47 protein-coding genes and 1 pseudogene (2 of these 48 cut by a window edge) are annotated in these 57671 nt (G+C 73.3%); 28 read left to right on the forward strand and 20 right to left on the reverse strand.

Annotation, left to right across the window (positions count from 1 at the left end; genetic code table 11):
- On the forward strand, window positions 1-406 hold the 3' end of the coding sequence (locus tag GKE82_RS19400; protein WP_154734454.1) for an ATP-binding cassette domain-containing protein. 1037 nt of this gene lie to the left of the window's left edge; the window shows 406 of its 1443 coding nt (coding positions 1038-1443); its start codon lies beyond the left edge, outside the window; it ends in the stop codon at window positions 404-406.
- The gene (locus GKE82_RS19405) at window positions 406-1653 is read left to right on the forward strand and encodes an ABC transporter permease (protein WP_154734455.1); all 1248 of its coding nucleotides are present in this window, start codon (window positions 406-408) and stop codon (window positions 1651-1653) included. The genes GKE82_RS19400 and GKE82_RS19405 overlap by 1 nt, the downstream gene beginning before the upstream one ends.
- A gap of 147 nt (window positions 1654-1800) precedes the next feature.
- Here the strand turns inward: GKE82_RS19405 and GKE82_RS19410 are convergent, their stop codons facing one another.
- Window positions 1801-2871: a phosphotransferase family protein gene (locus GKE82_RS19410; protein ID WP_309233710.1), complete on the reverse strand. Its 1071-nt coding sequence runs from the start codon at window positions 2869-2871 to the stop codon at window positions 1801-1803.
- 125 nt (window positions 2872-2996) lie between these two features.
- Between GKE82_RS19410 and GKE82_RS29060 the strand changes: the two are divergent.
- Together GKE82_RS29060 and GKE82_RS19425 are read left to right on the forward strand one after the other, a co-directional pair.
- Window positions 2997-3700, forward strand: a pseudogene (locus GKE82_RS29060) (SDR family NAD(P)-dependent oxidoreductase); the annotation flags it as partial.
- A gap of 65 nt (window positions 3701-3765) precedes the next feature.
- The gene (locus GKE82_RS19425) at window positions 3766-4806 is read left to right on the forward strand and encodes a zinc-binding dehydrogenase (protein ID WP_154734458.1); all 1041 of its coding nucleotides are present in this window, start codon (window positions 3766-3768) and stop codon (window positions 4804-4806) included.
- A gap of 434 nt (window positions 4807-5240) precedes the next feature.
- On the opposite strand, the gene GKE82_RS19430 is transcribed toward GKE82_RS19425, so the two are convergent.
- Both GKE82_RS19430 and GKE82_RS19435 read right to left on the reverse strand, forming a co-directional pair.
- Window positions 5241-5879 carry an HAD family hydrolase gene (locus tag GKE82_RS19430; RefSeq protein WP_154734459.1) on the reverse strand — a complete coding sequence of 213 codons (639 nt, stop codon included), beginning with the start codon at window positions 5877-5879 and terminating at the stop codon, window positions 5241-5243.
- Window positions 5872-7152, reverse strand: coding sequence for an acyl-CoA dehydrogenase family protein (locus GKE82_RS19435; RefSeq protein ID WP_107568686.1), 1281 nt, complete (start codon window positions 7150-7152; stop codon window positions 5872-5874). Before GKE82_RS19435 ends, GKE82_RS19430 begins: the two co-directional genes overlap by 8 nt.
- A gap of 156 nt (window positions 7153-7308) precedes the next feature.
- Here GKE82_RS19435 and GKE82_RS19440 point away from each other — a divergent pair, with 156 nt between their 5' ends.
- Together GKE82_RS19440 and GKE82_RS19445 are read left to right on the forward strand one after the other, a co-directional pair.
- Complete coding sequence (locus GKE82_RS19440) at window positions 7309-8106, forward strand: enoyl-CoA hydratase/isomerase family protein (RefSeq protein ID WP_154734460.1); 798 nt, start codon at window positions 7309-7311, stop codon at window positions 8104-8106.
- A complete protein-coding gene (locus tag GKE82_RS19445) occupies window positions 8106-9275 on the forward strand; it encodes a CaiB/BaiF CoA-transferase family protein (RefSeq protein WP_154734461.1) in 1170 nt (389 codons plus the stop codon). Before GKE82_RS19440 ends, GKE82_RS19445 begins: the two co-directional genes overlap by 1 nt.
- 124 nt (window positions 9276-9399) lie before the next feature.
- Here the strand turns inward: GKE82_RS19445 and GKE82_RS19450 are convergent, their stop codons facing one another.
- Window positions 9400-10188 carry an SDR family oxidoreductase gene (locus GKE82_RS19450; RefSeq protein ID WP_309233711.1) on the reverse strand — a complete coding sequence of 263 codons (789 nt, stop codon included), beginning with the start codon at window positions 10186-10188 and terminating at the stop codon, window positions 9400-9402.
- Between the two features lie 88 nt (window positions 10189-10276).
- On the opposite strand from GKE82_RS19450, the gene GKE82_RS19455 reads away from it, so the two are divergent.
- The 3 genes from GKE82_RS19455 to GKE82_RS19465 are packed head-to-tail and all read left to right on the forward strand — an operon-like array spanning window position 10277 to window position 14044.
- On the forward strand, window positions 10277-11155 hold the full coding sequence (locus tag GKE82_RS19455; protein ID WP_107568690.1) for an alpha/beta fold hydrolase: 879 nt from the start codon (window positions 10277-10279) through the stop codon (window positions 11153-11155).
- A gap of 47 nt (window positions 11156-11202) precedes the next feature.
- Window positions 11203-11841: a calcium-binding protein gene (locus GKE82_RS30070; protein ID WP_154734462.1), complete on the forward strand. Its 639-nt coding sequence runs from the start codon at window positions 11203-11205 to the stop codon at window positions 11839-11841.
- A gap of 52 nt (window positions 11842-11893) precedes the next feature.
- Complete coding sequence (locus GKE82_RS19465; RefSeq protein WP_309233712.1) at window positions 11894-14044, forward strand: ATP-dependent DNA helicase RecQ; 2151 nt, start codon at window positions 11894-11896, stop codon at window positions 14042-14044.
- A 25-nt stretch (window positions 14045-14069) separates the two neighbouring features.
- Here GKE82_RS19465 and GKE82_RS19470 read toward each other — a convergent pair whose 3' ends face one another.
- Window positions 14070-15143 (reverse strand): glucosaminidase domain-containing protein, encoded by a 1074-nt coding sequence (locus GKE82_RS19470; protein ID WP_196189338.1) that lies wholly within the window; start codon window positions 15141-15143, stop codon window positions 14070-14072.
- Between the two features lie 55 nt (window positions 15144-15198).
- Between GKE82_RS19470 and GKE82_RS19475 the strand changes: the two genes are divergently transcribed.
- The gene (locus GKE82_RS19475) at window positions 15199-16263 is read left to right on the forward strand and encodes a cutinase family protein (protein ID WP_154734464.1); all 1065 of its coding nucleotides are present in this window, start codon (window positions 15199-15201) and stop codon (window positions 16261-16263) included.
- A gap of 26 nt (window positions 16264-16289) precedes the next feature.
- On the opposite strand, the gene recD is transcribed toward GKE82_RS19475, so the two are convergent.
- Genes recD through recC form a run of 5 tightly spaced genes read right to left on the reverse strand, consistent with a single transcriptional unit; the run spans window position 16290 to window position 25428 of the window.
- Window positions 16290-18152: an exodeoxyribonuclease V subunit alpha gene (gene recD / locus GKE82_RS19480; RefSeq protein ID WP_309233713.1), complete on the reverse strand. Its 1863-nt coding sequence runs from the start codon at window positions 18150-18152 to the stop codon at window positions 16290-16292.
- Complete coding sequence (locus tag GKE82_RS19485) at window positions 18149-21487, reverse strand: UvrD-helicase domain-containing protein (RefSeq protein ID WP_309233714.1); 3339 nt, start codon at window positions 21485-21487, stop codon at window positions 18149-18151. Before GKE82_RS19485 ends, recD begins: the two co-directional genes overlap by 4 nt.
- A gap of 7 nt (window positions 21488-21494) precedes the next feature.
- A complete protein-coding gene (locus tag GKE82_RS19490) occupies window positions 21495-21926 on the reverse strand; it encodes a TA system VapC family ribonuclease toxin (protein ID WP_309233715.1) in 432 nt (143 codons plus the stop codon).
- A complete protein-coding gene (locus GKE82_RS19495) occupies window positions 21923-22159 on the reverse strand; it encodes an antitoxin (RefSeq protein WP_107568697.1) in 237 nt (78 codons plus the stop codon). The genes GKE82_RS19490 and GKE82_RS19495 overlap by 4 nt, the downstream gene beginning before the upstream one ends.
- Before the next feature lie 23 nt (window positions 22160-22182).
- Window positions 22183-25428: an exodeoxyribonuclease V subunit gamma gene (gene recC, locus GKE82_RS19500; protein ID WP_154734465.1), complete on the reverse strand. Its 3246-nt coding sequence runs from the start codon at window positions 25426-25428 to the stop codon at window positions 22183-22185.
- A 348-nt stretch (window positions 25429-25776) separates the two neighbouring features.
- Here recC and GKE82_RS19505 point away from each other — a divergent pair, with 348 nt between their 5' ends.
- The 7 genes from GKE82_RS19505 (at window position 25777) to GKE82_RS19535 (ending at window position 33982) form a co-directional block, all read left to right on the forward strand.
- The gene (locus GKE82_RS19505) at window positions 25777-27081 is read left to right on the forward strand and encodes an IS1380 family transposase (protein ID WP_196189339.1); all 1305 of its coding nucleotides are present in this window, start codon (window positions 25777-25779) and stop codon (window positions 27079-27081) included.
- A gap of 498 nt (window positions 27082-27579) precedes the next feature.
- Complete coding sequence (locus GKE82_RS19510) at window positions 27580-28332, forward strand: hypothetical protein (RefSeq protein WP_230316232.1); 753 nt, start codon at window positions 27580-27582, stop codon at window positions 28330-28332.
- Window positions 28333-28430: 98 nt separating this feature from the next.
- A complete protein-coding gene (locus GKE82_RS19515) occupies window positions 28431-29642 on the forward strand; it encodes an Eco57I restriction-modification methylase domain-containing protein (RefSeq protein WP_196189340.1) in 1212 nt (403 codons plus the stop codon).
- A complete protein-coding gene (locus GKE82_RS19520; RefSeq protein WP_154734468.1) occupies window positions 29575-29850 on the forward strand; it encodes a hypothetical protein in 276 nt (91 codons plus the stop codon). Before GKE82_RS19515 ends, GKE82_RS19520 begins: the two co-directional genes overlap by 68 nt.
- 1 nt (window position 29851) lies before the next feature.
- The gene (locus GKE82_RS19525) at window positions 29852-32425 is read left to right on the forward strand and encodes a GIY-YIG nuclease family protein (RefSeq protein ID WP_154734469.1); all 2574 of its coding nucleotides are present in this window, start codon (window positions 29852-29854) and stop codon (window positions 32423-32425) included.
- 152 nt (window positions 32426-32577) lie between these two features.
- Window positions 32578-33186: a hypothetical protein gene (locus GKE82_RS19530; protein WP_154734470.1), complete on the forward strand. Its 609-nt coding sequence runs from the start codon at window positions 32578-32580 to the stop codon at window positions 33184-33186.
- Between the two features lie 16 nt (window positions 33187-33202).
- On the forward strand, window positions 33203-33982 hold the full coding sequence (locus GKE82_RS19535; protein ID WP_196189341.1) for a Kiwa anti-phage protein KwaB-like domain-containing protein: 780 nt from the start codon (window positions 33203-33205) through the stop codon (window positions 33980-33982).
- Here GKE82_RS19535 and GKE82_RS19540 read toward each other — a convergent pair whose 3' ends face one another.
- Complete coding sequence (locus tag GKE82_RS19540) at window positions 33983-35308, reverse strand: IS256 family transposase (protein ID WP_196189050.1); 1326 nt, start codon at window positions 35306-35308, stop codon at window positions 33983-33985. It abuts the gene before it with no gap.
- Window positions 35309-35881: 573 nt separating this feature from the next.
- Window positions 35882-38983: a DUF3427 domain-containing protein gene (locus tag GKE82_RS19545; protein ID WP_309233716.1), complete on the reverse strand. Its 3102-nt coding sequence runs from the start codon at window positions 38981-38983 to the stop codon at window positions 35882-35884.
- A 214-nt stretch (window positions 38984-39197) separates the two neighbouring features.
- Here GKE82_RS19545 and GKE82_RS19550 point away from each other — a divergent pair, with 214 nt between their 5' ends.
- The 3 genes from GKE82_RS19550 (at window position 39198) to GKE82_RS27325 (ending at window position 40985) form a co-directional block, all read left to right on the forward strand.
- Window positions 39198-39671: a DUF2510 domain-containing protein gene (locus tag GKE82_RS19550; RefSeq protein WP_154734473.1), complete on the forward strand. Its 474-nt coding sequence runs from the start codon at window positions 39198-39200 to the stop codon at window positions 39669-39671.
- A gap of 80 nt (window positions 39672-39751) precedes the next feature.
- Entirely contained in the window at window positions 39752-40327 is a 576-nt protein-coding gene (locus GKE82_RS27320) for a hypothetical protein (RefSeq protein ID WP_107568709.1), read from the forward strand.
- A gap of 4 nt (window positions 40328-40331) precedes the next feature.
- Window positions 40332-40985: an RNA polymerase sigma factor gene (locus GKE82_RS27325; protein WP_196189342.1), complete on the forward strand. Its 654-nt coding sequence runs from the start codon at window positions 40332-40334 to the stop codon at window positions 40983-40985.
- Window positions 40986-41484: 499 nt separating this feature from the next.
- On the opposite strand, the gene GKE82_RS31625 is transcribed toward GKE82_RS27325, so the two are convergent.
- Window positions 41485-42387, reverse strand: coding sequence for an ImmA/IrrE family metallo-endopeptidase (locus GKE82_RS31625; protein ID WP_154734475.1), 903 nt, complete (start codon window positions 42385-42387; stop codon window positions 41485-41487).
- A 126-nt stretch (window positions 42388-42513) separates the two neighbouring features.
- Between GKE82_RS31625 and GKE82_RS19570 the strand changes: the two genes are divergently transcribed.
- Together GKE82_RS19570 and GKE82_RS27330 are read left to right on the forward strand one after the other, a co-directional pair.
- Window positions 42514-43101 (forward strand): HD domain-containing protein, encoded by a 588-nt coding sequence (locus tag GKE82_RS19570; protein WP_154735267.1) that lies wholly within the window; start codon window positions 42514-42516, stop codon window positions 43099-43101.
- 57 nt (window positions 43102-43158) lie between these two features.
- On the forward strand, window positions 43159-43842 hold the full coding sequence (locus GKE82_RS27330; protein WP_196189343.1) for an SHOCT domain-containing protein: 684 nt from the start codon (window positions 43159-43161) through the stop codon (window positions 43840-43842).
- A 9-nt stretch (window positions 43843-43851) separates the two neighbouring features.
- Here the strand turns inward: GKE82_RS27330 and GKE82_RS19580 are convergent, their stop codons facing one another.
- Together GKE82_RS19580 and GKE82_RS19585 are read right to left on the reverse strand one after the other, a co-directional pair.
- A complete protein-coding gene (locus GKE82_RS19580) occupies window positions 43852-44928 on the reverse strand; it encodes a cellulase family glycosylhydrolase (RefSeq protein WP_196189344.1) in 1077 nt (358 codons plus the stop codon).
- A gap of 144 nt (window positions 44929-45072) precedes the next feature.
- Window positions 45073-45846, reverse strand: coding sequence for a DUF429 domain-containing protein (locus GKE82_RS19585; protein WP_154734477.1), 774 nt, complete (start codon window positions 45844-45846; stop codon window positions 45073-45075).
- Window positions 45847-45980: 134 nt separating this feature from the next.
- On the opposite strand from GKE82_RS19585, the gene GKE82_RS19590 reads away from it, so the two are divergent.
- The 4 genes from GKE82_RS19590 (at window position 45981) to GKE82_RS19605 (ending at window position 52162) form a co-directional block, all read left to right on the forward strand.
- Entirely contained in the window at window positions 45981-47018 is a 1038-nt protein-coding gene (locus tag GKE82_RS19590; RefSeq protein ID WP_154734478.1) for an ATP-binding cassette domain-containing protein, read from the forward strand.
- The gene (locus GKE82_RS19595) at window positions 47015-47776 is read left to right on the forward strand and encodes an ABC transporter permease (protein WP_107568720.1); all 762 of its coding nucleotides are present in this window, start codon (window positions 47015-47017) and stop codon (window positions 47774-47776) included. The genes GKE82_RS19590 and GKE82_RS19595 overlap by 4 nt, the downstream gene beginning before the upstream one ends.
- A 15-nt stretch (window positions 47777-47791) precedes the next feature.
- A complete protein-coding gene (locus tag GKE82_RS19600; protein ID WP_230316234.1) occupies window positions 47792-49906 on the forward strand; it encodes a GMC oxidoreductase in 2115 nt (704 codons plus the stop codon).
- 144 nt (window positions 49907-50050) lie between these two features.
- Entirely contained in the window at window positions 50051-52162 is a 2112-nt protein-coding gene (locus GKE82_RS19605) for a bifunctional diguanylate cyclase/phosphodiesterase (protein ID WP_154734479.1), read from the forward strand.
- Here GKE82_RS19605 and GKE82_RS19610 read toward each other — a convergent pair.
- Window positions 52159-52452, reverse strand: a complete 294-nt coding sequence (locus tag GKE82_RS19610) for a SemiSWEET family sugar transporter (RefSeq protein WP_158276795.1) — start codon at window positions 52450-52452, stop codon at window positions 52159-52161. The genes GKE82_RS19605 and GKE82_RS19610 overlap by 4 nt on opposite strands.
- Before the next feature lie 28 nt (window positions 52453-52480).
- On the opposite strand from GKE82_RS19610, the gene GKE82_RS19615 reads away from it, so the two are divergent.
- The gene (locus tag GKE82_RS19615; protein ID WP_107568724.1) at window positions 52481-52867 is read left to right on the forward strand and encodes a VOC family protein; all 387 of its coding nucleotides are present in this window, start codon (window positions 52481-52483) and stop codon (window positions 52865-52867) included.
- Window positions 52868-52873: 6 nt separating this feature from the next.
- Here the strand turns inward: GKE82_RS19615 and GKE82_RS19620 are convergent, their stop codons facing one another.
- A complete protein-coding gene (locus GKE82_RS19620) occupies window positions 52874-54169 on the reverse strand; it encodes a PQQ-binding-like beta-propeller repeat protein (protein WP_154734480.1) in 1296 nt (431 codons plus the stop codon).
- A 95-nt stretch (window positions 54170-54264) separates the two neighbouring features.
- Here GKE82_RS19620 and GKE82_RS19625 point away from each other — a divergent pair, with 95 nt between their 5' ends.
- Window positions 54265-54696, forward strand: coding sequence for a hypothetical protein (locus GKE82_RS19625; RefSeq protein WP_107568726.1), 432 nt, complete (start codon window positions 54265-54267; stop codon window positions 54694-54696).
- A 10-nt stretch (window positions 54697-54706) separates the two neighbouring features.
- Here GKE82_RS19625 and GKE82_RS19630 read toward each other — a convergent pair whose 3' ends face one another.
- The 3 genes in view from GKE82_RS19630 to GKE82_RS19640 are tightly spaced (each overlapping or abutting the next) and all read right to left on the reverse strand, a layout consistent with a single transcriptional unit that may run on beyond the window.
- Window positions 54707-56002 carry an MFS transporter gene (locus tag GKE82_RS19630; protein WP_309233717.1) on the reverse strand — a complete coding sequence of 432 codons (1296 nt, stop codon included), beginning with the start codon at window positions 56000-56002 and terminating at the stop codon, window positions 54707-54709.
- Window positions 55999-57213 (reverse strand): MmgE/PrpD family protein, encoded by a 1215-nt coding sequence (locus tag GKE82_RS19635; RefSeq protein WP_154734481.1) that lies wholly within the window; start codon window positions 57211-57213, stop codon window positions 55999-56001. The genes GKE82_RS19630 and GKE82_RS19635 overlap by 4 nt, the downstream gene beginning before the upstream one ends.
- Window positions 57210-57671, reverse strand: the 3' portion of a protein-coding gene (locus tag GKE82_RS19640) for a TetR/AcrR family transcriptional regulator (RefSeq protein WP_309233718.1). The gene runs 126 nt beyond the window's last position; 462 of the gene's 588 nt are visible here — the last part of the coding sequence; the start codon falls outside the window, past its right edge; the stop codon is at window positions 57210-57212. Before GKE82_RS19640 ends, GKE82_RS19635 begins: the two co-directional genes overlap by 4 nt.

Genomic DNA, 57671 nt, shown 5'->3' on the forward strand with positions numbered 1-57671 from the left:
GTGGCGCGGCCGGGCGACCCGGCTGCTGCGCGGTCGCGCCGAGCGCAGCGACGCCCACGACATGGTCGGCCGGCTGGACGTGCGCCCCGGGGATCCGCAGGCGCCGTTCGGCACGCTCTCCGGCGGGAACAAGCAGAAGGTCGTGTTCGGCCGCGCGATGTTCCGCCGGCCCGACGTCTACGTCCTGTGCGAGCCGACCCGCGGTGTCGACGTGCAGACCCGCGAGACGCTCTACGACCTGATCCGCGGGCTGCGCGCCGAGGGCGCCGCGGTCCTGCTCATCTCCTCGGACTCCGAGGACCTGTTCGCGGTCTGCGACCGCATCGCCGTGGTGGAGCAGGGTCGGCTGCGCGACTTCACCGCCATCGACGAGATCACCCCCGACGCGCTGGAGGCGTTCATCTGATGTCCACCCCCGAGGTCCTTCCCGCCCACGCCGGTCCGCCGCCGAGCGCGTCCCCCGCGACGGCGGCCGCGCCCCGCGATGGGGCCGTCCGCCGGTTCCTGGGCTCCACCGGCTTCCAGGGCTCGATCACGTTCGTGGCGTTCCTGATCGTCTTCGCCGTCTACGTGATCTGGCTCGGCGACACGTTCGCGAGCACCGACGCGCGGTTCCTGGACATCCACCAGAACGCGCCCGTGCTGATCCTCGGGCTCGCGGTGATGGGCACGCTCATCGCCGGACAGTTCGACCTGTCGGTCGGCGGCATGGCGACGCTGACGACCTTCCTGGCGATCGGGCTGAAGATCAACGAGGACTGGCCGTTCGCGCTCGTGCTCGCGGTCTGCCTCGGGATCGGCGTGCTCGGCGGGCTCGTCAACGGGCTGCTCGTGATGCGGCTGAAGGTCAACACGTTCATCGCCACGCTCGGCACCGGCGGACTGTTCGGCGGCTTCGCGTCCGTCTACGGCAAGGGCACGCAGCTCTCGCCGACCGACGACTCCGCGCCGCTCCCGGGCTGGTTCACCGGCCCCGACTCGATCGGCGCGTTCGGCCACAAGTTCCCGGCCGCGATCCTCTGGGCCGGGGTGGCGGGCGTCGCGCTCGCGGGGTTCCTGGCGCTGCGCCGCCGCCGGCCGGCGGACCGCTCGCCGCGAACCTGGGACGCGATCTGCGCCCTGGTGACGCTGCTCGTCCTCGGGCTCGCGGTCGGCGTGCTCGGCGTCGACGGCTGGATCGAGACGACCTCGTGGACGATCGGGATCCTGCTCGTCGTCGGCCTGCTGGTCTGGGTGCTGTTCACGCGCACGACCTACGGCCGGTACCTGCACGCGACCGGCTCCAACCCGGAGGCGGCGCGGCTGGCCGGGGTCAACCCGGAGAAGGAGACGATCCGGGCGTTCGTGCTCGGCGGCCTGCTCGCCGCGCTCGCCGGTGTCATCCTCGCCGCCAACCAGGGCTCGGCCTCCCCGGACGCCGGGGTCGGCTTCCTGCTCCCCGCGTTCGCCGCCGCGTTCCTGTCGACCGTGGTGCTGTCGACGGGGCGCTTCACGGTGTGGGGTGCGCTGATCGGCGGCACGTTCCTCGTCTGGGTCTCCCAGGGCCTGATCGTCGGGGGCCTGGCGTTCACCTACACGGACGTCGTCAACGGCGTCGTGCTCGTCCTCGCCGTCGCGCTGTCGACGACGCTCGGGCGCCGGGCCCTGCGCTGAGACGCGCGGCGCGCGGCGATGGCCGGCCGGTCGTCGCCGCGCGCGAAGGTGCCGGGGCCCGCCGTGCGCCGGTGCGCGCGGCTGGGCGTCGCGCTCGACCCGACGGGCGGCACGACCGCGCGTGCCGCTGGTGCTCGCTCGCGGGCCTCAGCGCAGCCCGGCGAACGTCGCGGCCTCTTCGAGCAGCCGCGGGACGTCGTGCTCGAGGTCGCGCGCGTACGGCGTCGTCAGCGCGCCGGCGAGGAACTGCGCGTACGCGCCCTCGACGATCGTCGCGAGCTTCCAGAACGCGAGCGTCATGTACCAGTCCAGGTGCTCCAGCGAGCGACCCGACGCCTCCTCGTAGCGGGCGGCGAGGACCGCGCGCCCGGGCGCGCCCGCGCCACGGGTGACCGCCTGGACCTTCGGCATCGCCGGGGTGGCGGGGCGCTCGTCGCCCCAGAACCCGAGGAACAGCCCGACGTCCAGCAGCGGGTCGCCGATCGTGGCCATCTCCCAGTCGATGATCGCCGCGACGGCCGGTGGCTCGCCGAGCGTCACGAGGCAGTTGTCGAGGTGGAAGTCGCCGTGGAGGATCCCCGGCTCCCCGTCGGCCGGCTGGTGGGCGGCGAGCCACGACGCGATCTCCGCGTGCCAGGGCAGCTCGCGCACGCGGTAGCGGTCGAGCTGCCGCGTCCAGCGGCCGACCTGCCGGTCGAGGAAGCCGTCGGGGCGGCCGAACCCGTCGAGGCCGGCGGCCCGCCAGTCCGCGCGGTGCAGGGCGCCGAGCGCGTCCATGACCGCCTCGCCGATGCCCGTGAGCGTCGCGGCGTCCGCGACCCGGTCGCCCGGTAGGTCCCACAGCAGCGCGTGGCCCTCGGCCGCCTCCATGACCAGCGCGGGGGCAGGCACGACGGCCGGGTCGTCGATCAGCGCCAGCGGTGCCGGGGCCGGGACGTCGGTCTGCGCGAGCGCGGTCAGCAGGGTGTGCTCGCGGGCCATGTCGTGGGCGCTCGGGTCGATGGCGTCGTGCGGCGGTCGTCGCAGGATCCGCCGGGCGGTCGGGGAGCGCAGCAGCAGCGTCTCGTTGGAGTTCCCGCCGCTGAGGCGGTCCAGGACGAACGGGCCCGGGTCGCCGAGGTGCTCGGTCAGCCACGCCGACAGCGGCCCGTCGACGGGCACGCCGCGGCTCCCGGGGCCGGACGCGGTGGGATCGGACGCGGACGCGGAGGAGGACACGAGGACGAGGTTCGCGCCCGGCGCCCGCGTGCGCCCGCGCGTGGGCGCGAGGGTCTTGGAGCGTTCTCCAACCCCGTGCGGCGCAGGGCCGGGGTGGCGCGCGGTCGCGCACCTATGGTCGAGCCATGTCCCACGCCGCTCTCATCACCGGCGCGAGCCGCGGCATCGGCCGGGGCGTCGCCGTCGCCCTCGCCGGCGCCGGGTTCGACGTCGCCCTCACCGCACGGAGCGCCGACGCGCTCGGGGAGACCGCCACGGCGGCGCGCGAGGCGGGCGCGGCCACGGCGGTGGCGCTGCCCGCCGACGCCGGGGACATGGAGGCGATGCGCTCCGTGGCGCACGACGCGGCCCGCGCGCTCGGACGCGAGCCCGACGTCCTGGTGCACTGCGCCGGGATCGCCCGCAACGGTCCGAGCGCGCAGCTGTCGCTCGGCGACTTCGAGGAGTCCCAGCGCGTCAACGTGACCGCCGCGTTCGTCCTCGCCCAGGAGCTGGCGCCCGCGATGGTGGAGGGGGCTGGGGTCGGATCGTGACGATCGGCTCCCTGTACAGCCGCTTCGGCGTCGCGCAGACCGCCGCGTACACGTCGACCAAGCACGCGGTCCTCGGACTCACGCGCGTGCTCGCGGCGGAGTACGTGCGCAAGGGGATCACCGCGAACTGCATCGTCCCGGGCTTCGTCGACACCGAGATGGTCCGTGACGAGGTCGCGAAGGCGGCGACGGCGCGCGGCACCTCCGAGGAGGAGATCCTCACGAAGTTCCTGCGCATCCAGCCGATCGGCCGGATGGTCACGACGCAGGAGCTCGGGGCGCTCGTCGCGTTCCTCTGCAGCGACGCGGCCGCGCCGATCACCGGGCAGGCGATCAACATCGACGGCGGCGCGCACCAGGCATGACGACCCGGTCGACCCGCGCCCTGGTGTTCCGGGCGCCCGGCGAGCTCGCCCTCGAGGAGCGGGCGCTGGCGCCCCTGCGTGACGGCGACGCGCTGCTGCGCGTGGAGTGGTGTGGCATCTGCGGCTCGGACCTGCACGTGTTCTCCAGCGGCTGGCGGGTCGCGCCCGGGCAGGTGCTCGGGCACGAGTTCTCCGCGACCGTGCTCGAGGCCCCGGGCGTCGACGGTGTGGCTGCGGGCGACCGCGTGGTCGTGAACCCGTTGCTCGGGTGCGCGGACTCGTCGTGCCGGGCCTGTCTGGTCGGACTGCAGCACCTGTGCCAGCGGCGTCGCGGGGTGCTCGGCCTGACCGTCCCGGGCGCGTTCGCCGACCTCGTCGTGGTGCCGGGCGCGCGCCTGGGCGTGGAGCTGCACCGGCTGCCCGACACCGTCCCGGGCGACGTGGGCGCGCTGCACGAGCCGCTGACGGTCGCGCGGCACGCGTTCGAGGTCTCCGACGTCACGCCGGAGGATCACGTGGTGGTCTACGGGGCGGGCGCGATCGGGCTGGGCCTGGTCCGCTGGCTGGTCCGGGCGGGCTGCGCGACGGTCCTCGTGGTGGACCCGCTGCCGGTCCGGCGCGAGGCGGCGCTGCGCCAGGGCGCCGACGCCGCGCTCGCGCCGGAGGAGCCCCTGGGACCGCTGCTCGGCGGCGCGTGGACGCCCGGCAAGGCCGACCTGGTCGTGGACTGCGCCGGGGTCGCCGCGGTGATCGAGGACGGGCTGAAGATCGTCCGCCCTGGCGGCCGCCTGACGCTCGCCGCCGTGACGCTCGGCCCCGACGCCGTGTCGTCCACGCGCGTGCTCGACAAGGAGATCACGGTGCGGGGCGCGCAGGGCTTCACCGTCGCCGAGCACACCCGGGCCGTCGCCGAGCTGCCGTCCTGGGACGCCGCGCCGTCGGTGATCTCCCACCGCTTCCCGCTGGACGGGTGGGCCGACGCGTTCGCCGCCCAGCTGGACCGCGGCGCGAGCGTCAAGGTCCTCATCGGCGGCTGACGCGCCCGGCCGGGCGCGCGGGGGCCGGCCGGCAGGCGCGCGGCCCGCCTTGCGTGGCGTTCTGGGTGATCCGAGTGCCGGATATGGGTGCCGGATCACCCAGTACGCATGGCTGGTTGGTGCTCGCGCCCGGGCCGCACGTCGCACACGGGCGTTCTGGGTGATCCGAGTGCCGGATATGGGTGCCGGATCACCCAGTACGCATGGCTGGTGGGCGCTCGCGCCCGGGCCGCACGTCGCACACGGGCGTTCTGGGTGATCCGAGTGCCGGATATGGGCGCCAGATCACCCAGAACGCGGGCAGCGCCCCGCGAGGCGCGCGCGAGCGACGCGGTCCGGGGCCGCGCCCGCGAGCCGCGAGCCGCGGTCCGAGCCGCGGTCCGAGCCGCGCCCGCGCCGCGCCCGCGCCGCGCCCGCGCCGCGGCGGCCCCCGCCTACCCGCCCGGCCCGAGGCCGAACAGCGCGCGCAGCACCGGGGCCGTCTCGTCGGCGCGACGGTGCAGCACGCCGTGGACGCCCAGCCGGGCGGCACCGTCGAGGTTCTGCTGCAGGTCGTCGACCATGACGCACCGCGCGACGTCGACGCCGACCCGGGCCGCGGCGAGCGCGTAGATCCGGCGGGACGGCTTGCGGCACGCGACGTCCGGAGCGTGCGAGAGCACGACCGCGTCGAAGTGCCGGTCGAGGTCGTAGCCCTCGTAGGAGGCGTCGTCCAGCGCGTTGGACACGAGGACGCACGGCACGCCGGCGGCGCGCACCGCCGCGACGACGTCCCACATCCCGTCGTCGCGCCGCAGTGCCGCGGTCATCCCGGCGAGCAGCCCGGTGGCGCGGACCTCCAGCCCGTCCGCGCGCAGCAGCGCGCTGAACCGCTCCTCGTACGCGGTCTCCGACAGCCGGCCGGTCTCGCGCTCGACGAGCAGCGCCCGGGCCGCGGCGGACTCCCGGAAGGCGCGGGCGATCTCGTCCCCCCGCCCGCCCGCGGCGCGGCAGAACGCGCCGAAGGACTCGTGGACGTCCGTGGTCAGGACGCCCCCGAAGTCGATCAGCAGGGCCTGCGGCGGGCTAGGCAAGCGCGCCGAGCGCGGCGAGCTGCTCGCCGTACTTCTCCAGGGCGGCGGCCCGGCGGGTGGGCACGTGCTCGCTCGGCAGGTCGTGGGGCTCGTAGCCGCGCAGGATGCGCTTGGCGACGCCCATCTTGTGGACCTCGTCCGGCCCGTCGTAGAGGCGTGACGCACGCGCCCAGCGGTACATGTGCTCGAGCGGCAGGTCGCCGGAGAACCCGAGCGCCCCGTGGATCTGGATCGCGCGGTCGAGCACCTCGTACTGCGACGTGGCGCAGTGGTACTTGATCATCGCGATCTCCTGGCGGGCGTTCGTGGCGCCGACCTCGTCGATCTTCCACGCCGCGTGCAGCGTCAGCAGCCGCGAGGACTCGATCGCCGCGATCGACTCGGCGATCCAGTTCTGGATGACGCCCTTGTCCTTGAGGTAGGACCCGTGGACGCTCTTGCTCACGGCCCGCTCGCAGAGCATGTCGAAGGCGCGACGCGAGACGCCGATCCAGCGCATGCAGTGGTGGATGCGGCCCGGTCCCAGGCGCTTCTGCGCGAGCGCGAAGCCCTTGCCGCGCTCGCCGAGGAGGTTCTCGCGCGGGACGCGGACGTCCTCGTAGGTGACCTCGACGTGCGTGTGGAGGACCCCGTGGTCCTCGGGGTCGCTCATCAGCGAGATCGGCCGCGTGGTGATGCCCGGCACGTCGGTGGGGATGATCAGCATCGACGCGCGCGAGTGGCGGTCCGCGTCCGGGTCGGTGACGCACATGAGGATGTGGATGTCGGACCGGTCGCCGTTGCCGACGCAGTACTTCGTCCCGTTGACGACCCACTCGTCCCCGTCGAGGACGGCGGAGGTCGTGAACTGCGTCGGGTCGGAGCCGGTGCCCTGCTCGGTCATCGAGTACGCGGACCAGATCTCGTTGGCGAGCAGCGGGTCCATCCACTTGCGCTTCTGCTCCTCGGTCCCCCCGATCGCGAGCAGCTCGGAGTTGCCGGTGTCCGGCGCGTGCACGCCGAACACGGGCGGGGCGAGCTCGGAGCCGCCGAGGATCTCGTGCATCAGCCCGAGCTTGACCTGGCCGAAGCCCTGGCCGCCGAGCTCGGGACCGAGGTGCGCGGCCCACAGGCCCTGCGCGCGGACCTCGTCCTGGAGCGGCTTGATGATCTCCCGGAACTGGCGGTAGTCGAGGTCCAGCGTCTCGAGCGGGTAGACCTCCTCGCGCACGAAGTCGCGCATCCACTCGAGCTTGCGCTCGAACTCGGGTTCCGTGGAGAAGTTCCAGGACATGTCGTTCAGCCTCCGGGCGTGACGTTGCGGTACCGCTCGAACCTAGGTCGCGCGGGACGCGGTGCCGCGCCGGGACCGCCCGGCGGCTGTGGGGTTCTCCAACGTCCGCGAGGGCCGGCCGTGGCGGCGGCACGGTCCGGCGGGGAGGGTGGGGCCATGTCCTCGCTGGTCACGGTCGAGCGCCTGCGCGACGGCGTCGCACTGCTCACCCTCCGCCGTCCGGAGAAGCTCAACGCCCTGACCTGGGACATGATGCGGTCGTTCCTCTCCTCCCTGGAGGATCTCGGCCGGGACGAGTCGGTCCGCGTGGTCGTCCTGACCGGGGAGGGCCGGGGCTTCTGCGCCGGCCTGGACATCGGTCAGGACGACGGCGTCGGCTCCCGCGCCGACGTGTTCAGCGCGTACCGCGGCCAGGAGACCGTCGCGCAGCTCGCGCTGACGGTCCGCAACCTGCCCCAGCCGGTGATCGCCGCGGTGAACGGTCCGGCGAGCGGGGGAGGGATGGCGATCACCCTCGCCTCGGACATCCGGATCTGCGCGCCGCAGGCGCGGTTCAACGTCGCGTTCGTCCGCATCGGCCTGTCCGGCGCGGACGCCGGCGTCTCGCATCTGCTGCCGCGCATCGTCGGGCTCGGGATGGCGTCCGAGCTGATGCTCACCGGCCGTCAGGTGCTGGCCGACGAGGCGTTGCGCATCGGCCTGGCCAACCGCGTGGTGCCCGCGGAGGCGCTGCTCGACGAGGCCGCGGCGCTGGCCGGGCAGATCGCGCAGAACTCCCCGTTCGGCGTGTTCATGACCAAGCAGGTGCTGCACCGCAACGTCGACGCGGGCTCGCTGGAGCAGGCGATCGAGCTGGAGAACCGCACGCAGATCCTCGCCAGCCGCACCGAGGACATGCCGGAGGCCCTCGCGGCCTTCAAGGAGAAGCGGTCACCGAACTTCAAAGGACGCTGATGGGTGCACTGGACGGACTGAAGGTCATCGAGATCGCGGGCCTCGGCCCCGGACCGTTCGCGTGCATGGCGCTCGCGGACATGGGCGCCGAGGTGCTGCGCGTGGACCGCGCGTCCGCGGTGGACGGCGCCGACGGCCGGCCGGAGACCACGCAGCCGGACTACCTGCTCTACCGGGGCCGACGGTCGGTCGCGCTGGACCTCAAGCACCCGGACGGCGTCGCCACCGTGCTGCGACTCGTGGAGCGGGCCGACGTCCTGGTCGAGGGCTTCCGCCCCGGGGTCGCCGAGCGGCTGGGCGTCGGGCCGGACGCGTGCCACGCGGTCAACCCGCGCCTCGTCTACGGGCGGATGACCGGCTGGGGGCAGGACGGGGCGATGGCCCGCGAGCCCGGCCACGACATCAACTACATCGCGCTCACCGGCGCGCTGGACGCGACCGGTCGGGCGGGTCAGCCCCCGACGCCGCCGCTCAACCTCGTCGGCGACTTCGGTGGGGGCGGGATGCTGCTGGCGGTGGGGATCCTCGCCGCGCTGTGGTCCGCGCGCTCGACGGGCGCGGGCCAGGTGGTGGACGCCGCGATGGTCGACGGCGCCGCCCTGCTGATGACCGGCTTCTTCGGCTGGCGGGACCTCGGGCAGTGGTCCGCCGAGCGCGGCACGAACCTGCTGGACAGCGGCGCGCCGTTCTACGACGCGTACGCGTGCGCCGACGGGAAGTACGTCACGGTCGGCGCGGTCGAGCCGCAGTTCTACGCGTCGGTCCTGCGGGTCATGGGACTGGACGGCGAGTACGACGTCGCGTCCCAGAACGACATCGCGCAGTGGCCGGCGCGCAAGGCCCGCTTCGCCGAGGTGTTCCGCTCGCGCACGCGCGAGGAGTGGGTGCGGGCGTTCACCGGGCAGGAGGCCTGCTTCTCACCGGTGCTGTCCCTGGACGAGGCGCGCGAGCACCCGGTCAACGTCGAGCGCGGCACGTTCGTCGAGGTCGACGGGCACGTGCAGCCGGCGCCGGCGCCGCGCTTCTCCGCCACCCCGAGCGCGACCCCGGGACCGGTCGCGCTGGCCGGCCAGCACACGGTCGAGGCGCTGCGGGACTGGGGCGTCGACGCCGGCGCGGTCGATGCGCTGCTCGCCTCGGGCGCGGCGCGGACGAACCCGCACGTGTGAGCGGCGGGCGGCGCCGCCCCTCATCCTGCGGTGCCGCCCGGGCCGGCCCGCACGTCTGTGGCCGTCCATCTGCCGCCCCTCTGGGGGCCGGAGATGGACAGCCCGGCGCCCGCTCCTCGCCCCCTCAGCCCGCGTCGCCGGGCAGCACGTAGCCGCCGTCGACGGCGAGCAGCGCACCGGTCGTGTACGAGGAGGCGTCGGAGGCGAGGTAGAGCATCGTGCCGACGATCTCGTGCGCCTCGCCGCCGCGGCGCAGCGCGAACCCGGCCGCGTGGCGCTCGAACTCCTCCATGTCCCACGCCTTGGAGATGTCGGTGAGGAACGCGCCGGGCAGCACGGCGTTCACGCGCACGGTCGGCCCGAAGGCGCGCGCGTAGGCCTGGGTCATCGCGTTGAGGCCGGCCTTCGCGGCCGCGTAGGGAATGACGCCGCCGTGCGGGGCGTTCGCCGCCGCGGAGGACACGTTGATGATCGACCCGCCCCCGTCGGCGACCATCCGCTCCCCGATGAGCGCGGACAGGCGGAACGGCCCGGTGAGGTTCACGTCGACGACCTTGCGCCACAGCTCCTCGGTGACGGTCGACGGGGTCTCGTAGAACGGGGACATGCCGGCGTTGTTGACGAGCACGTCGACGCGGTCGAACGCTTCGTACGCGGCGGCGGCGAGGCCGTCGATCTCGTCCCACTTCCCGGCGTGCGCGGCGTGCACGACGGCGCGGCGGCCGGTCGTCTCCCGCACCTCGCGGGCGAGCGCCTCGCAGGACTCGACGCGGCGCGAGGAGATCAGCACGTCCGCGCCGGCGCGCGCGAACGCGAGGGTCGTCTCGCGGCCGAGGCCGCGGCTGCCGCCGGTGATGACCGCGGTGCGGCCGGTGAGGTCGAACGTGGAGAACGGCGCGGGGATCGAGGTCACGCCCCGACGCTATCCCCGCCGCCCGACGGTCCCGCAGCGGCGCGGGCGGGCGGGTGGTGGAGAACTCCAGCGCGCTAGCGTGGCGGCCATGAACGAGGAGCAGATCACCCGCGTCGGGGACGTCGAGCTGTGCCACCAGTCCTTCGGCGATCCGGCCGATCCGGCGCTGCTGCTCGTCATGGGCCTGGGGTTCCAGATGATCGCGTGGCCGGACGGGTTCTGCGAGCGGCTCGCGGCGCGCGGCCTGCACGTCGTGCGGTTCGACAACCGGGACTCCGGGCGCTCCACGCACCTCGACCATCTCGGCGCGCCGTCGCGTCGTGAGCTCTTCACCGGCCGCGTCGCCGCGCCCGCGTACACGCTCGCGGACATGGGGGCGGACGCGTTCGGGCTGCTGTCGGCGCTGGGGATCGAGCGGGCGCACGTGGTGGGCGCGTCGATGGGCGGGATGATCGCCCAGACGATGGCCGCGGCCCAGCCGGGACGGGTGCTGAGCCTCACGTCGATCATGTCGACGACCGGCAGCCGCCGGGTGGGCCGGCCGACGCTCAAGGCGCTGCGGTTCCTCGTCAGCCCGCCCGCCGCCACGCGCGAGGACTACGTCGAGAAGGGCCTGCGGGCGGCGCGCGTGCTCGGCTCCCCGACGCTGACGAAGAGCGAGGCGGTGCGCCGCGACCTGCTGGAGCGCACCTGGGACCGCGGGATCACCCCGGCGGGCTTCGCGCGCCAGCTGGCCGCGATCGTCTCCGACGGTGACCGGACGGCGGCGCTGCGCACGATCCGCGCGCCCACGCTCGTCATCCACGGCGCCGCCGACCCGCTGATCCGGCCGTCGGGCGGTCTCGCGACCCGCAGGGCGATCCCCGGTGCCAACCTGCTGCTGCTCGACGCGATGGGCCACGACCTGCCCGAGCCGCTGTGGCCGGTGATGGTCGACGGGATCGCCGGGAACGCCGCGCGCGCCTGAGCGCCCGGCGCCTCAGGCCGGACCGTGCGGCTGCCGATGATCGGGGCGTGCGCTCCCGTCTGCTGATCCTTCTCGTGCCGCTCGCCCTCGCCGCGCCGGGGACCGTCTCGCACGCCGAGCCGTCGGCGGACCCCGCGGTGCTCTGCGAGCAGTCCCACCCGGACGACACCTGCCAGGACGGCGGTGGTCGGCGCGTGCCGGGCGGCGGGGAGAAGGTCTCGCACGTCGGGTGGCCCGCGATCACCGGCGTGTTCTGGCAGGTGAAGTCGGCGTCCGGCCGGCGGTTCAGTGGCGGGCCGGCCAACGACGAGCTGCTCGGCCACCACGGCGACGACCGCATCCAGGGCGGTGCCGGGCGCGACGTGCTCTGGGGCGACTGGGATCCGGAGGGCAACACGACCCGCCAGCGCGACGTGCTGGACGGCGGCCCGGGTGACGACTGGCTGTACACCTCGCACGGGCACAACACGGTGCGTGGCGGCAGCGGCGCGGACCTGGTGTGGGCGTACTACGGGCGCGGCACGATCGACTGCGGGCCGGGGTTCGACACGCTGCGGATCCGGCTGCAGCACGGCTACCGGGTGCGGAACTGCGAGCGGATCCGGAACTTCTGCGCGCACGGTTCGAAGCCGGGCAACGCCGGAGGGTGTTACAGGCCTGGCGAGAATCCGCGCAGAGAGCGGTGAGATCTGCACGGGACGTGCCGGACGGTCGGGACCCGTCGCTACGGTCTGAGGGGTGCACGACGCGCTGACCCAGCTGGCCTCCGTCTTCGCCGATCCCGCCGCGCCGGGGGCGTCGGCGACGCTCGACGGGATCCGGGGCCGCTGGAGCACGTTCACGAAGGCCGAGCGGGACGCGCTGACGCCGCTGGCGAAGCTCGCGGCGCAGCGGGTGAAGGACGCCAACGTCCCGGCGCTGTTCGCGCTGGAGGAGGAGCCCGCCCCGGCGCCCGCCCCACGCACGGCGGCTCCGGCCCCGGTCGCGGACGTCGAGCCCGCGGGGCCGACCGCGGCCGACGAGGACGACTACCTCGCCTACCTGGCCTCGATGGAGGAGGCGGGCCCCGCGGCGGGCGAGGGCGCGCCGGTGTTCGCGGCGGAGCCGTACGCGGCGCCCGTCCCGGCCGGTCCGGCGCCCGACCGCACCTCGCTGGCGGACGTCGATCCGGACTCGCTGCTCGGGCTGCTGGGCCTGTCGCAGTTCCGTCCCGGGCAGCGGGAGGCGGTGCTGGCCGCGCTGCAGGGGCGCGACGCGCTCGTGGTGATGCCGACCGGCGGCGGCAAGTCGCTCTGCTACCAGCTGCCGGCGCTCGCCGGGCCGGACCTCACCGTGGTGGTGTCGCCGCTGATCGCGCTGATGCGCGACCAGTGCGCGCGACTGACCGACCTCGGTCACCCGGCGGTGATGCTCGCCTCCGGCGGCGACGGCTCCGCCAACCGCGCGGCGCTCGACGGCATCCGCGACGGCAGCGCCAAGGTCGTCTTCGCCGCGCCGGAGCGGTTCGCCTCGGGCGCGTTCCGGGCCGCGCTGCGCACGCGCGCGATCGCCCTGTTCGTCGTCGACGAGGCGCACTGCGTCAGCGAGTGGGGCCACGACTTCCGTCCCGACTACCTGCGCCTCGCCGGGGTGATCGCCGAGCTCGGCCACCCGCCGGTGATGGCGTGCACGGCGACCGCGACGCCGAAGGTCGCCGACGAGATCGCGGTGCGCCTGGCGCTGCGCGACCCGGAGCGCGTGCGGTCCGGCTTCGACCGGCCGAACCTGTCGTTCGACGTGCTCCCGTTCGACGGCGAGGGCAGCGTCGCGCGCAAGCGGGCGACGCTCGTCGCGGGCGTGTCGATGGAGGAGAACCGGCCCGCGGTCGTGTACTGCGGCACGCGCAAGAGCACGGAGGAGATCGCGGACCTGCTCGCGTCGAGCGCGCTGCGGGTCGCCGCGTACCACGCGGGCATGAACGCCGACACGCGCGCCGCCGCGCAGGACGCGTTCATGCGCGGTGAGGTCGACGTCGTCGTCGCGACGAACGCGTTCGGCATGGGCGTCGACAAGGCCGACGTGCGCAGCGTCTGGCACTGGGCGCTGCCGTCCTCCCTGGAGGCCTACTACCAGGAGGCGGGCCGTGGCGGCCGTGACGGGCAGCTGGCCCGCGCGGTGCTGCTGGCGTCGCGGTCGGACCTCGGGCGGCTCGTGCGGTTCATCAACGAGGCCGAGGTGAAGGTCGAGCAGGTCGGTGCGCTGGTCGGCCGCCTGCGGGCGCAGGCCGGGCCGGACGGCGTCGTCGAGGAGGACGCGCGCGCCGACCGCGACCGGGTGGCGCTCGCGGTCGCCGAGCGCGCGGGCGCGCTGCGCCTGTCCCCGGGGGCGGGCGGGCGGCTGCGGGTGGAGCTGCTGTCCGGCGAGCTCGACCATCGCGAGGTCGCGCAGCTGTGCCGGGCCGCGACGAACCGTCGCTGGGAGGCGTACCGCTCGATCGAGGCGTACGCCAACGGCGGGGACGGCGCGTGCCGCCGCCGCCAGCTGCTGGACCACTTCGGCGACCCGGAGGAGGGCGCGCCGGTCGGCCGATGCTGCGACGTGCACGACCCGGTGGACTGGCTGCCGGAGATCCGGGTGAGCGCGTCGCGGTCGCGCTCCCGCTCCGGGGGCGGCGCGACCGCGGCCGACGACGGTCCGCCGGTGGCGGATCGCGACCTCGAGCCGCTGAAGGCGTGGCGCCGGTCGCGCGCGAACGGCAAGCCCGCCTACACGGTGGCCAACGACGCGACGCTGCGCGAGATCGTGCGCAGGCGGCCGAGCACCGAGCACGAGCTGCTGGCGATCAAGGGCATCGGGCCGAGCTTCGTCGAGAAGCACGCGGACTCGCTGCTCGAGCTGCTGCACGGCTGAGCCGGGGCCGCGCGCCCGCGGCGCGTCAGTCGTACTGCGCCAGCGCGTAGCGGCGGCGGAGGTCCAGCAGCTTGTCCGCGTACGCGGGGTCGGTCGCGTAGCGGCGCGCGATCTCGCGCAGGAACCGGACGGGGTCGTCGGCGTGCTGGAACGCCGCGGCGTAGGCGGGGTTCGTCGCGAGCCGGCGGCCGTGGTCGAGCACGGAGGCCTCGAGCGTCGGGTAGGCGCGGAAGGCGGCGATCTCGGTGGCGCTGCGTCCGGCGCGGACCTCCCAGGTCTTCTTGAAGACGCAGCCGCCGGCGAGGTCCTCCCAGCGCCACGTGCTCGCCGCGACGCTCTGGGCCTTCATCCCGAAGAAGTTGTTGGCCAGCGCGGCGACCTTGCCGCCGCCGGTCTCCAGCACGGCCTGGGCGAGCGTCACCGACGGTGGCACGCCGTACGTGTCGCGCGAGGCCTGGGCGGCGGGGGCGACGGCGGTGACGAACTGGCGCGCGTCGGCGAACGGCGGGATCAGCGCGAAGGGGGAGACGGGCCCGCAGCGTCCCTGTCCGGCGACGGCCGGGTCGGGTCCGGCGGCGCCGATGCCGCAGTACGGGGCGACGAGCGCGCTCGTGCGGGTGGCGAGGTAGCCGTCGGAGACGTAGCCGCGCCGGCCGGTCGCGGTGCGCACGCGCGCCCACACGCGGGTGGCGCCGGCGGCGGTGGTGGCGAGCGGCCCGTTGCGCTGGCACTCGACGGTCACGCGCGTGCCGCGCGCGAGGCGGGCGAGCAGCCGGCCGGCGGGGGCGGCGCGCAGCGCGAGCGACGGCGCGGTCGTCGTCGTGGCCGGTCCGGGGGTGAGCGGCGTGGGCGCCTGCGGCGCGGGGGCGCTCGCCTGCCGTGGTGCGACGGCCCCGCCGGTGGTGGCGGCGGCGGGCGCGGCGAGGGGCCAGGACCGCCAGGGCGGCCGGGAGGATGGCGGCAGGACGCAGCATGCGACGCGACATGGTGCCGGGCGGACCCGGCCGCGCGCGCAGGTTGCCGTGCAGCGCCGAGTGCGCGCCGGCGCACCATTGCGGTGAGCTGCCGCGTAGCGGACCGCCCGCGCCCGTCCCTCCATGAGGCCACGGTGAGATCTGCGCCTACGGTCGCGAGCACGGGGGTAGGAGGCGCCCATGACCCGGACGCGAACCCTCGCCGCGACCTGCGCGGCCCTCCTGCTCCCGCTGCTGGCGTCCGCGCCCGCCGAGGCGAAGAACGTCACGAAGCTCGAGTCGTGGAAGGCGTCCAACCGCTACCTCGCGAAGGCGGACATCGACGGCCGCTCGCAGCCGAAGCTCGAGCCGCGCGCGAAGACGAACCACGTCCGCAAGGGGCAGTGGGTGAAGATCAGCTGCCAGACGACCGGCCAGTCGGCGTTCGGGTCGACGGTGTGGTCGAAGGTCGGCCGCTACTACGTGCCCGACCAGCTGCTGAAGACCTACACCGACGGGCGCCTGCGGGGCGCCCCGTCCTGCGGCCGCTCGGCGCCGTCGGCGCCCGCCCAGGGACGCTGCACGGCGGTGACGCTGTACGGGGTGCGCGGCTCCGGCGAGCCGATCGCCGGGCCCTACGGCATGTCCACCACCGTCGGGCGGACGGTGGAGCGCGCGGTCGCCCAGATCCGCCGCAAGGGCCGCTCGGTCCGGGCGCTGAACGTCCCCTACGAGGCGGCGTCGGTCGAGACGATCATCTCCGACCCGTCGCGCTTCCAGCGCTCGATGGAGTTCGGGAAGATCCTGCTGAACGCGATGATCTCCAAGCGGGTGAAGCAGTGCCCGCGCACGCGCATCGGCGTCGTCGGCTACTCGCAGGGCGCCGGGGTCGCGAGCGAGACGCTGCGCGGCCTGTCGGTCCCGGCACTGCGGCGCGTCCGCGCGGTGACGCTGTTCGCCGACACCTACTCGGCCGGCCGCTCGGAGTACACGGTGACGCCGAACCCGTTCCGTCCCAGCGACACCGACGCGGACCGCAGCGGCAGCGGCATCCTCGGCGACCGGCGGCTGCCGCGGCAGATCCCCTACAAGTGGGACGTCTGCTTCGTCGAGGACCTCGTCTGCGACGGGCGCAAGTCATCCCTCGGACTGCTGGCCCAGGCGTCGGTGGCGAGCGTGCACACGCGCTACAAGGACTTCGTGATCGCGGGCTTCACGCTGCCGCAGCTGCAGGGCCTGCTGATGGGCCGCACGATCCTGCGCTGAGGAGGGCCTGGGGCGCGCGGGTCCCGTCATTCCCAGAGCCGCTCGCGCAGCGCGCTGGCGCGCGCGGCCGGGCGGCTCACCGCGCCGCGCACGGCCTCCTCGGTGCCGACGACGACGAGCTGCTGCGAGGCGCGCGTGACGCCGGTGTAGAGCAGCTCGCGCGTGAGGATCGGCGAGTCGGTGCCGGGGAGCAGCACGGCCGCGGTGTCGAACTGCGAGCCCTGCGCCTTGTGGATCGTCATCGCGTACACGGTGTCGATCGCGCTCAGGCGCGTCGGGCTGAACTCGAGCGCCTCGCCGCGGCGCTCGAACGCGGCGGTGACGCGGTCCTGCGCCCCGGCGATGACGACGCCGGTGTCCCCGTTGTAGAGGCGCAGCGAGTGGTCGTTCTCGGTGACGAGCAGCGGCCGGCCGACGTACCACTCCCCGGCGCGCGGGTCGAACCCGTCGAGTGCGTCGGTGAGCCAGCGCTCGATGGTCCACATCCACGGCGTCGCGCCGTACGGGCCGCGACGGTGCGCGGTCAGGACGCGGAAGGAGCCGAGCGCGGCCAGCGCCCCGCGCGGGTCGCCGGCGCGGGCGGCGTCGAGGACGGCGCGCCCGGCGGCGACGGCGGCGTCGCGCACGGGCGCGAGCAGCGGGTCCGGGTCCGGGCCGGCCTGCGCGTCGAGCGGGATCCAGCGGACGCCGGGGTCGGCGGGCTCGGCGAGCCGGGCGAGCACGGCGTCGGGGTCGCCGCTGCGGATCGCGGCGGCGAGGTCGGCGATCGCGCCGCCGAACCGGTGGGTGGTGTCGAGCACGACGACCGCGTCTCGCAGCGCCCCGTCGACCGGTGGTGCGCCGGGGTCCTCGGCGGCGGGACCGACGACGTCGCCCAGGACGGCGCCGGCCTCCACGGAGGTGAGCTGGTCGGGGTCGCCGACGAGGATCAGCCGGGCGTCGGGACGGACGGCCTCGACGAGCCGGCCCATGAGCGAGAGCGAGACCATCGAGGTCTCGTCGACGATCACGACGTCGTGTGGGAGCCGGTTGCCGCGGTGGTGGCGGAAGCGGCTGTGGCTGTCGGGCCGCCAGCCGAGCAGGCGGTGCAGCGTCGTCGCGCTGGTGGCGAGGAGCGCGTCGCGGGCCTCGGTGTCCAGGTCGGGGGCCTGCTCGTGCAGCGACTCCTCCAGTCGCGCGGCGGCCTTGCCGGTGGGCGCGGCGAGCGCGATCAGCGGCGGTCGCCCGTCGGCGGCCTGCTCGTGCAGGAGCGCGACGATCCGCGCGACCGTGGTGGTCTTGCCGGTCCCCGGGCCGCCCGCCACGACGGTGAAGCGCCGGTGTACGGCGGTGCGCGCGGCGCGCACCTGGGCGCTGTCGGCGGGCTCGTCGGGCCAGCGCAGCCGGTCGAGCCCGTCGTCCAGCAGCGCCGCGTTGACGAGCTCCGGCTCGCGTGCGGCGAAGCCGCGCAGGTCGGCGGCGATGCGCTGCTCCTCGCGCCAGTAGCGGTCGAGGTAGAGGTGCGTGCCGACGAGCCGCAGGGGCAGTCGCTCGCCCGCGTCCTCCCCGACGGCGACGAGGGCCGGGCAGGCGCCGAGCGCGTCGAGCCACGCCGGCACGGCGGGCCACGGCAGCGCGGACAGGTCGACGGCCTCCTCGCCCTCGGTGGTCGCGCGCTGGGCGATGGTGGCGAGGTCGACGAAGACGTGCCCGAGCCGGGGGGCGCGGACGGCGAGCGCGACGGCGAGCAGCACGCCGGGGTCGTCGGCGGCCGCGAGCGCGGCGAGGCGGCGGGCGACGTGCACGTCGGCGGCGGCGAGCACGCCCGCCTCGTTGAACGCGCGCAGCGGCCCGTCCGGGGCGGCGTGCGCGACGCGGGCGTCGAAGGGGTCCTGTGCGAACGCGGTCACGACGACGCCCCCCGGTCGAGCACGTCGCTGAGCGCGACGACGAGGTCGCCGGGCGGGTGCCAGGAGAAGACGCCGGCGCCGGGCTCCCCGGTCATGCCGCGAAGGAACAGGTAGTGGACGCCTGCGAGGTCGGTGGCCGGGTCGTGGTCGGGCACGCGCCAGCGCAGGTAGCGGTGCAGCGCGACGGTGTAGAGCAGGCCCTGCAGCGCGTAGTGCGACGCGTACATCTCCTCGCGCAGCGCGTCGGCGTCGAACGCGGCGAGCCGGTTGGTCTTGTAGTCGGCGATCCCGTAGCGGGGCCGCGGGCCGGGCAGCCGGAAGACGAGGTCGATCGAGCCGGTCAGGTACCCGCGCAGCGCGGCGCGCAGGTCCGGGTCGGCCAGCCGCTCCGCGTAGGCGCGCAGCGGGTCGTCGGCGGGGAGGTGCTCGCGCAGCACGCGGCCGATCGCCCCGGGGGTGAGGACGCCCGTGGGCGTCGCGCCGCCGACGAGCGGCATCTCGAACTCGAGCTCGTCGAGGCGGTCGTGGCGCGCGATCGCGGTGAGCGTGACGCCGTCGAACGGGGTGCGCAGGGCGGTGGCGAGGCCGTCGACGAACACGTCCGGCGGGCCGACGTCGACCGCGCGGCGCGCCTGCGCCTCGGCGAGCCGGGCGCGCAGCTCGTCGGGCAGCGGGTCGGCGGTGAAGTCGGTGCGCTCGAGCAGGTCGTGGACGAGCGTGCCGACGTGCACGCCACCGGGCATGTCGGCGAGCGGGACCGCGGCCACGGCGGGCAGGTCGTGGGTCTCGGCGGGCTCGTCGGTGAGCAGCGCGCCGTCGGCCTCGGGCTCGCTGGCCGCCGCGGCCGGGCCGCCGGCACCGGCGTCCCCGTGGGAGGTCGCGGCGGTGATGTTCGAGTAGGAGGTGCGCCGCCAGGTGCGGTCGATGCCGCGCTCGAAGCGGGCGGCGGCGAGCTCCCCGTGCTCGACGGTCTCCGCGCCCCAGCGGGCGGGCGCGCTGACCGTCGAGGTCTCGACCGACACGCAGCCGGGGCAGCCGGCCGCGAGGTCGGCGAGACGTTGCAGCACGTCCTCGTCGGACGGCACGCCCTGCCCGGCGGGCGCGATCGCGCCGCCCGGGTCGCGCGAGAACAGCAGCCGTGACAGCGGCGCGTCCTGGGAGGCCCACGAGCCCGCCCACCAGACGACCGCCTGGTGCTGGGCGCGGGTGAGCGCCACGTACGCGAGCCGCAGGTCCTCGCCGCGCGTCTCGCGCTCGTGCTGGCGGCGGTGCGCCGCGTAGGAGCTGCCGTCCAGGCCGACGTCGATCGTGCGCCGGTCGTGGTTGTCGGGGTCGTGGAAGAAGACCGGTTCGGCCTCGCGGCTGATCCACGAGGGCTCCCACAGGTCGGGGTAGAAGACGATCGGGAACTCGAGGCCCTTGGAGCGGTGGATCGTGAGGACCTGCACGGCGGCGGCGTCGGACTCCAGCCGCCGGGAGCGCTCCTCGTCGGCGTCGCGGGCGGCCTCGGCGATGCGCTTGCGCAGCCACGCGGTGAGCGCGGCGATGCCGAGGTGCTCGTCGGTGGAGGCCCGGTGCAGCAGCTGGCCGACGTGGCGCAGGTCGGTGAGCGCCCGTTCGCCGTCGGTGACGGCGAGCATCCGCTCGGGGAGCCGCTCCTGCGTGGTGATCGTCTCCACGAGCGACGCGACGCCGCGCTCGCGCAGCACGTGCGCCCACGCGTGCAGGCGGCGGTGGACGGTCTCCCAGTCCTCGTCGGTGGCGCCGGCGATGCGGTCGGCGGGCCAGCCGAGGAAGACGGTGAGCGCGACCGCGCGGGCGCGGGGACTGGAGGAGGGACGCTCGAGCGCCTCGAGCAGGCGCAGCCAGTCGCGGGAGGCGTCGGCGTCGAACACGCTCCCGGCCCCGGCGAGCACGGCGGGCACGCCGCGCGCGTCGAGCTGGGCGCGGATGGCGGCGGCGTCGCGGTTGCGGCGCACGAGCACGGCGAGGTCGCCGGGGCGCACGGTGCGCGTGCCGGTGGGGCTGCCGTCGGGCGCGCGGGTCTCGATCTCCGCGCCACTCTCGAGCAGCTCCACGACCTGGCCGGCGACGTCGTGGGCGATGTGCGCGCGGGTGCCCGCGACGCTCGCGAAGCCCTTGGGAGTGAGCGGCACGACGCCGCTGCGACGGTCGACGACGCGCAGCCGCAGCGCCTCCCCGACCGGGGCGCCGCGCAGCCGCGAGCCGCGGTTGGCCTCGACCGCCTCGACGTCGCGGTAGACGATGTCGGGGTGGCCGAGCTGGGAGCCCTGGAACAGCTGGTCGTAGGCGGAGATCAGCTGCTGGTCGGAGCGGTAGTTCGTGCCGAGCGTCTGCCGGTTCGTCGCGGTGCGCGCGGCGTTGAGGTACGCGTAGACGTCGGCGCCGCGGAACGCGTAGATCGCCTGCTTGGGGTCGCCGATGAGGACGAGGGTGCCGTCCTCGTGGTCGAACGCCCGGTGCATGATCGACCACTGCACGGGGTCGGTGTCCTGGAACTCGTCGACGAGCACGACCTTGTAGCGGTCGCGCAGCCGCTGGGCGACGGTCTCGCCGCTGTCGGGGTCGCGCAGCGTCGCGTCCAGGCGGGTGAGGAGGTCGTCGTAGGTCATGACCGAGCCCAGCCGCTTGCGGCGCTCGAGCTCCTGGCGGGCGGCCTGCGCGAGCCGCACGCGCATGGCGGCGTACGTGTCGGGCCGGGCGTTGCGGGGCTCGAGCGCGTCGGCGGGGTTGGCGATCGCCGCGGTGGTGATCGCGCGGGCCTCCTGCGGGCCGAGCGCGCGGTTGGGGTCCCAGTGGAAGCGGCGCACGTAGAGGTCGTCGACGACCTCGTCGATCAGGTCGCCGACGTCCTCGACGAACGTCGTGTCGGGCGCGACGTCCCCGGTGAAGCCGAGGCTGCCGAGGGCCTCGAGGCAGAACCCGTGCGTGGTGGTGATCGTCGCCGCGTCGAAGTCCGCGACCGCGGTGCGGAGCCGGTCGCGGGCCGTGGCGATCTCCTCCTTCGTCGCCCCGATGATCAGCAGCATCGCGATCTCGTCGTCCTGCGGGGGCTCGGTGCCGTGGGTGAGGTGCTCGTCGAGGATCCGCTCGGCGGAGACGAGCCGGTCGCGGACGCGCTCGCGCAGCTCGCCGGTGGCCATGCGCGTGAACGTGACGATCAGCAGGTCCTCGAGCGGATGCCCGGCGGCGACGTAGCGGACGGCGAGCGCGGCGATCGTGAACGTCTTCCCGGTGCCGGCGCTGGCCTCGAGGATCGCGACGCCGCGCGGCAGCGGACCGGTGAGGTTGAACGGGGTCGGCTCGTGGGTCACTGCGTCCTCAGATGACGACGAGGTGCTCGTCCGTCGCGTTGCGGACGGCTGAGAGCACGACCCCGTGATCGAAGGTCACGAACCGACCCTGGTGGTGTGTCGCGAGGGCGAGCAGGTAGGCAACCGTGACCTGTCGTGGTCCGTGGACCCGGGTCCGGTCGATGATCGTCTCGTCGAGGATGCTGACGTCGCACGGCCAACGGGCGTGATGACCGGCGGCGCAGGCTGCGGCCAGCACCTCGACGGCGACCGTCGGGGAGACCGGACTCGGGTACCGCGGCTGGCTGATGATGCGGACGAAGCCATTCTCGGTGATGGCGCAGGACGCCCACCCGCTGGGACCGTTCTCCGCGAGCCACTCGTGCGCGCGGCGGTGATCGATGTGATCGCTGTCCAGCAGCGCGAGCAGGACGTTGATGTCGAGGAGCGCGCGGCTCACTCGTCGTCGTCCTCGCGGAGGCGGTCGATCAGCGCGTTGGTGACGGGCGCGCCACGCGGGGGCAGGGGACGGAAGCCGAGCGTGGCGGGGCCGACGTCGGACGCGGGGACGCCGGACGTGAGGGACTGGCGTGCGAGCTCCGAGAGCACACGGCCGGCGGTGGTGCCGTCGCGCCGGGCACGCTCCTTCGCGGCGAGGAGGACGTCGTCGTCGATGTCGAGTGTGGTGCGCATGCATCTGATGCTAGTGCATCACGTCAGCGGTCCTGGACCTGTTCGTGGTCGAGGAGAGGCGCCCAGAGTCGCTGTGCCCACGTCGGGAACTCGGGGCGGCGCTCGAGCAGCTCCGCGAAGCTCAGGACGCCGCCGAGGAGCAGCCGGTGCTCGGGCTCGGCGTCCTCCTTGGGGAACTTGAAGTCCGACTCCCACGCCTTGCTCGCGGCGTGGTCGGCGTTGCGGCCCTGCGCGGCGGCCTCCGCGTGGGCGTGCGAGGTCGCGGTCGCCAGCGGCGGCGGCTCGCGGCGGCCGCGGTCGTAGAGGTCGACGAGGTCGTGCAGGTGCGTGCGCGCGTCGTCGTAGGCGAGCTCGGGGAGCCGCGCGATCGTCGCGTCCGCCCGTCGGACGCCGCTGCGCGCGCGGCCGATCACGATGGCGTCGAGGTGCCGGTCGGGGTGGGCGACCGTGAGCACGAGCAGGCGGACCCAGTTGGCGAGCCGGTGCTTGGGCCCGACGCGGGAGTAGAGGACGACCTGCAGCTGGTCGCCGTGCAGGTAGGGGACGGTGCCGCTGAGCACGCGGCCGTCGGCGAGCGTGATGCGGGCGTCGAGGCTCGTCGCGGGCGGGCGCGGGTCGCCGAGCTGCTCGCGCGCGGCGGCGTACACGGCGCCGACCTTGCGCTCGATCGGCCGCAGGATCGGGTCGGCGAGGTGCCCGGGCGGGAGCGCGCCGCGGGCGAGCTCGGCCGCGCGGGTCTCCTGCGCGCTGCGGCCCTGCAGCCGGGCGCGCAGCATGCGGTCCCCGATCGCCCACTGCTGCAGGCCGTCGAGGTCGACGGGCAGGGCGTCCTGCACCTCGTCGTCGTTCTCGGTCAGCCGCACGCCGAGCCGCTGCCGCAGGAACGCGCGGGCGGGGTGCTCGACGAAGCGGATGAGGTCGTCGAGCTCGACGATCGCGGAGGTCGGGGCGGGCAGGCGGTCGGTGAGGAACGGGGGGCGCTGCGTGCGCGTGCCGGTGAGCGCGCGGGCGCCCTGCAGCGTGGTGGTGTCGAAGCTCAGCGGGGTGGCGCCGTCCCGGCTCTGGAAGTTGCGCGGGTCGAACGGCTGCAGCGGGTGCTCGACGACCGGCCGGGCGTCGGGCGCGGTGCGCGCGATGACGTCGAGCAGCTCGGCGACCGGGACGGCCGGCGGCTTCTGCGCGTTGGTGCGCTCGTCGTTGCCGGTGTAGGTGATGATCAGCCGGTCGCCGGCGGCGAGCAGCGCGTCGAGGAGCATCTGGCGGTCCTCGGAGCGGCCGTCGTGGTCGCCGGGCTGGTGGTCCTGGACGATGAGGTCGTCGCCGTCGCGGGGGGCCTTACGCGGGAAGACGGTGTCGTCGAGGCCGAGCAGGCAGACGACCCGGTGGGGGATCGACCGCATCGGCTGCAGCGTGCAGAACGTCAGCGCGCCGGTGCGGAAGTTCGCGCGCGTGGGGCGGCCGCGGAGGTGCTCGTCGAGCAGGTCGCGCAGCTCGGCGACATGCAGCGGCGCGGTGCTGCCGGCGGCGTCGGCGGCGATGGTGGCGAGCAGCCGGTCGGCGGCGTCGCGCTGCCAGGCGTCCCTGGGGGTGGTGTCGGTGAGCAGGTCGGCGGCGTGCCGCAGGTGTTCCGTGTACGCGGTGAGCGTGTGCGGCTGCTGCAGCGTGGTGATGACGGAGTGCAGCCGGTCGACGAGCTCGGCGAAGCGCCCGGCGAGGTCGATGGCGCCGGACTCGACGTCGTCGAGCGGGAGCGTGTCGTGCACGAGCGGCTGCTCGTCCTCGGTCATCGTGATGCCGAGCAGCACGCGGTCGAGCCCGGTGCGCCACGTGTTGCTCTCGAGCTTCTGCAGCTTGAACGGCGCGCGGTGCGGCGCGTCGAGGCCCCAGCGCACGCCGGTCTGCTGCGTCCAGTCGGTCAAGCGGGTGAGGTCGTCGTCGGTGAAGCGGAACCGTCGTCTGACCGGCTCGCGGTCGGCGAGGTCGAGGACCTCCGTGGCCGTGAGCCGGCGGTCGACGAGCTCGAGCAGGCGGCCGAGCGTGCCGAGGACGGGGTTGGTCTGTCTGAGTGCGCGGTCGGCGAGGCGCACCTGGAGCCGCGTGGGGTCGTTCTCGGTCTCCGGGTCATCGCTGCTGCCTCCTGCGAACGTGGCGTGGATCAGCGGCGCGAACGCCTCGATGTCCGGGCACATGACGATGACGTCGCGGGGCTCGAGCGTTGGGTCCTCTGCGAGCGCGTGGAGGATCTGGTCCTTGAGGACCTCGACCTGGCGGGCGCGGCCGTGGCAGCTGTGGATCCGGACGCTCGTGTCCTCGTGGTTTGTGGCCGTCGGCGCGCGGTCGTGGCGCACGTCGTGCTGGAGCTGCTGCAGGAGCGTGCGGGGCGGCGGGTGCTCCTCGTGCGTCGGGTGGTCCTCGATCTCGTCGCCGAGGACGGTCTGCAGTTCGCGCGCGTCGCGGCCCCAGGAGGCGAGCAGGCGGTTCGTCGGGATCGTGTCGCCGCCCGCCTGCCACAGCGCGGGGGAGGGGTGCAGGAGGAACAGGTGCACCTCGCGCGTGCGCGCGAGCGCCCGGAGGATCTGCAGGTGCGCCTGCGGCAGCCGGGTGAGGCCGAAGAGGCTCAGGCGGTGCGGGAGGGTCGAGTCGGCCCCGTGCTCGATCCTCTCCGCGGCCGTTCGCAGCCGGGTGGCGGGATCGGGCGCGTCGATCCGCGCGGCGAGGCGGCGCCACAGCTCGGCCTGCCAGGCCAGGTGCGGGGCGAGCTGCCCGCCCCGGCCGTCGACGTCCTCGCCGTCGGCCCAGCGCGCGAGCATCCTGGGACGGTGCAGGGCGTAGCGGTCGAACAGCTGCGCGAGGTGCCGCACGGCGACGAGCCGGCGCGGCTGCTCCTCCTCGACCCCGCTGTCCTTCAGGTGGTCGGCCAGCGTGCGCAGCCACGGCTCGTGCAGGTGCTCGTCGACCAGCTGCAGCAGCGGCCAGACCGTCCGCTCCCTGCGCCACGGATCGTCGTCCGGATCAATGCCCGTGGCCTCGCCGATCGCCTGCGTGACCAGCTCCCGCGGGGAGGGGAAGTCGATGTTGGCGACGATCCCATCTTGCGTCGTCGCCCCGAGGTGCGCGCTCAGCGTCTGCGTCAACCACCGCTCCACCCCGCGGGTCGGGACCGAGACCAGCTCCGGCGCGAACGGGTCCCCGGGCGGGGCGTCGGCGAGCAGGGCGCCCAGGGTGGCGACCAGCGCGTCGGCGTGCGTGGCGTGGTGGGCGTGGAGCACTGGGGCGTAGTCGTATCAGGGGGGCCGTCGTCTGACGGGTTGGCGTGCTGAGGGGCGTGGCGCGCCGGCTGGGGGCCGGGCGGTCGCAGGTTTGAATCCTGTCTCCCCGATGCACGAAAGCCCTGCAATTCCTCGGGTTATCGCGTTTCTGGAGTGGTTCGGCAGGGGCCACAGGGTCCAACTCGGGGTCCAATTTGCCCGGGGGATCGCGCCGGGTCGCGCGACTAAGCCTCGATCCACCGCGAGGCTAGACCGGTGTCGTCCGGTTGCTAGCGAAGAATGACCTCCTGAGCAGGGCTTTTCACGGATGTAGCGGCATCCGGGGTCCTGCAGCAGGAGGTCACCTTCGTGGTGCAGCATGGCGGGCCGTCCGGACTGGACGCGATCGACGTCTGTTTTGACGATGAGCGGGCGGTCGCCAGCGCCGGGATCGCGCTGGTCGCGACGCTTGCCCAACGCCTTGGGGCCGAGCAGCTCATCGACGAGACCGTCGATCTCGGTGATCGTCCCGGCGCCGGCCTGGAGGGCGCGAAGGCGATGACGTTGGTCTCGGCGATGGCGCTCGGCGCCGACTGCATCGACGACTGCGACCTGTTGCGCTCGGGGCGCACCGCCGAACTGGTCGGCCACCGCGTGCTTGCCCCGTCGACGCTCGGCACGTTCTTGCGGGCGTTCACGTTCGGGCACGTCCGCCAGCTCGACCGTGTCCTCGGTGAGCTCGTCGCGCGCGCCTGGGCCGCTGGCGCGGGGCCGGGCGACGGGCGGCTGGTGATCGACCTCGACTCGTTCGTTGGTGAGGTCTACGGATCCAAGAAGCAGGGCGCGGCGTTCGGCTACACCCGCGTGCGCGGGATGCATCCGATCCTCGCCACGCGCGCCGACACCGGCGAGGTCCTGCACATCCGCCTCAGGAAGGGTTCGGCGAACACCTCCAGGGGCGCCGGCCGGTTCCTCGACGAGCTCATCGCCCGCATCGCCCGCACGAACGCGACCGGCCCCAGGTTGCTGCGCGCCGACAGCGGCTTCTGGAACAACAAGACCTTCGACAAGCTCGAGGCCGCGGGCTGGGACTTCTCGATCGGCGTTCGCCAGAACCCCAAGATCCGAGCAGCGATCGAAGCGATCGACGAGACCGCATGGACCACGCTCGAGGACTACCCGAAGACCTCGATCGCCCAGATCGCCGAAACCGAATGGGCCACAAGCCGCCGGCTCGTGATTCGCCGCGTTCGCACCCTCGACCGCCAAGGCCAGCTGCTGCCGACCTGGGAGCACTACGCGTTCATCACCAACCGCACCGACGACCTCGCGCTCGTCGAGGCCGAGCACCGCCAGCACGCACAGATCGAGCTGGCCATCCGCGACCTCAAAGACCAGGCCCTCGCGCACTTCCCCTCCGGCCGCTTTTGCGCCAACAGCGCCTGGACGGTCCTCGCCGCGATCGCGCACAACCTGCTGCGCTGGACCCAGCTGCTTGGCGCCCCCAACCAGACCATCCGCACCGCCCGCACCCTGCGCCGCCGCTGGCTGACGTTGCCCGGCCGACTGACCCGCACCGCCCGGCGCTGGACCCTGCACCTGCCAGCCCGCTGGCCCTGGCGCAACGCCTTCACCCAAGCCCTCGAACGCATCCGCGCCCTGCAGCCGGCCTGACCGCCGGCCACTCGTTCGACGACGATCGCACCGCAGGACCTCCGCGACGGCCCCTGCACGCACACCCTGCTCAACCGCCGCCTCAACAGCTTCCGAAGGCGACCGCTAGCTCAGTTGGCGGACCATCGGCTTCCCGAGCCACCGCTCACGCGCTCGACCCCCTCGGACCGAGCGCGCTCACCGTTTACGCGGTGGATCGAGGCTAAGGGGCATGCACGAGGGCGTGCTTGCGGGGCGTAACGGACGGACGCCGTGAGGTCCAGGCTCTCGGCGCATGACGCGGTGCGGTGCGGTGCGTTGCGGACGTTGGCAGCTGATCGAAAGAGGGCTGCGGTCGCTCGAGGCCTGGGAGCGCGTTGGGATGCGCGCGCGGGACAGGCTGCGGCTACTGCTCCGCGCACCGGTGCCAGCGGGCTACAAGCCGGGACGGGCGCCGGCGAGCGGAGCGCCGAATGCTTTTCTGTCCGATCCGTCGTGATCCGAGCTTACGATCAGGTCATGGCTTTTGGAGACGGCGACTCGATCGATCCGCTGGCGGTCGATGGTCGGGCCGAGAAGTCAGGGCTCAACCAGGCGTCCTCGGCGAAGTGGGGGCCCACAAACGCCCAGATTAAGTCGCGTGAGCGCGTTCGCGACCTGGCCGAGGTGTACACGCACAAGCGCGAGGTCGACGCGATGCTCGACCTAGTAGCGCCGATGTTCCCGAGCGAAGGCGACCCCGCAAACACAGACCGGACGTTCCTCGAACCGGCGTGCGGTTCCGGGAACTTCCTGGAAGAGATCTTGCGACGCAAGCTCGCCTTTGTGTCAGTCGCGAGGTACGGTCGCGGCGACCGGTATGAGCACCGAATCCTGCGTTGCGTGGCGTCGATCTATGGCATCGACATCAGCCAGGACAACGTTGATGAGTCTCGCGATCGGATGCGCGCAGTCGTTAACTCCCACCTCGACAACGACCTCAATACAAAGGTCGTGTCCGATGCGTTCGCAAGCGCCGTCGAAGCGATTCTCGGCACGAACATCATCCTCGGAGACACGGTGGCAGACGCCGACCGGATCAACCTTGTCGAGTACCGTGCTAGCCACGGCTGCACTTTCATCCGGACATGGACCACGCTCGACGCGGCCTCTCGGGAGATGGACCTTTTTGCCGCAATGACGCCGAAGTGCGACGCGCGGCCGGTGCACTTCAAGGAGCTGGCGAGCCACCCGGAGCCGGTCCCCGCGTTGCTCAACGGAGTTGAGGCGTGATGCGCGCTGGCGGGAAGCGGCACGTTCCTGACATCCTTGACTGCCTCGCCCAGCTCTCTAACGACGAGGTCCCGACTCCGCCCAACCTCGCGCGAGCGATGCTCGACGTACTGCCCGAAGGGATCTGGTCGAACCCCGAGCTGCGCTGGCTGGACCCGTTCTGCAAGTCCGGAGTCTTCCTGCGGGAGATTGCGAGCCGCCTGCTCGACAGCCTGGCCGAGTGGGAGCCCGACCACGTCAAGCGGCGGGAGCACATCTACCGCAACATGCTGTTCGGCTGCTCAATCACCGAGATGACCGGCCATATCGCGCGGCGGTCGCTCTACTACTCCCGCGACGCCTCCGGCACGCACTCAGTCGTCAAGTTCGACAGCGACCAAGGCAACCTCCCCTTTGTCCCCGCGGAGCACCGGTTCGTCAAAGGCAGATGCGATGTTTGCGGGGCGCCCGAAGACCTGGAGCGCGGCGGAGGCCGCGAGAACTACGCGTACGCGTTCATCCACGACGCATTCCCGACCAAGGAGATGGACGGCATGAGCTTTGACGTGATTGTGGGTAATCCGCCGTACCAGATCGACAGCGAAGGTAACACGCGGACCATGCCGATTTACCAGAAGTTCGTCGAGCAAGCGATCCGGCTGAACCCGCGCCACCTCGTGATGATCACGCCGTCTCGCTGGTTCGCAGGCGGGCTCGGGCTCGACCATTTCCGCGCGACGATGGTGGCCGACCGCCACATCGCCAAGATGGTGGACAACCCGAAGCTCTTCGACTGCTTTCCCGGTGTCGAGATCAAGGGCGGCGTTAGCTACTTCCTCTGGTCGCGTGACCACGACGGCGACTGCGAGTTCAGCACGCGCATCGATGGCGAGATCACCTCGACCCTCGTGCGCGATCTCCGCGACGGCGAGGGCGTGCTGCTCCGCCAGAACGAGGCGATCCCGGTGCTCAAGAAAATCCGGGCCAAGGGCGACCCGTCGGTGGCGCACCGGATCAGTTCGCAGGCACCGTTCGAGCTGCGGTCCAACTTCACCGGATCGAAGAAAAAACCGGATGCCGACGCGGTCAAGCTGTACATCCGGGGGAGGGGAGGCCTGGGTTCGGCGCTCCGAACTGCCGAAGGGGCAGGAGATGGTGGACTCGTACAAGGTCTTCACTCCGAAGGCGGCCGATGGCCACGGTCGCATCCCGGCGACGGTTCTCGGCACGCCCGTCGTGGCCGATCCGCCCTCGGCCTGCACGATGACTTACCTCGTCGCAGGAAGCTGGGAAACGCGGGAGGCCGCGGAGAACTTCGCCGCCTACCTTAGGACGAAGTTCGTCCGCTTCCTCGTCCACCAGCGCAAGGCCTCGCAGGACGTCACCGGCGACCGGTTCCAGTTCGTCCCGGACCTCCCGATGGACAGGATGTGGACCGACGAGGCGCTGTACGACCGGTACGAGCTGACCGACGACGAGCGGGCATTCGTTGATTCGCAGATCAAGCCTATGGCGGCCAGCGAGGCAGCAGCCGACTGAGATGTCCGCCGTCGTCGAGGGAGTCGAGATACCGGTCGCGGAGACCGTCGGTTCGCCGGCTGTCGCCCGGCGCATCTATGCCTACACGGTGGTGGGCCGTGACGAGACCTCAGTGTCGTGGCAGCGGACTAGCGGCTCCACGACCGTCCTGGGCCGCGGCCTCATCAAGGTCGGGGAGACGACGAAGCCCACCGCTGAGGAGCGCATCAAGCAGCAGCTCGGAACCGCGTTTCCTGGACTCAAGGGCGTCAGCATCCTGCTCGACGAACCCGCCGAGCGGACCGACGGGACAGCCTTCCGCGACCACGACGTGCACCGCCAGCTCCAGGCCGCCGACTACCGTCGCGACGGCGAGTGGTTCGAAGCGACCCTGGACGAGGTCAGGGCCGCGATCGTCGCCGTCCGCAACGGCAAGCGCTTCGACTCGGCACGCACCCAGGACTTCCCGATGCGCCCCGAGCAGGAAGACGCCGTTGCGCGCACCGCCGGGTACTTCGCCGCGCAGCGCGCCGCGTACCCCGACAGCGTCTCGCGGTTCCTGTGGAACGCGAAGATGCGCTTCGGCAAGACGTTCGCCACCTACCAGCTCGCCCGTGAGCTGGGATGGAACCGCCTGCTGGTGCTCACCTACAAGCCGGCGGTCCAGAGCGCCTGGAAGGACGACCTGCTCGGCCACGTCGACTTCGAGGGCTGGCACTTCGTTGACCGCGACACCGACCCGGAGGTCGCCGCCAAACTCGCCGATAGCCCGGACCCCGTCGTCTGGTTCGTCTCATTCCAGGACCTCGCGGGCAGGACCGCCGACGGCGAGGTCAAGGACCGTCACATGCCAGTCCACTGGGCCGAGTGGGACTGCATCGCCATCGACGAGTACCACTTCGGCGCGTGGCGGGACACCGCCCGTGATCTGTACGACCCCATCGACAACGTGCTGGCCGAGCAGGAGGAGCCTGACGAGGCGGTCACTACCGAGGACCTCGGGCTGAAGACCGGTCACATCCTCTACCTGTCGGGGACGCCGTTCAGAGCGATCACCAACGGGGAGTTCACCGAGGACGCGATATTCAACTGGACCTACCCCGACGAGCAGGAGGCCAAGGAAACCTGGGACGTGGAGGACGGCCCCAACCCGTACCTGGACCTCCCGAGGATGGAGATGTTCTGCTACGGAATGAGCGAGCGGGCCGCGGAGTGGGCGGCCGGCGGCGAGTTCGACGGCTTCTCGCTCAACGAATTCTTCAAGGCCAAGCGTACCGACGAGACCAGCAAGTCCACCGCGTCCGGGGCGTTCGTCTTCGAGGACGAGACCGGCGTGTCTGAGTTTCTCAACATGCTTCGCGGCAAGCTCTCCGACCACATCAAGATGCAGGTGATCGCCGGGCAGAAGGCCCCTTTTCCTTATGAGGCCCCCGTCTTCGAGGACGCTGTGCGCCACAGCGTCTGGTACATGCCCGACGTCGGCTCCTGCTTGGCGATGCGCGACCTGCTCACCGGCCATCCAGCCTTCCGCGATTACCGGATCACGGTCGCCGCCGGCAACCAGGTGGGGATGGGCGCCGAGGCCAAGCCGCCGGTCGACAAGATGATCGCCGACGCCGACCGCGACAATGCCCCCGGCTCCATCACGCTGTCCTGCGGCAAGCTGATGACCGGCGTCACCGTCCCGCAGTGGGGCGCGATCCTGATGCTGCGGTCGCTGAAGTCCCCCGAGTCCTACTTCCAGGCGGCCTTTCGGGTGCAGTCGCCGTGGAGCACCCGTCAGGCCGACGGCACCCGGACGGTGCTCAAGGAGAAGTGCTTCGTCTTCGAGTTCGACCCGAACCGGGCGCTGTCGCTGCTGGCCGAGTACGGCATCCGCCTGTCCACCCTCGGGGAGTCCTCACCGTCGGAGGCCATCGGCAAGCTCATCAACTACCTGCCGATCTACGGCTTCGAGGGCGGAGCGATGCTCCCGCTCGACGCCAACGACGTCCTCAACTGGGCGACTGCGGGGATCGGCGCCAGCGCGCTGGCACGCCGGTGGAATTCGCCGCTGCTGGTCAACGTCAACGAGCACTCGATCTCCGCAGTGCTCGCCCAGCCCGAGCTGCTGGAGACCCTGGAGCAGATCGAAGACTTCCGGGCGCTCGTCCAGGGCGGCGAGCAGATCGTTACCTCCACCAAACTGCTCAAGAAGGCCAAGCGCGAGCAGGGCGGCAAGCTCACCGGCGCTCAGAAAAAGGAGCAGAGCGAGACCGTCAAGAAGCGCAAAGAGATCCGCGAGAAGCTGCAGAAGTTTCTCGCCAAGATCCCGGTGTTCATGTACGTGACCGACGTCCGCGAAGAGGCGCTCAAGGACATCATCCTGTCTGCCGACTCCGCGCTGTTCGAGCGCGTGACTGGCTTGACTGTCGAGGACTTCAAGCTGCTCAACGAACTAGGCCTGTTCAACGCCCAGAACCTCAACCACGCTGTGTTCCAGTTCAAGGTCTTCGAGAGCAGCAGCCTGCACTACGCAGATAGCGAAGCCGAGCGCCCGCGGATCGAGCGCATCGGCCTGTGGGACCAGACCGTCACCGTCGACCACCGGGCCTGAGCGGGCTCGCCCAGGCCCGGAAGTGTCGCGCGGGACGACTCCGTGAAGTGCCCCTGATCCGCCGCCGCGCCGCTGCCTAGTTCCTGGGCGTCGTCACCGTCGGGTAGCGCAACTACGATCGCAAGGTGCCGCGGCGGTGGGTCATGTGGGCGATGTTCTTCAGCAGCTACACGCCGCTGTTTGTTCTCGTCGGGTTCCGGTCGGCCGGCGACGACGGCTCGACGCCGGTCATGGTGGTCGCAGGACTGCTGGTCATCGCGGGAGCGAGCGGAACTGTGCTGCTGCTCAACCAGGCGAAGGGCAAGACCGCCGGGCGCTATGAGCTGCTCGAGGTCGAGCAGCGCGACGCTGACGTCGCCGCCTACGCTGCCACGTACTTGCTGCCGTTCCTCACCGTTTTCGGCGGCGACGCCCTCGACGTGCTGAGCCTTGCCGCATTCGTGGTCTTCCTCGGCGTCGTGTACGTCCGCTCGCGGCTGATCTACGTGAACCCGGTCCTCTTGGTCATGGGCTGGCACCTGTGGCGAGTGGTGCCACTGACTGAGGGCGCCGACCGCGGCCGCGAGACGGTCCGGTGGCCCCGTTATCTTCTCGCTGACACCAGACGGCTGCGCCAGGGTCAGACGATCCAGGCGCACAGCCTGACCGATGACCTGCTCCTTCTTGACTCCGACCTAACCTCAGATGCCGCAGCCGCGACGGAACGAGAAGGACGTCAGGGCACAGGGCGCTCCCAGGCGGAAGACCAAGACGCCTGGTGAGCGTCGTCGTGCGGAGTTGGTCGTCGCCCTCAACGAGGACGACGTCGTGACGAACCTTGCCATGGCCTGGCGCAGCAGCCCGCCGCACTACGACGTGCAGCGCGTCGACATTGCGCAAGACGTCGCCTCCCAGTTCCTGACACTCGCCCGCGACACCGCCGGGGAGCTGACCCGCAGCAGTGAGGTCACCTACGACCCCGAGTGGCCGCTCAAGCACCACGAGCACTTCGAGCTGACCGGCGGCGAGATCCCCGCCCCCAAACTGTTCGACGATCTCCGCGACCTGCTCAATCAGCCGCGGCTGACGAAGAACCTGCTGACCAAGCCGCGGCTATACGCCGTCGCCGTGCAGACCAGTAAGGGCATCGCGCTGTTCGGCAGGCGGATGGCCTACCTCAAGGTCCTCGGACGGCAGCGCAGCATCTTCGCCGCCGTCTGGGATGGCGACACCTTCAATAAGCTCGACAAGAGCGTCGCCACGTTTGCCAACTCCTTCGACTGGGTGCTGTGGGACGGCACCCTGTCCGTTCTGGACTCCGCCGGCTTCCACGCCGAGTTCCGCGACAACAAGGCGATCAGAGCCCGGGTGGCCGAGCACGTCAAGGCCATCACGAAGGTCCTGGCCATCCAGAACGCCGACAAGTTCATCGAACGCTGCCAGAGCAGCGTGCCGATGGCCAGCAAGTTGGAGAAGGTCGCCAACGACGGCATCTGGAAGGAGCCCGTCGCGCAGCTCAAGACGTATGCGACGAGGATGTCCCGGTCGCCGTGGAACTTCTCGGCGGCGGTTCGGTGATCAGTGAGCGGGTGCGAGCGTAGCGGCCGGCTCGGGGGTCGTGGTGGACATGGTCGGCGAGGCGGTTGCGGAGCGTCGGGCGGCGAGGTCGCGCTCGACGGCGATCGTGAGTGTGGCGAGGTGGTCGACGCCGATGATTTTCCGGAACTGCTGTTCGGCTTCGAGCATGCCGGCGGCGGTCCATCTGAGGCACATGTCGCCGGACTGCCAGCGCTTCACGTTCCTGGAGGTGCGGCGGACGAACTCGATCATCGACTCGATCGGGTTCGTCGAGGCGAGGGTGCGGCGGAGTTGCTCGGGGCAGCCGAGGCGCTGCAGTGTGAGCGTCTCGGGGAGGCCTTCGCGCAGCGACGCCGCGGCTCCGGGATGGGAGTGGGCGAGTTCGTCGGCGAGCCGGTTGAGGCCGTCGAGCGCGAGCTCGTAGTTGGACTGCTTCCAGGCGGTGCGCAACCTGCGCTTGACGAGGTCGCGATCGGCCTCGGGGAGGTGGTCCAGGACGTTCCTCTCCTTGTGGCGGATGCATCGCTGGACGGGGACCGGGCCGAGGACCTGGTCGACCGCCGCGCGCAGCGCCTTTCCGCCGTCCAGGACGACCAGGACGCCCTGGTCGAGGTCCAGGCCACGGTCGACGAGGTCGGCGAGGAGGTGCCGGGCGACCGTCTGGTTCTCGGTGCTGCCGTCCCAGAGGCCGAGCGGGACCTTCACCCCATCGGTCGTGACCCCGAGGGCGACGACGCAGCAGCGGCCTTTGAGCTCGATCCCGTCGAGCATCAGCGCCGCCAACCGCACGTCGCCCAGGTCGCGCGACATGAGCGCGCGCAGGTGCTCGGTCGTGCGCCCGACGAACTCGCGGCTGACCGCGCTCTTGGAGGTCGACCGCTCGGCCGCGGTCACGTGCTCGCCGACCGGCTCCCGGGTGCGCGCGAACCGTCGCGTGGAGACGCCGGCGAGCATCTGCTCGAGCACGACCCGGGTGAGTGGGTCACGGTCGGCGAAGTGCGCGTAGGTCTGAAGGCGGATCTCGCCGCTGCCGTCAGCGGCCCGCACCCGCGGGCGTTGCACGCCGACACGCCGGCCGCCCAAGGTGACCTCGCCCGGTTCGTGGCCGTGGCGCACCGCGACGCGGTCCGGGTCGCGTCGGCCTTTCGGGCCGACGACCTCGGTGACCTCTTCTTCCATCAGCGTGTCCAGCACGCCGAGCCCGACGCCGACGCTCAACGCCAGCAGCCCGTCCTTGGCGGCATTGACGAGCTCTCCGAGCGCCTCCTGCACAGCGGGCGGCAGCGCGAGCTCGCGGCCGTCGGGGTCCTGCTCTACGTTCCTCACGGCGGTTCTCCTGTCTCGGATGGACTTCAAGCACCCGTCACGCTCCCAACGGGAGCGGACGAGGCGGGAGAACCGCCGCCTACAAAGTTCTACGAGCTACGGGACAACCTCTATGCGACCGACTACGACATCAACGTCACCTGGGACGGCGACGAGCTGGTCTTCGAGGAGGAGTTCGAGGCCCAGTGGGACATCCTCAAGCTCCTCGACGAGGACCGCACGCGCGGGCCGGTCTCCGGACGCCACTACGAGTCCTCCGCTAAGCGCGCCGTCTGAACCGAGCTCGCGCGTTCGGTAGGAAGCCGGCGACGTAGCCGCGCCGGCGGGCCGGCCCCGGTCGCGGGGGTGCCACGCGGCACCAGGCCGGCGAGCCCTCCGAGGCCGTCTGCGGCGGGGTCCAATTCGGGTCCTAAGTGAGCGTTGGACCCCGAGCTCAGACGAACTCAGGTACTCTCAGAGCCCATCAACGCTGGGTTTCTCACTCAGCGGAACCATCCCAGTGGCGCTGGGGTCAGGCGGTCGCGGTTCAAATGCTGTTTCCCCGACCGGCAGCAACGCCGGCCGCAACGAGTCCTACACCGCCGCGACGCTACGGGCCGTCTGGAACAGCGTCTCGGGCATTGGTACCGGTAGGCGCCAGGTGAATGCGACGGGGCGCTCGCCACGGTGCTCGACGTAGTCCGCGGGGCCGAGGAACGTGAAGGGCTGCGTCCCGAGTTCGGATTGCTTGCGCTCCCGGACGAAGAGCAGCACGTGCGTGCCGAGGGCCCGGTGGTTGATGTACCGCTTGACGCTCGGCTGCTCAGGTGTCTGGCGGGACTGGGATTCCCAGTGGAACAGCTCGCGGTTGATGGCGTAGTCGCGGTACATCGTCGTTGGGGAGTAGTCGCGCTCGGCCTTGTGAAGGTCGATGAAGAAGACGTCGCAACCCGACTCCCGCGCGAAGAGAATCCCGCCCTGCGTCACCTTCGGCTTGATGCCGCTGCCGTCGCCGAGCGCGGCGATGATCTCCTGCCGCGAGTACCGCGCGTGCACCGTCAGCGGGATCTCGGGCGCGAGCAGTGACGGTGCAGCGAGGGTGCGTGAGCGCCGGTCACAGACCTCGAGCAGCTGATCGAGCTCGACGATCAGCGCGCGCTCGCGCCAGAGCGCGTCGAAGAACTCGGTCAGCGTGGCGTGGCCGCTGCTGCCGGATCCGAGCCCCCAGGCGAGCATGGTGAGCAGGCGCTGGTGGCGTGCATCGAATTGCGCGAGGTCGGGCGGCGAAGCTGATCCAAGGACGCCGCGGTAGAAGGCGACGCGCTCGGGGTCGTCGATGTGGGTCAGGCGACCCATCGCGCGCAGCGCGACCGTCTCGTACGTCGGATCGTGTGCGGCGGGCGCTCCGAGCCCCGCCTCGCGCCGAAGGCCGGTCCAGCTTCCTCCGCGATACACGTCCTCGAGTCGGTGATCGTGTGCTGACAGGAAGTCCGCGAGCGTCGTCGTGTCTGGGGCCCCGCGGAGGTCGCTGACGAGCGTCCTCCAACGCGACCGTCGCGCCGCCGCCTTGAGGTTGTCCAGAACGATCTCGCGACTCTGACGGTCAAGATCGATCGTGCAGCCGGCCGGCAGGAACGGGAAGTCGTCCGCGACCTGCTGCGCGATCGAGCCGCGGCGCGTCTCGACGATCGCCCGCAGACGGTCCTCGAATCGGAACTCACGACGGTGCTGTCCGATGAGATCGATCACCGTGAGATGGCTCTTGGCTTCCGCGCGACGCAGGCCGCGGCCGAGCTGCTGTGTAAAGACGGTCGCTGACTGCGTCGGCCGGAGCAGCAGGAGGCAGTCGACGTCCGGGACATCGACCCCCTCGCCGAGCACATCGACGGAGAACACGCACCGCAGCTTCCCCGCGGCAAGTTCGCGCAGACGCGTCGCGCGTTCGGTGGGCCGATCGTCGCCCGTGAGCGCGACGCTCGGCAGGCCAGCCTCCGTGAACTTGCGCGCCATGTAGCGGGCGTGGTCCTTCGAAACGCAGAACCCGAGTGCCCGCATGGCGCCGGGGTCCAGCACGATCCGCTGGATCGCCTCGAGCAGTTTGGCGACGCGGCGGTCGTCGGCGGAGAGCAGGTTGCTGAGCTCATCGAGCACGTACCCACCGCGGCGCCAGGTCAGCTGCGAGAGGTCCGTGCCGTCGGCGACGCCGAAGTACTGGAAGGGGACGAGGAAGCCCTCATCGATCGCCTCCCACAAACGGAGTTCGACGGCGATGCGATGGTCAAACCAGACGGTGATGTCCTGGCCGTCGAGGCGCTCAGGGGTCGCGGTCAAGCCGAGCAGTTCCGCCGGCTCAAGATGCGCCAGGAGTCGGTCGTAGCTGGGAGCTGATGCATGGTGGAACTCATCGACGACCACGACGTCGAACGCGTCGCGCGGGATCTGCGCCATGCGATCAGCCTGCAGCGACTGGACCATCGCGAAAACGTGGCGACCGGCGGCCACGCTTCCGCCACCGTGAATCTCGCCGAATGCCCCGTCGCGGAGCACTGCCCGGTAGGTCGCGCGCGACTGCTCGAGGATCTCCTCGCGGTGCGCAACGAACAGCAACGACAAGTCGCGCCCTGCCTGCGCGCGCAGCTGCTTGTAGTCGAGCGCGGCGACGACCGTCTTGCCCGTGCCGGTCGCGGCCACCACGAGATTGCGATGGCGGTCGTGGCGCTCGCGCTCGACCATCAGCGTTTCGAGCATCCGCTGCTGATGTGGGTAGGCGCGGACGTCGAGGTTGGCGAACGAGATCGTGGAGGTCTCACCCAGGGACCGGCGGTTGTGCTCGCGCAGCGCCTGGACGAACTCGTCCCCGCGTGTTTCCGGGGCGTAGCGCTCGAAGTGCTCGGAGGCCCAGTGAGACTCGAAGGTCATGCGCACCCGGTCGATGACGTGGGCGGCGTCCATCGATGAGAGCCGGACGTTCCACTCGAGCCCGTCGAAGAGCGCGGTGTGGGAGAGGTTCGACGATCCGACGAACGCGGTGCTGAGTCCCGAGCGGCGTTCGAGAAGCCACGCCTTGGCGTGCAGTTTCGTTGTTCGCGCGTCGAAGGCGACCTTGACCTCTGCGCCGAGCGCGACGAGTTCGTCGACGGCGCGTTTCTCTGTGGCGCCCATGTACGTGGTGGTGATGACGCGCACGCGACCGCCGCGTTCGTGCACAGCGGCGAGCGCCTCGCGCACGTGCCGGACCCCGGACCAGATGACGAACGCGCAGATGAGATCGACAGAGTCTGCGGTCGCAAGCTCCGCACGGAGTTCGGAACCGACGTTCGGTTGCCCCTCGGCGTTGACGAGCAGGTCGCTTTGGCTGTACGGGGTCGCGGGGGGTGCGGGCAGATCGACCGGGGTCCCCATCGGAGAGCGGTCACGGATCCCTTGAAGGACGCGTGCCGGGAGGGCGACCTCGACGCTGTCGGGATCGAGACCGGTCAGTGCAGCGTTGAGCGCCGATGCCTGATCGTTCGTGTTGCGCGCGTCACTGGCCAGTGCCCGTCGAAGTTCTTGCTGCGCATGCCGTGCGAGGCGCTCAGGCGCTTCGGCCGGGTCGAGCGGCGCGACATCGACGAGCGCGGGATCGAGCGCTGTGAGCTCACGCTCGAGCGCATTGGTGATCAGGTGATCGCGCGGCCCCGACGGCGGCGAGGTCACGGGCGCCTCTCGACGGTCGCCGCGGCGGGGGAGTCGTACTGCTGTCGATGAGGGCTCCCCGCGGACACGTCGGCGCGAGCCTATCTCGTGCGAGCTGCGTCTCTTGCGTTTCGCCGACCGGCTCGCCTTTCCGTCAGATCCACGGCCCGCGCGACGACTCGCCTGCGCACGGGCGTCCGACCGGGACGGCCCTCGACCGCAGGAGATTCGACTCATGGCCAAGCAGCCCAAGCCCGGCTGGCATCCCGATCCGTCCGATCCGCTGAAGGAGCGCTACTGGGACGGAGGCACCTGGACCGACCAGTCGCGGGCGGCGGCGCCGGCGGCCCGGCGGCGTCGGGGCGGCACGCTGCTGAAGGTCACGCTCGGGGTCGTGCTCGGCGGCACGCTGTTGATCGGCGGGTGCGTGGCGCTCGTCGGCGCCGGGTTGTCCAGCGAGGAGACGGACGGCATCACGCGCACGCAGTTCGACGGCATCTCCCAGGGAACGCTCCAGCGGACGATCGAGGAGCGGTTCGGCGAGCCGGAGGACGCGCAGGAGTTCGAGTCGCAGATCCCCGAGCTCGGCGACGCGCCCTCGCGGTCGTCGTGCATCTACTACCCCGAGAAGGGCAAGCCGAGCCTGGAGGGGCAGTCCTTCCAGCTCTGCTTCGACGAGGGTCGGCTGACCTCGAAGAACGCCTACTGACCCGCGGGTGGCGCGACAGCGACCGCCGTCCTGGCGCGCCACCACTGTCAGAACACCTGTTCGCCTGACGACCGTGAGTCATGCAGCCCGATCTCCGCGTCACCATCCGCCGCGACGGCGTCGTCCGTGCCGTCACCTGGGGGCCGCATCTGCGGCTGTGCGGGCCGACCGCGACGCTGCTCGAGGCGCGCGACCGGGCCGGGGTCACGCTCGCTGACCTGCGGATCCTGCGCGACGAGGAGGACGGGCCCGCGACCGAGGTGATCGTCGAGCCGCTGACCGGCACCGGCCGTCCGGATGCGCACCGCGTGCTGGCCGACTGGGCGGCGCTGCTCGGCTACCGGCGCGTCTGGCTGCCAGGGGACGTCCGCACCCTCGACACCGTCGACCACGCGCTGGCCGGCTGCGGCGGCAAGGTCCAGACGCACTGCACGACCTGCCGCGGCCGGCTCGCCGACGGAACGCCCGCCTTCTGGCGCTGGGTCCGCACGCTCGGCTTCTTCCCGTGCGCCTGCCCGCTCTGCGGCGGCGACCTGCCGCAGTGGTCCGCCGTCCCCGGTGTCGTGCGTCGCGCGTCGGCACGGCCCGCGCCAGATCGCGGCAGCGCGACCGCCGATGTGGGAGTGTCAGACCTCCGGCACCCGGAGCGACCCTGACCTCGTGGAGCGACGCGCAGAACAGCTGATGAAGGAGTTCGTCCGCGCCCGCGCGCGCGGCGACAAGCCCGCGATGCAGCGCTGGTGGGGGGAGCTGCTCGCGCTCCAGTTCGACCGCCTGATCGCGATGGTCAAGCGCCACGCCCAGGGTGTCGTCTTCGGCTCCGAGATCGACGACGCGATCTCCGAGGCCGCCATGCGCATGGCCCTCAAGGCGTGGCGCCAGCACGAGGGCGACACGGTGGGATCCTTCAACGCGGCGATGTCGACCGTCTGCCGGTTCAGCTGCCGTGAGGTCCAGCGCAAGGCCGCGCGGGTCTCCAAGCGCCGCGGCGGATCGCTCGACGCGGTCCCGCGCGACGGTCATGAGGCGCCGGGCTGGGCCGACTCGACCTACGCCGACTTCGAGGCGGAGCGGCTGCGCGCCCACGCCGAGGAGGAGGAGCGCCGCGAGACGCTCGCCGCCGACCGCGACTTCGTCGCCTGGGCGGTGCCGCAGCTCCCCGGCCGCCCGCGCGAGGTGTTCGAGCTGCTGCTCGAGGGACGCACGCCGACCGAGATCATGGAGCGGCTGGGCATGGAGCGCAACGCCGTCGACCAGAACAAGAGACGGGCCGTCCAGGCCCTCCGCAAGCTCAAGGAGCAGTACCCGTCATGACCTCCATCGAGCAGGTGCTCAGCGAGTTCATCGAGGCGTGGAACAGCGGCCGGCGGCCCGACGTCGTCGCGTTCCTCGACCGCGTCGCCGCCACCGACCGGGACGAGCTCGCCGAGGAGATTGGCCTCTGGCTCGAGGTCGCGCCGACCCCCGACTACGACGACGCGACGCTCGCGTCGATCACCGCCGACCCGCGACTCCAAGCGGCGCTCGCGGCCGGTGCCGCCAGCGTGCAGCCCTGGTCCGCGCGCGTCCGCGCACTCCGGGAGAGAGCGGGGCTCGCGGTCGAGCAGGTCGCCGAGCGCATCGCCGCGCTCGTCGGCCAGCAGGGGCAGGAGGCCCGCACCGCCGCGTACCTCACCCGCCTCGAGGCGGACGAGCTCGACGAGCGACGCGTCTCCGGCCGGCTCGTCAGCGCGCTCGCCGCCGCCCTCGGCGCGGACCGCGACGCCCTGCTGCCCGGCCCGACGTTCACCGGGCGCGCGCTCGCTGCGCAGAACTACCGGGCCGAGGGCGAGGTCGACGCGTCCCTCAGCGCCGACTTCGACGCCCTGTCGCGCGCGGCCGCCGCCCCGGCACCGGCGCGCGAGCTCGACGAGATCGACCGCCTGTTCCTCGGCGGGCCCGACGCGTAGCCGACAGCGGCTAGACCCCGAGGCGCGCGAGCCCGCGCGCGAGCGCCTCGGGCTCGCAGCCCGCGAGCCGGGCGACGTCCCCGACCGACGCCTCGCCGCGCAGCAGCGCCCCGAGCCCACCGTCCGACAGCCGGGGGAGAGAGGCGCGGCAGGTCCGCCGGCGCGATCGCGGACAGGGCGTCCTCGTGCTCGGCGGGCCCGAGGCGCTCCCAGACCGCGAGGTGCTCCTCCGCGTCCAGGCGCGGCTTCAGCGCCGCGTCGCTGTCGAGCAGCCCGAGCGTCACGCAGCGGTAGAGCGCGACGTGCGCGCTCACCCCGAAGTGTGCGGCGAGCTCGACCACGACCTCGAGATCGACGGTCCGACCGCCCACCACGTCCACCACCCCGGGTCGCGGGGCGAGCAGCTCGGCCGCGAACGCGTTGGCCTGCGTCTCGGTCGGCGTCACCGTCTTGCCCCACATGGTCTTCGGCGTGTCGACGATCATCAGCTGGTGGTGCGCGCACCGGACATGCCCCAGCTCGTGCGCGAGCGTGAACCGCGACCGCGGCACGAACTCGTGCAGGTGCACCCACAGCATCCGCTCCTCGCCCAGCTGCCAGCACACCCCCTCGACCGTCCCGCTCATCCGCGTCACGTGCACCGGGATCCCCAGCCCGTCCTCCGCCAGCCCGAGCACGCAGCCGACCGGTGCGGCCGCGTCCAGGCCGAGCTCGGCGCGCAGCTCCCGCGCGCGCTTGGCACCACGATTGGTGTCGGGACCGGGCATCGCTGGGGCAGGCTACGCGACGCCCCGGGCGGTCCCGGACGCGTCAGATCCGCGCGGACCGCGACGACCCCGTAGAGGACACGACCCAGGAGACAGCCCATGCCCGAGCAGCACACCGACACGCCCCTGCTGACCGAGCGGTTCGACGCCGCGCTCACCTACGCCAGCGGCCATCACCGCCGGCAGCTGCGCAAGGGCTCGGGGATCCCGTACGTCGCGCACCTGCTCGCGGTCGCGGCGATCGCCCTGGAGATGGGCGCCGACGAGGACGAGGCGATCGGCGCGCTGCTGCACGACGTCGTCGAGGACGGGGGCGGACCCGCCGCGCTCGCCGACATCCGGCAGCGCTTCGGTGCCGCCGTCGCCACGATCGTGCAGGCGAACTCCGACACCGACGTCGAGCCCAAGCCGCCCTGGCGGGAGCGCAAGGAGGCGTACATCGACGGCATCGCGCACAAGCCGGTCGCCGCCGTCCGCGTCTCGCTCGCCGACAAGCTCCACAACGCCCGCTCGATCCTCCAGGACTACCGCCTCCACGGCGAGCAGCTGTGGTCGCGCTTCTCCACCGGCAGCGGCGACGACGTGCGCTGGTACTACGCGGCGCTCGCCGCCGCGTTCGCCGCGCGCGCCGACGAGCTCGGCCCCGGCGCCCGCGCCGCGCTCGAGGAGCTGCAGCGCACGCTCGACGAGCTCGACGCGCTGACCGGGCGCTGAGCGCGACGGGGCGGGCGCCCCGTGTCAGACCCGCGGGCCGGGTGGCGACTCCCGCGCATGTCCGAGCGGCCCACGACCGACGAGCAGCCCGACCCCGGGGTCGAGCCCCGCGAGGAGCTCGACCACCTCGCCCGCCTGCGCACGCTCGCGGAGCTCCACCGCGACGGCGTCCTGACCGACGAGGAGTTCGAGGCCCAGAAGCGGCTGCTGCTCCAGGAGCCCGCGCGCCGTCGGCGCCTGCGCCGGCCGCGTCGCCGCACGGTCGTCGTCGTGGGCTTGCTCGTGCTGCTCGGCGGCGTCGGCGGAGGGATCGCGCTGCAGCGCGCACACGACCGCGACGTGCGCGAGCGGCGCGAGGCGCGTGAGCGCGAGGAGCGGGCCACCGCCGCCCGCGAAGCGAGGGAGCGCGCGGCCCAAGAGGCCGAGCGGCGTGCTCGGGAGGAGCAGGAGCAGACCGAGAGGCTCGAGATCGCCGTTCGGCGCGACCTGATCCAGGACCTGCGCAAGTCCGTGACCGCCGACTTCCGCAAGCGCGTCAGCGAGGGCGTCCTCGACGGACCGATCCTCGGGACGACCTGCGACCCGGTCAGCGGCGGTGCCGACGAGCTCGGCGAGTCCACCGGCACGTTCGACTGCCTCGTCGCCACCGAGCGCACGAGCGCGGACGGCCGGCGCGGCTACCCGGTCGACGCGACCGTCAACTACACGCGCTTCTCCTACACCTGGCAGCTGTCGAGCTGACGCTCGCGCTCACCGCACGGCGGTGGCGAACGCCGCCCCGACCGCCCCCAGCGCCGGCTTGGGCGGGCGGTCCATCGCCATCAGCCCGTAGTTGTGCTGCGGGTTGGCGGGGTCGGTGCCGATGTCGCGCAGGCGGTAGACGAACACGCCGCTGGTGAAGTCGATGCCCCACGCAGGGTCCTGCAGCATCGCGATCGCGCGGCGCAGGTAGTCGGCCTGCTGGGCGGGGGTCACGCCGTCCAGCCAGGTCAGGCCGCGCTGGGTGCTCGTGTTCCAGCCGAGCTCGGTCAGCCACACCGGCGTGGTGTCGCGACGGGCGTCGCGGGTGGCGCGGATCGTGCGCAGGCCCTGCAGGAACGTCGCGCTCGCCCAGCGGGCGTCGAGCAGCTGCGCCGGGTCGCGCCCGTCGTTGTACGGGTGGACCGAGAGCACGTCGTAGGAGCCCTTCATCCCGGCGACGTAGAGGCGGTCCAGGAACGCGGCGTCGGACCCGGCGAGCGCGCCCGCCACCACCGGCAGCGTCGGCGCCGCCCGCTTCACCAGCGGGTAGGTCGCGCGCAGCAGCCGCACGTAGCTGCCGACCGGGTCGCGCTCGTTCCAGAACGACGGCATGTTCGGCTCGTTCCACACCTCGATGCCCGCCAGGCGCGTGCCGTAGCGCCCGGCGAGGAACGCGGTGAAGCGCCCGTAGTCGGCCGGGTCGCGCGGGCTCTTCAGGCTCACCTCGCGGGCGAGCGTCGGCCGGCCGCACGCGTTGGCGACCGTTCCCGCCCAGCACGGGGTGCGCAGCGGCGTGAGCAGCACCCGCACGTCACGCGCGGCCGCGCGGGCGACGAGCGCGTCGAGCCGGTCGAGGTACCAGGTCGCGTACTGGCCCCGGCGCAGCGGCTCGAGGCCCGACCAGTCGAGCGCCACCCGCACCGTCGTCGCCCCGAGCGCCGCCGCGGCGTCGACGTCCGCGAGCTCCGCGCTCGCCGGCTCGGTGAAGCTGATGTCGATCGCGACGCCCCGCTGCTCCAGCGGCACGGCGGCGGGTGCCGCGGCCGCGGGGAGGAGGCTGGCCAGGAGCGCGGCGAGGAGTCCCAACCGGCGGGCAGGCCCCCGACGCACCCCGACAGGACGACGGAGTGCGAACACGCCAACATCATCGGGTGCGACCGCGCCGAACCCGCGGATCGTGCCCGAAAGTCCGAACATCCGTCCCTTTGGGGCAGCGGCGTGGGCGTGCCCTCACTCCTGGAGCGAGCCGTCCAGTGCGTCCGCGCGCGGGACGTGGATCCAGCCCTCCCGCCGGGCCAGCTCGCGCAGCGCGTCCGGCACCGGCTCGCTGCGCCCCAGCGCGACGACCCGGGCGAGCACCGCGGTCACGAACGCGTCGAGCGCGTCCTCGCTGCGCGCGAGCAGCGCCCGCTGCGCCGCGTCGGCCGCCACCCCGGTCGCGTCGAGCAGCGCGGCGGCCAGCGCGGTGCGCGCCGGGTTCTCCGGTGTGGCGCCCCGGTAGCCGGCGGTCGGGCAGCCGAGCGTCGGCGCCCAGCGCACGAGCGCGGCGCCCGGGTAGACCTCGGCGACGAGGCCGCTGCCGTCGCGGTGCACGAGCGCCGGGTCGCGCTCCCCGATCGTGCGCAGCAGGCCCGCGCAGCGCAGCGCGATGTAGGCGATCTTGTCGGTGCTCACCGACAGCGGCCGTTTGCCCGTCTGCGCGATCACGTGCCGGTCGGTCTCGCGCAGGTAGAACGGCTCGCGCCCCGGGCGGTCACCCGCCGCGACCGGGAACCCGTCGCCGTCGTGGTGGGCGCGCACCGCGCGCACGAACGGCTCGGGCCAGCCGAACGGCGCGTCGATCGCGAGCAGCTGCACGCCGTCACCGGCGGCCGCGGCGACGATCGCCGCGTCGTCGACGCCGAGCTCCAGCCGCACGACGCGCGCCGGGCGCTCCCAGCCGATCTCGCACAACGCGGTCTTCTTGTCCTGCGAGGCGAGGTCGACGCCGAGCGTGCTCGTCATCCCGCGATCCTGACGGACCCGGCAGGACGCCGACCGCCACCGGGCGCGTCGCGCCGCCCACCCCGCCCGTGAAGATTCCGTGACGCCACGAACTAGGACAGAACCAGGCCACAAGCGGTCCTACGCTGGCCTGCATGACCTCCACTCCAGCGATCAGCGTCCACGGGCTGATCAAGTCCTTCGGGGACACGCACGCGCTCCGCGGCGTCGACCTCGAGGCGCGCCCGGGCACCGTCCTCGGCGTCCTCGGGCCCAATGGCGCCGGCAAGACCACGACCGTCCGGATCCTCGCGACGCTCATGCAGCCCGACGGCGGCACCGCGCGCGTCGCCGGCCTCGACGTCGTCACCCAGGCCGACGAGCTGCGCCGCACGATCGGGCTCGCCGGCCAGTACGCGGCGGTCGACGAGGCGCTCACCGGCCGCGAGAACCTCACGATGGTCGGCCGCCTCTACGGCGAGAGGCGCGCCGCCGCCAAGCGGCGCGCCGACGAGCTGCTCGAGCGGTTCAGCCTCACCGACGCGGCGGCGAAGGCGGCCAAGGACTACAGCGGCGGCATGCGCCGACGCCTCGACCTCGCCGCCGCGCTCGTCGCGCGTCCCGCCGTGCTGTTCCTCGACGAGCCGACCACCGGGCTGGACCCGCGCAGCCGGCTCGACCTCTGGGCGGCGATCGAGGAGCTCGTCGCCGAGGGCACCACCGTGCTGCTCACCACCCAGTACCTGGAGGAGGCCGACCGTCTCGCCGACCACATCGCGGTGATCGACCACGGCCACGTGATCGCCGACGGCACCGCCGACGAGCTCAAGCGCCGCGTCGGGGGCGAGCGCGTCGAGGTCCGCCTCACCGACGCCGGCCACGCGGGCAACGCCACGCGCGCGCTGCAGCCGCTCAGCGACGAGCCCGTCAGCGCCGACGGCGACCTCGTGCGCGTCGTGCCCCGGCTGACCGAGGGAGCGACCGTCGCGGTCGTCCGCGCGCTCGACGCGCAGGGCGTCGGGGTCGCCGACGTCGCCACCACGAAGCCGACGCTCGACGACGTCTTCCTGACGCTCACCGGCAAGCCGGCCGAGACCGCCGCGGCGGCCGCGACGACCGACCCGACCACCACCGGCGGCCCGGACGGGCCCGCCGCACCCCGGACCACGACCCGCGAGGAGATCCCCGCATGACCCGCCACATCTCCGACACGCTCGTCATCGCCGAGCGCAACCTCGTCCGGCTGCCGCGCACCCCGGACCTGATCATCGCCTTCACCGTCCAGCCGGTGATGTTCGTCCTGCTGTTCGTCTACGTGTTCGGCGGCGCGATCACCACGCCCGGCTACGACTACGTCGACTTCCTCCTGCCCGGGATCATCGTCCAGAACATCGCGTTCGGCGGGTTCATCACCGCGCTCGGGCTCTGCGAGGACCTCAACAAGGGGCTCGTCGACCGCTTCCGCTCACTGCCGATGAGCCGCGCCGCCGTGCTCGCCGGCCGGACCGCGGCCGACATGGTCACGAACACGATCTCGCTGCTCGTGCTCGTCGCCACCGGCCTGGTCCTCGGGTTCGGCTTCGACGCGAGCGTCGTCGAGATCCTGGGCGGCTTCGCCCTGCTGATCCTCTTCGGCTACGCGTTCAGCTGGGTGTTCGCGCTGCTCGGCACGATCGTCTCCACCCCGGAGGCCGCCAACAGCCTCGGCTTCCTCGCGGTCTTCCCGCTGACCTTCATCAGCTCCGCGTTCGTGCCGACCGACTCGATGCCCGCGGGCCTGCAGGCGTTCGCCGACGTCAACCCGTTCACCGTGATGGTCGACGCCATCCGCCACCTGTGGCTCGGCGACCCGTCGGGCAGCGTGCTCGGCGCCATCGCCTGGTCGCTGGCGATCCTCGCGGTCTTCGCCCCGCTGGCCGTCAGCCGCTACCGCAGCGCCAGCGCGCGCTGACGTAGGGTCACGGGCATGACCGCCCCGCTGCGCCCACACCCCGGTTCCGTCGCGGTCATCGGCTCCGGGTTCGGCGGCGCGGTCAGCGCGCTGCGTCTCGCCGAGCAGGGCTGGTCGGTCACCGTGCTCGAGCAGGGCCGCCGCCACACCGACGCCGACCTGCTCGCCGCCCGCACGAGCCTGCGCGACTACCTGTGGGGGCCGGAGCTCGGGGCCCGCGGCTTCTTCTGGCAGCGGGTCTTCGGGCACATGGGGATCATCGGCGCGAGCGGGGTCGGCGGCGGCTCGATCGTCTGGGGCGCCGTGATGCTCGAGCCCGGGGACGCGTTCTTCGCCGACCCCGCCTGGCCCGCCGGGACCGCCTGGCGCGAGGAGCTCGCCGAGCACTACGCCACCGCGCGCCGGATGCTCGGCGTCACCGAGACCCCGGCCCGGGCGCTGTCCGCCCAGGACGACCACCTGCTCGCCGCCGCCACCGCGATGGGCGCGCAGGACACGTTCGGCCGCGTGCCCGCCGCCATCTACTACGGGGACCGTCCGGGCGTCACGACCGACGACCCGTTCTTCGACGGCGCCGGCCCGCCGCGCACGAGCTGCCGGCTGTGCGGCGGCTGCCTGGCGGGCTGCCCGTACGGCGCGAAGAACTCGCTGGACCGCAACTACCTGCACCTCGCCCAGCGCGCCGGCGCGCGGATCCAGGAGCGCACCCGCGTCGACGCGATCGTCCCGCTCCCCGACGGCGGCTACGCGCTGCGCTGCAGCGACCCGTTCGCGCGCGGCCGCGCCCGGCACCGGCCCGACGTGCTCGCCGAGCGCGTCGTCGTCAGCGCCGGCGTCCTCGGCACGATGGAGCTGCTGCTGCGCTGCCGCGACGAGCTCGGCACGCTGCCCCGGATCGGCCCGCGCCTGGGCGCGCACGTGCGCACGAACAGCGAGGCGGTCACCGGGATCCTGCAGCCGCCGGGCTCCCCGTCCCTGACCCGCGGGCCGTCGATCAGCACCGACTTCCACCCCGACGCGCGCACGCACATCACGCAGAACCGCTACGTCGGCGGCGGCACGCTGCTGCGGCTCTCCTACGGGCCGCTCGTCGACGGGGACGACCCGCGCGCCCGCGCGCGCGAGACGCTGCGACGGATCGTCCGCCACCCGATCACCCACCTGCGCACCGTGCTGGCCCGCGACTTCGAGGCGCGCTTCACCGCCCTGACCGTCATGCAGTCGGGGGAGGGGGACCTGCGGCTGCGCTGGGCGCGCTCGCCGGTGCGGCCGTGGCGGCGCGTGCTGCGCTCCGCCCCCGGCAGCGGCCCGGCGGCGCCGAGCTACCTGCCGGTCGCCAACGACGCCACGCGCGCGTTCGCGCAGGCCTCGGGCGGCACGCCGCTGAACCTCACCGTCGAGTCGATCGCGGGCCGCTCGTTCACCGCGCACGTGCTCGGCGGCGCGGTCATCGGCCCGGACGCCGACCACGGGGTCGTCGACGAGCGCCACGAGGTCTTCGGCCATCCCGGCCTCTACGTCGCCGACGCGTCGGTGATCCCCGCCGACGTCGGCGTCAACCCGTCGCTGACGATCACCGCGCTGGCCGAGCGGTTCGCCGCGCGCTTCGGCTCCCCGGAGACGCACGGCGGGGCGACGCCCGCACCGGTGCAGGACGACCTGCCCGCGGGCCTCGCGGCGCTCGCCCGCCGCTGGGCGGTCCTGCCCGCCCCGGACGTCGCGAGCCTCGAGGGCGACTGGCGGGCGACGTTCGTCGGCCCGGCCGTGCTGCGCGCCGTCGCGCCGCGCGGCGTCGGCGCGCTGGGCCTGCCGCGGTGGTGGGGCAAGCGGTTCGACGCCCACGGCAGCGGCATCAACCTCGTTGACGACGGCCACCGCGAGCACCAGCCGATGACCGCGACCGTCGCCCCGTCGGCGATCGACGGCCGCCCGGTCCTGCTCGTCACCTACCCGCCCGACGCGCCGCTGCCCTGGCGGCACGTGCGCGACGAGCTGCGCCAGCTCCCCGACGGCCGGATGCTCGCCATGTCCGCGATCGCCACCGGACCGCTCACCCGCGGGCTGCCGTTCGTCCTGGCGCGGGACGGACGGACGAATGTGCGATCTCACCGGGCGCCCGCCGCGCCGTAGAAGGGGGCACGGCCAAGGTTCCCCCGGCGCCGCCGCGCAGCCCATGACCCGCACCCTCCCCCGCGCGCCCGACCGGCCGCGCTCGCGCTCGGCCTCCTCGGGGCGGCCTGGCTGCTCGTCCACGTCGTCGACGTGCACCAGACCATGGAGCTCGTCCTCCTGGCCGCCGTCAGCGTCGCCGTCATCCAGGCGCTGCGGCTCCGCGGGGCGCTCACGGTCGCCCGTGACGCCGGGGAGCAGGCGCTGCTCTCCGGCGCACAGGCCCGCGCGCTGCTCGCCAACGCGCCCGCGGCGATCTACTTCCGCGACCGCGAGGATCGCTTCGTCTTCGCCAACGACACCGCCGCCCGGATGGTCGACCCGGCCGGACGCGAGCTCGTCGGCCGGACCCTCGACGACCTCGTTCCCCCGGAGGTCGCCCGGTCGCTGCGCGCCCACGAGCGCATCGTGCTGCACGAGGGCCGCGAGATCCGCCACGAGCAGGTCGCCCCGCACGCCGACGGCACCGACCACACGTTCCTGGTCACGAAGTTCCCGGTCCGTGACGACGACGGGGCGATCGTCGGGCTCGCCGGCGTGACGCTCGACATCACCGACACGAAGCAGGCGCAGGAGGGCCGCCGGGCCGCCGAGGAACGGTTCCGCGGCGCGTTCCACGGGGCCCCGATCGGCATGGCGATCGTCGACCTCGACGGTCGCTACGTCGAGGTGAACCGGGCGCTGTGCCAGCTGCTCGGTCGCAGTGAGGAGGACCTGCTGGGCCGGACCGTGCACTCGATCACGCACCCTGACGACGTCGCCGCGAGCATCCGCGCGATCGAGCGGACGCTCGCGGGCGAGCAGCGCTCCTACGCGCTGGAGAAGCGGTACCTGCACCTCGACGGCCATCAGATCTGGGTGGCACTGCACGGCACGGTCATCCGCGACGCCGAGGGCTGCCCGACCGCGATGCTCCGCCAGGTCCAGGACATCACGCTACGCCGCGAGACCGAACAGCGGTTGCGCCACCAGGCCGACCACGACCCGCTCACCGGGCTGCTGAACCGCCGGCGGTTCGAGGAGGAGGTCGCGGCGGCCGTCGTCCGCGGGACTGGCGCGCTGATGGTTCTCGACCTCGACCACTTCAAGCTCGTCAACGACACCCGCGGCCACCACGCGGGCGACCGGCTGATCACCGCGGTCGCCGCCACGCTGCGCAACCGCCTCGCCGACGGCGACGTCGTCGCGCGCCTGGGAGGCGACGAGTTCGGAGTCCTCCTGCCCACCGCCGACCGCGAGGAGGCCGAGGTGGTCGCCTCCGCGATCGTCCGCGACATCGAGGCGACGGTGTCCGGGGCCGCGCGCGGCGTGACCTGCAGCCTCGGCATCGCGCTGCTCGATCCGCTGCTGTCCGGCGAGCAGGCGCTCGTGCGTGCCGACCTCGCGATGTACGAGGCGAAGGAGAACGGCCGCGACCGCTGGGCGCACTACGCCGCCGACGACGCCCCGCAGCCGCGCATGAAGACCCGCCTGGACTGGGTGCAGCGCCTGCGGGACGCGCTGGACGAGGAGCGGTTCGTGCTCGACGCGCAGCCGATCCTCGACCTGCGGACCTCCGAGGTCCGCCAGCACGAGCTGCTCGTGCGCATGCGCGACGACGAGCGCGGACGGATCCTCCCCGGCGAGTTCCTCGAGGCCGCCGAGCAGTTCGACCTCGTCCAGGAGCTCGACCGCTGGGTCGTCGGCCGCGCGATCGACCTCATCGCCCGGCACCGGGCCGCCGGTCAGGAGCTCGTGCTCGAGGTGAACCTCTCCGGCAAGTCGCTCACCGAGGACCGGTTGCTCGCCCTCGTCGAGCGGCGGCTGCACGAGACGGGCGTCCCCGCCTCCAGCCTGATCTTCGAGATCACCGAGACGGCGGCGATCGCGAACATGGCGGCGGCCCGGCGGTTCGCCGAGCGGCTGCAGGCGCTCGGCTGCCGCTTCGCGCTGGACGACTTCGGGGCGGGCTTCGGCTCCTTCTACTACCTCAAGCACCTGCCGTTCGACTACCTGAAGATCGACGGCGAGTTCATCCGCGACTGCCTCGACGACGAGACCGACCGGCTCGTCGTCGCCGCCGTCGTCGACATGGCGACCGGGATGGGCAAGCAGACGATCGCCGAGTCCGTGGTGGACGACCGCTCCGCCCGCTTCCTGCGCCGCCAGGGCGTCGACTTCGCCCAGGGCTTCGGCGTCGGCCGGCCGCGGCCGGTCGAGGAGATCCTCGCCGTCTAGCCGCGAGCCTGCGCCGCCGTGACCGGCCGGCGGTAGCGCAGCGCCACGAGGATCGCGGTCCCGCTGCCGCACAGGCCGACCGCGTTGGCGACGATCAGCGCCGCGTTCCCGAGCGCGACCCCGTAGCTCAGCCAGGCGATCCCGCCGCAGAACAGCACGGCGAGGAACCCGAGGCTCACGTCCTGCGCGGACCGTCGCTCGTGGACCCGGCGCGCCTGCAGCAGCGGGCTCGCGCCCATGCCGACCCCGAAGGCGGCCGCGAGCACCGCGAGGACATCGGTGGGATCCATGCCCGGCATGGTGCATGATCGGCGCTCCATGCGGATCACGGTCACCAACGTCTTCGTCGACGACCAGCGCAAGGCGCACGCCTTCTACACGGAGGTCCTCGGGTTCGTCACCAAGCACGACGTGCCGATGGGGGACTTCTCCTGGCTGACCGTCGTCGGCCCGGGCGAGCAGGACGGCGTCGAGCTGCTGCTCGAGCCCGCCGACCACCCGGCCGTCGGGCCGTTCCGTCAGGCGCTCCGGGAGGACGGCATCCCGTACACGTCGTTCGGCGTCGACGACGTCCACGCCGAGCACGAGCGGCTCGTCGGCCTCGGGGTCGAGTTCACGCAGGAGCCGACGCAGGCGGGCCCGGTCACGATCGCGGTGTTCGACGACACCTGCGGCAACCTCATCCAGATCGCCAGCCAGGCCTGACGCAGCTCAGCGGTCGGCGATCGCCCACACCTCCCCGGACTCCGACCCGACGTACAGGGCCCCGTCGCTCCCCAGGGCGGGGTAGGACTCCACGCTCGCGCCGGTGTCGACGTCAAACAGCAGGCGGCCCGTCCGGGCGAAGCCGTACACGTGGCCGGGGCGCGTGCCGACGTAGACGCGACCGTCCCGGTCGGTCACCGGCATCGTCCAGACCCCGACCGCGCGCAGTCGGGCGCTGCGCGCCAGGCCCACGTAGCGGGCCACCACCCGCCCGGTGCGGACGTCGACGACGGTGGTCCGGCCCCGATGATCGCCCCACAGCGCCTGCCCGGCGCGCGTCACCGCGGGGGAGGAGTACGTCAGGGCGCCGCGGCGTACGCGCCAGCGGACACGGCCCTCGCGCGACACGCCGTACTGGTACGGGTCGTTGGAGCCGATCACGACCGTGCCGTCCGGCCCGACCGCCGGGGACACCTCGACCAGGTCGCCCGTCCGCACGCGCCAGCGCACGCGCCCGCTGCGCGGCTCGTCGCGCACCGCGACGAGATCGTTCGCGGCGGTCCCGTAGATCGTCCCGTCGGGGCCGACCGCCGGGCTCCCGTACGACGGGCCGGACCCCAGGCGCAGCCGCCAGCGCTCGCGCACCGCGGCCGTCGTGACCTCGAGGGCCCGCAGCTCCCCGCCCATGTCGGCGACGTACACCGACCGCCCAGGACCGCGGACCGGGGAGAGCACCATCGCGCCGAACTGCACCCGCCAGCGCTCGCGGCCCTCCGCGTCGAGCGCGAACAGGGTGTTCTGCGGGCCCGGCCACAGGATCAGGTCGTCCCCGAGCACGAGTGGGCTCGTCGACAGGTCGATCCCGTAGGAGCCCTGACCGTCGAACGTCCAGCGGTCCCGGCCGGTCGCGGGGTCGAGCGCGTGCAGGACCCCGGCGTTGGAGGCGGCGAGCACCGACCCGTCGGCCGCGAGGACCGGGCCCGGGACGGCCGCGCCCTCCAGTCGCCGGCGCCAGCGCACCCGTCCCGTCTGCGGACCCGTCACGGGCGCCGAGCCGCTGTGCGCCGGGTCGTGACCGGCCATCGGCCAGGCCGAGGCCGGGGCGGGCACCGGCGTGGGAACCGGGACGGCGGTGCTCGCCGGCGCGATCGTGCGGTCGTCCCGCGGCGCGACCACGACGGGCGCGGCGTCCGCGGCGCCGTTCCCGGGGCGCCCGTCCTGGCCCGCACAGCCGGCCAGCACGACGCACACGAGGACGAGCACGGGAGCGGGCGAGCGGCGCGCCGGGCGGAGGGGGTCCATGGATCGGACGGTAGGCGGGAGATCTGAACGGACGGTGACGGGACGTCGGCACGCCTGGGATTGCGGTCACCCCCGAGCGGGTACGAGGGCGCGCAGTGTCGTTCCTCTCCCACGATCCGCACCCCTGGCCCGAGCGCACCTGGCGGCGCACCGAGGACGGTCTGCTGCGCCCGCGCAGCACCGTGCTCGTCGCCGGCGAGGACGACCTGCCCGTCGCCGTCCTGCGCCGCTGCGTGCGCTGCGACGACGTGATCGTCGCGGGTCCGCTCGTCACGCTCGAGGACGTGCTGCCCGAGGCGCGCGAGCTCCGCCCCGACCTCGTCCTGCTGTGCGGCACGACCGACGACCCGCGCCTGCACGCCGCGATGCACGCCCTCTACGCCGGCGGTGGCCCGTCGCGCGTCGCGCTGCTCGTGCGGCTCGGCAGCCTCGTGCGCTGCCTGCCGATGGGCGACTTCGACCCGGCGCTCGACCGCCTGCTGCTGCACCTCGCGGGGGAGACCGCCGAGGGTCGCGCCGCCCGCTGAGTCGCCGCGGTCAGACCGCGGGCCGCGTGACCGCGGGCCCGCGCGCGACGAGCAGCGCCGGCAGCAGGCAGAGCGCCAGCACGCCGCCGAGCAGCGCCAGGCCGACGTAGTCGGTGGCGGCGACGACGAAGCCGCTGCCCATCCCGCCCGTCGCCCCGGCGAGCGCGACCCCGAGGTCGACCCGGCCCTGCGTCCGCGCGCGCTCCGCGAGCGGGACCGCGTCGGTCACCAGCGCCGTGCCCGCGACGAGCCCGAGGTTCCACCCCAGGCCCAGCAGCACCAGCGCGACCGCGAGGATCCCGACCGAGTCCGCCGGGGCGAGCGCCGCGACGCCCCCGGCGAGCACGAGCGTCGCCGACCCCGCGGCGAGCACCGGCCGGCGCCCGACCCGGTCGACGAGCTGGCCGGTGAGGGGAGAGGGGAGGAACATCGCCGCGACGTGCAGCGAGATGACGAAGCCCGCCGCGCCGACCCCGTGGCCGTGGTCGCGCATGTGGACCGGCGTCATCGTCATCACCGCGACCATCACGAGCTGCGTGACGATCATGCCCGCCGCCGCGAGGCGCAGGGTCGCAGTCGCCTCCTGCGCCTGCGCGTCGGCGGCCCGCGCGGCGGCGGCGTCGGTCGCGGTCGGCGCTGCGGCCGTCGGTGGCGCGGCGGCCTCCTCGGCCGCCCAGGCGCGGGCGGTCAGCAGCGGGTCGGGACGCAGCAGCACGGCGACGGCCACGGCGGCGAGCGCGTACGCGCTGCCCGCCAGCAGGAACGGGCCCGCGAGCTCCCGGATGCCGAGCTCGCGGGCGAGGCTGCCGGTCGGCTCGACGAGGTTCGGCCCGATCACGGCGCCGAGCGTCGTCGCGACGAGCACCGTGCTCACCGCGCGGCCGCGCCGCTCGGGGTCGGCGAGGTCGGCCCCGGCGTAGCGGGCCTGGAGGTTCGTCGCGGACCCGGACCCGTAGAGCACGAGCGCGACGAACAGCAGCGGCACGTGGTCGATCGCCGCCGCGACCACCACGCCCGCGGCGCCGACCGCACCGACCGCGTAGCCGGCGGCGAGACCGGGCCGCCGACCGGACCGGTCCGACAGCCGCGCGACGAGCAGCGCGGCGGCCGCCGCACCCCCGGTCAGCAGCGCGGCGGGGACCCCGGCGGCGCTCGTGGTCCCGAGCATGTCCTCCGCCAGCAGCGCCCCGACGGTGATCCCGGCGGCGAGGCCCGCCCCCGCCAGGACCTGGGCGAGCAGCAGCACCCGCAGCACGCGCCGCTGGACCGCGCCGCGGGCCCCCGCGTCGGCGTGCGCCCCGCTCACGACGGGACCGGCGTGGCGGCGCCACGGGGGCCCGCGCCCGCCTGCGCCGCGGCGTCGAGCACGACCGCGAGCACATCCGCCGCCGGGCGTGCGGGGTCGTCGAGCAGGGCGTCCAGCCGCGCGCCGGTCAGCGCCCGGACCTTCTCGCCCAGCTGGTCGGCGCTCATCGGCCGCTGCGGCGAGCCGAGCGCCGCCTCCACGCGCGCGACCTCGATCTCCCCGCTCGCGGTCTCGTGCACGAGCACCGCCTCGGACTGCAGCAGCGTCTCGTCGGTGACGACGCGCACCCGCCGGGCGTCCGCGCGCACGCCGCCGTCGACGACCGCGAAGTCCTCGAGCCGCGCGGGCGCGCGGCCGTGGCGCAGCGCGAACGCCGTGCAGTACGGGATCGAGAACTTCGCCGCCAGGCCGTCGGTGACGTCGTCGAGCGCCGCCGCCCGGCGCGACACCGGGTGCACGACGATCGTCACGGTCCGCAGCCGCGGGCCTGCGAGCGTGACCCCGCGGCCCGCCGCCTGGACCGCGCACTCGATCGCCCCGTGGGTCTGCAGGCAGCACGGGTACGCCTTGATCCACAGCTCGTCGAAGGCGCTGGGTCGCTCGCTCTCGGCGGTGCTCGCGAAGGTTGCGCCGAACGCCTCCTCGAAGCCCGCGGCGCCGCGCTCGACCGCGCTCGCGCCGACCGTCGCGCCCGCGGCGGCGAGCCGCGCGGCGCGGACCCCGTCGGCGGCGGCGAGCCCGACCTGCAGCGCCTTGCCGTCGCTGCCGAACGCGGCCCGCAGCCCGCCCGCGCGCAGCAGCGCCAGGGCACCGGCGGTGCGCGCGTCGGCGCCCAGCAGGGCCGCGGCCGCGACGGCGGCGCCGAGCACGCCGCCGACCGCGGTGGGGTGCCAGCCGCCGTCGTAGAGCGCCGGGTGCGACGCCGCGGTCAGCGCAGCCATCGCCTCGACCCCGGCGGCGTACGCGTCGAGCAGCGCGCCGACCGGCGCGTCCTGCCGTGCGGCGAGCGCCAGCGCGGCGGGGGCGACGGCGGCGCTCAGGTGCGCGAGGCCGGGCTCGTAGGTGTCGTCGAAGTCCAGGACGTGCCCGGCGGTGCCGAGCACGGTGACGTCGTCCTCGGTCGCGGCGGCGGCGCGGACGGCGCGGCTGTCGGCCCCGGCGACCGCGCAGGCCAGCCAGTCCCGGAAGGCGTCGGCGACGGCGACGGTCACCGCGGCCGCAGCCCGGTCAACGCGCCGCGCAGCGCGGTGGCGACGGTGGCGTCGAGGTCGTCGGTCTCCAGCATCCCGGCCCCGGCGAGCGAGGCGAGCCCGTGCAGGAGCGGGAACAGCACGGCGACCGCGTCGTCGACCGCGCCCGCGAGCTCGCCGTCGACCCGGCCCTCGGCGAGCAGCTCGAGCATCACCGCGAACGCCTGCTCGGCGGCCTCGTGCAGCGGGCCGTCGGGGTCGAGCTTCTTCGCCGCGAACATCAGCTCGAGCAGCGCGGCGTCGCGCACGGCGAACGCGACGTACGCCTGGGCGACCCGCTCCAGCCGCGCCGCGTAGGGGCCGCGGCCGTCGCCGGCGGCCGCCTCGAGCGTCGTGCGGAGGCGCTCGAAGCCGCGCTGGGCGAGGCCGTCGAGCAGCGCCTGCCGGTCGGGGAAGTGGCGGCGCGGGGCGGCGTGGCT

Source organism: Conexibacter sp. W3-3-2 (assembly GCF_009707605.1).
Classification (GTDB): domain Bacteria; phylum Actinomycetota; class Thermoleophilia; order Solirubrobacterales; family Solirubrobacteraceae; genus Paraconexibacter; species Paraconexibacter algicola.

Bases quoted from the DNA above. Each gene is read 5' to 3' on its own strand.
- GKE82_RS19405 (WP_154734455.1), top strand. From the start codon at position 406: ATGTCCACCCCCGAGGTCCTTCCCGCCCACGCCGGTCCGCCGCCGAGC.
- GKE82_RS19425 (WP_154734458.1), top strand. From the start codon at position 3,766: ATGACGACCCGGTCGACCCGCGCCCTGGTGTTCCGGGCGCCCGGCGAG.
- GKE82_RS19435 (WP_107568686.1), bottom strand. From the start codon at position 7,152: ATGTCCTGGAACTTCTCCACGGAACCCGAGTTCGAGCGCAAGCTCGAG.
- GKE82_RS19440 (WP_154734460.1), top strand. From the start codon at position 7,309: ATGTCCTCGCTGGTCACGGTCGAGCGCCTGCGCGACGGCGTCGCACTG.
- GKE82_RS19445 (WP_154734461.1), top strand. From the start codon at position 8,106: ATGGGTGCACTGGACGGACTGAAGGTCATCGAGATCGCGGGCCTCGGC.
- GKE82_RS19455 (WP_107568690.1), top strand. From the start codon at position 10,277: ATGAACGAGGAGCAGATCACCCGCGTCGGGGACGTCGAGCTGTGCCAC.
- GKE82_RS19470 (WP_196189338.1), bottom strand. From the start codon at position 15,143: ATGGAGGGACGGGCGCGGGCGGTCCGCTACGCGGCAGCTCACCGCAAT.
- GKE82_RS19475 (WP_154734464.1), top strand. From the start codon at position 15,199: ATGACCCGGACGCGAACCCTCGCCGCGACCTGCGCGGCCCTCCTGCTC.
- GKE82_RS19495 (WP_107568697.1), bottom strand. From the start codon at position 22,159: ATGCGCACCACACTCGACATCGACGACGACGTCCTCCTCGCCGCGAAG.
- GKE82_RS19510 (WP_230316232.1), top strand. From the start codon at position 27,580: ATGGCTTTTGGAGACGGCGACTCGATCGATCCGCTGGCGGTCGATGGT.
- GKE82_RS19515 (WP_196189340.1), top strand. From the start codon at position 28,431: ATGCTCGACGTACTGCCCGAAGGGATCTGGTCGAACCCCGAGCTGCGC.
- GKE82_RS19520 (WP_154734468.1), top strand. From the start codon at position 29,575: ATGACTTACCTCGTCGCAGGAAGCTGGGAAACGCGGGAGGCCGCGGAG.
- GKE82_RS19525 (WP_154734469.1), top strand. From the start codon at position 29,852: ATGTCCGCCGTCGTCGAGGGAGTCGAGATACCGGTCGCGGAGACCGTC.
- GKE82_RS19530 (WP_154734470.1), top strand. From the start codon at position 32,578: ATGTTCTTCAGCAGCTACACGCCGCTGTTTGTTCTCGTCGGGTTCCGG.
- GKE82_RS19550 (WP_154734473.1), top strand. From the start codon at position 39,198: ATGGCCAAGCAGCCCAAGCCCGGCTGGCATCCCGATCCGTCCGATCCG.
- GKE82_RS27320 (WP_107568709.1), top strand. From the start codon at position 39,752: ATGCAGCCCGATCTCCGCGTCACCATCCGCCGCGACGGCGTCGTCCGT.
- GKE82_RS31625 (WP_154734475.1), bottom strand. From the start codon at position 42,387: ATGCCCGGTCCCGACACCAATCGTGGTGCCAAGCGCGCGCGGGAGCTG.
- GKE82_RS27330 (WP_196189343.1), top strand. From the start codon at position 43,159: ATGTCCGAGCGGCCCACGACCGACGAGCAGCCCGACCCCGGGGTCGAG.
- GKE82_RS19585 (WP_154734477.1), bottom strand. From the start codon at position 45,846: ATGACGAGCACGCTCGGCGTCGACCTCGCCTCGCAGGACAAGAAGACC.
- GKE82_RS19590 (WP_154734478.1), top strand. From the start codon at position 45,981: ATGACCTCCACTCCAGCGATCAGCGTCCACGGGCTGATCAAGTCCTTC.
- GKE82_RS19595 (WP_107568720.1), top strand. From the start codon at position 47,015: ATGACCCGCCACATCTCCGACACGCTCGTCATCGCCGAGCGCAACCTC.
- GKE82_RS19600 (WP_230316234.1), top strand. From the start codon at position 47,792: ATGACCGCCCCGCTGCGCCCACACCCCGGTTCCGTCGCGGTCATCGGC.
- GKE82_RS19605 (WP_154734479.1), top strand. From the start codon at position 50,051: ATGGAGCTCGTCCTCCTGGCCGCCGTCAGCGTCGCCGTCATCCAGGCG.
- GKE82_RS19610 (WP_158276795.1), bottom strand. From the start codon at position 52,452: ATGGATCCCACCGATGTCCTCGCGGTGCTCGCGGCCGCCTTCGGGGTC.
- GKE82_RS19615 (WP_107568724.1), top strand. From the start codon at position 52,481: ATGCGGATCACGGTCACCAACGTCTTCGTCGACGACCAGCGCAAGGCG.
- GKE82_RS19620 (WP_154734480.1), bottom strand. From the start codon at position 54,169: ATGGACCCCCTCCGCCCGGCGCGCCGCTCGCCCGCTCCCGTGCTCGTC.